Source organism: Pseudomonas syringae CC1557 (assembly GCF_000452705.1).
Lineage (GTDB): Bacteria > Pseudomonadota > Gammaproteobacteria > Pseudomonadales > Pseudomonadaceae > Aquipseudomonas > Aquipseudomonas syringae_F.
In genome coordinates, this window is the sequence record NZ_CP007014.1 from 907,520 (window position 1) to 963,862 (window position 56,343).

56 protein-coding genes (2 of these 56 only partly in view) are annotated in these 56,343 nt (G+C 58.9%); 34 read left to right on the forward strand and 22 right to left on the reverse strand.

The genetic code is table 11. From position 1 onward, the window contains the following. From rbfA to N018_RS04285, 5 genes are all read left to right on the forward strand, one after another. On the forward strand, positions 1-361 hold the 3' portion of the coding sequence (gene rbfA, locus N018_RS04265; RefSeq protein ID WP_024644272.1) for a 30S ribosome-binding factor RbfA. The gene continues 56 nt to the left of window position 1, outside the view; the window shows 361 of its 417 coding nt (coding positions 57-417); the start codon falls outside the window, past its left edge; its stop codon occupies positions 359-361. 3 nt (positions 362-364) lie between these two features. Beyond that, positions 365-1,282 (forward strand): tRNA pseudouridine(55) synthase TruB, encoded by a 918-nt coding sequence (gene truB, locus N018_RS04270; RefSeq protein WP_024644273.1) that lies wholly within the window; start codon positions 365-367, stop codon positions 1,280-1,282. A gap of 158 nt (positions 1,283-1,440) precedes the next feature. After that, the gene (gene rpsO, locus N018_RS04275; protein WP_002555121.1) at positions 1,441-1,710 is read left to right on the forward strand and encodes a 30S ribosomal protein S15; all 270 of its coding nucleotides are present in this window, start codon (positions 1,441-1,443) and stop codon (positions 1,708-1,710) included. A gap of 175 nt (positions 1,711-1,885) precedes the next feature. Continuing rightward, complete coding sequence (pnp, locus tag N018_RS04280) at positions 1,886-3,991, forward strand: polyribonucleotide nucleotidyltransferase (RefSeq protein WP_007249019.1); 2,106 nt, start codon at positions 1,886-1,888, stop codon at positions 3,989-3,991. A gap of 289 nt (positions 3,992-4,280) precedes the next feature. Continuing rightward, positions 4,281-4,634: a BON domain-containing protein gene (locus tag N018_RS04285; RefSeq protein WP_002555119.1), complete on the forward strand. Its 354-nt coding sequence runs from the start codon at positions 4,281-4,283 to the stop codon at positions 4,632-4,634. 149 nt (positions 4,635-4,783) lie between these two features. Here the strand turns inward: N018_RS04285 and N018_RS04290 are convergent, their stop codons facing one another. From N018_RS04290 to N018_RS04300, 3 genes are all read right to left on the reverse strand, one after another. Continuing rightward, a complete protein-coding gene (locus N018_RS04290; RefSeq protein WP_025388916.1) occupies positions 4,784-5,122 on the reverse strand; it encodes a DUF2845 domain-containing protein in 339 nt (112 codons plus the stop codon). Next, the gene (locus N018_RS04295; RefSeq protein ID WP_025388917.1) at positions 5,119-8,076 is read right to left on the reverse strand and encodes a DUF748 domain-containing protein; all 2,958 of its coding nucleotides are present in this window, start codon (positions 8,074-8,076) and stop codon (positions 5,119-5,121) included. Before N018_RS04295 ends, N018_RS04290 begins: the two co-directional genes overlap by 4 nt. Before the next feature lie 137 nt (positions 8,077-8,213). Next, a complete protein-coding gene (locus N018_RS04300; RefSeq protein WP_025388918.1) occupies positions 8,214-9,230 on the reverse strand; it encodes a class I SAM-dependent rRNA methyltransferase in 1,017 nt (338 codons plus the stop codon). A gap of 162 nt (positions 9,231-9,392) precedes the next feature. On the opposite strand from N018_RS04300, the gene N018_RS04305 reads away from it, so the two are divergent. Continuing rightward, a complete protein-coding gene (locus N018_RS04305; RefSeq protein WP_024644277.1) occupies positions 9,393-10,976 on the forward strand; it encodes an alkaline phosphatase D family protein in 1,584 nt (527 codons plus the stop codon). A 104-nt stretch (positions 10,977-11,080) separates the two neighbouring features. Further along, positions 11,081-12,022: an AEC family transporter gene (locus tag N018_RS04310; RefSeq protein WP_024644278.1), complete on the forward strand. Its 942-nt coding sequence runs from the start codon at positions 11,081-11,083 to the stop codon at positions 12,020-12,022. Here the strand turns inward: N018_RS04310 and N018_RS04315 are convergent. The 6 genes from N018_RS04315 to gatC all read right to left on the reverse strand — a co-directional run bounded on the left by N018_RS04315 (position 12,019) and on the right by gatC (position 17,812). Further along, entirely contained in the window at positions 12,019-12,402 is a 384-nt protein-coding gene (locus tag N018_RS04315; RefSeq protein WP_024644279.1) for a carboxymuconolactone decarboxylase family protein, read from the reverse strand. The genes N018_RS04310 and N018_RS04315 overlap by 4 nt on opposite strands. A gap of 32 nt (positions 12,403-12,434) precedes the next feature. Beyond that, positions 12,435-13,466, reverse strand: a complete 1,032-nt coding sequence (locus N018_RS04320) for a calcium/sodium antiporter (RefSeq protein WP_024644280.1) — start codon at positions 13,464-13,466, stop codon at positions 12,435-12,437. Between the two features lie 63 nt (positions 13,467-13,529). Next, a complete protein-coding gene (locus N018_RS04325) occupies positions 13,530-13,889 on the reverse strand; it encodes a septal ring lytic transglycosylase RlpA family protein (RefSeq protein WP_025388919.1) in 360 nt (119 codons plus the stop codon). Between the two features lie 713 nt (positions 13,890-14,602). After that, positions 14,603-16,048: an Asp-tRNA(Asn)/Glu-tRNA(Gln) amidotransferase subunit GatB gene (gatB, locus tag N018_RS04330; RefSeq protein ID WP_025388920.1), complete on the reverse strand. Its 1,446-nt coding sequence runs from the start codon at positions 16,046-16,048 to the stop codon at positions 14,603-14,605. A gap of 10 nt (positions 16,049-16,058) precedes the next feature. Then, a complete protein-coding gene (gene gatA / locus N018_RS04335) occupies positions 16,059-17,510 on the reverse strand; it encodes an Asp-tRNA(Asn)/Glu-tRNA(Gln) amidotransferase subunit GatA (RefSeq protein ID WP_024644283.1) in 1,452 nt (483 codons plus the stop codon). Between the two features lie 14 nt (positions 17,511-17,524). Then, positions 17,525-17,812: an Asp-tRNA(Asn)/Glu-tRNA(Gln) amidotransferase subunit GatC gene (gatC, locus tag N018_RS04340; RefSeq protein WP_003418825.1), complete on the reverse strand. Its 288-nt coding sequence runs from the start codon at positions 17,810-17,812 to the stop codon at positions 17,525-17,527. A 205-nt stretch (positions 17,813-18,017) separates the two neighbouring features. Between gatC and mreB the strand changes: the two genes are divergently transcribed. The 8 genes from mreB to tldD all read left to right on the forward strand — a co-directional run bounded on the left by mreB (position 18,018) and on the right by tldD (position 29,305). Beyond that, positions 18,018-19,055 carry a rod shape-determining protein MreB gene (gene mreB, locus N018_RS04345; protein WP_007249007.1) on the forward strand — a complete coding sequence of 346 codons (1,038 nt, stop codon included), beginning with the start codon at positions 18,018-18,020 and terminating at the stop codon, positions 19,053-19,055. Positions 19,056-19,238: 183 nt separating this feature from the next. After that, positions 19,239-20,363 (forward strand): rod shape-determining protein MreC, encoded by a 1,125-nt coding sequence (gene mreC / locus N018_RS04350; RefSeq protein WP_080274788.1) that lies wholly within the window; start codon positions 19,239-19,241, stop codon positions 20,361-20,363. After that, complete coding sequence (gene mreD / locus N018_RS04355) at positions 20,356-20,847, forward strand: rod shape-determining protein MreD (RefSeq protein WP_003377527.1); 492 nt, start codon at positions 20,356-20,358, stop codon at positions 20,845-20,847. Before mreC ends, mreD begins: the two co-directional genes overlap by 8 nt. A gap of 67 nt (positions 20,848-20,914) precedes the next feature. Then, the gene (locus tag N018_RS04360) at positions 20,915-21,517 is read left to right on the forward strand and encodes a Maf family protein (RefSeq protein WP_025388922.1); all 603 of its coding nucleotides are present in this window, start codon (positions 20,915-20,917) and stop codon (positions 21,515-21,517) included. Then, the gene (gene rng, locus N018_RS04365) at positions 21,514-22,971 is read left to right on the forward strand and encodes a ribonuclease G (RefSeq protein ID WP_024644286.1); all 1,458 of its coding nucleotides are present in this window, start codon (positions 21,514-21,516) and stop codon (positions 22,969-22,971) included. Before N018_RS04360 ends, rng begins: the two co-directional genes overlap by 4 nt. Before the next feature lie 182 nt (positions 22,972-23,153). After that, positions 23,154-26,969, forward strand: a complete 3,816-nt coding sequence (locus N018_RS04370) for a YhdP family protein (protein WP_025388923.1) — start codon at positions 23,154-23,156, stop codon at positions 26,967-26,969. A 48-nt stretch (positions 26,970-27,017) separates the two neighbouring features. Beyond that, positions 27,018-27,863, forward strand: a complete 846-nt coding sequence (locus N018_RS04375; RefSeq protein WP_025388924.1) for a carbon-nitrogen hydrolase family protein — start codon at positions 27,018-27,020, stop codon at positions 27,861-27,863. 2 nt (positions 27,864-27,865) lie between these two features. Then, positions 27,866-29,305 carry a metalloprotease TldD gene (gene tldD / locus N018_RS04380; protein WP_024674731.1) on the forward strand — a complete coding sequence of 480 codons (1,440 nt, stop codon included), beginning with the start codon at positions 27,866-27,868 and terminating at the stop codon, positions 29,303-29,305. A gap of 48 nt (positions 29,306-29,353) precedes the next feature. On the opposite strand, the gene yjgA is transcribed toward tldD, so the two are convergent. Next, positions 29,354-29,875 (reverse strand): ribosome biogenesis factor YjgA, encoded by a 522-nt coding sequence (gene yjgA, locus N018_RS04385; protein ID WP_003377535.1) that lies wholly within the window; start codon positions 29,873-29,875, stop codon positions 29,354-29,356. A gap of 107 nt (positions 29,876-29,982) precedes the next feature. Here yjgA and pmbA point away from each other — a divergent pair, with 107 nt between their 5' ends. The 3 genes from pmbA (at position 29,983) to N018_RS04400 (ending at position 32,704) form a co-directional block, all read left to right on the forward strand. Continuing rightward, on the forward strand, positions 29,983-31,329 hold the full coding sequence (gene pmbA, locus N018_RS04390; RefSeq protein WP_024644290.1) for a metalloprotease PmbA: 1,347 nt from the start codon (positions 29,983-29,985) through the stop codon (positions 31,327-31,329). Between the two features lie 300 nt (positions 31,330-31,629). After that, positions 31,630-32,091, forward strand: a complete 462-nt coding sequence (locus N018_RS04395) for a tetratricopeptide repeat protein (RefSeq protein WP_024644291.1) — start codon at positions 31,630-31,632, stop codon at positions 32,089-32,091. A gap of 1 nt (position 32,092) precedes the next feature. Further along, positions 32,093-32,704 carry a superoxide dismutase gene (locus N018_RS04400; protein WP_024644292.1) on the forward strand — a complete coding sequence of 204 codons (612 nt, stop codon included), beginning with the start codon at positions 32,093-32,095 and terminating at the stop codon, positions 32,702-32,704. 200 nt (positions 32,705-32,904) lie between these two features. Here the strand turns inward: N018_RS04400 and N018_RS04405 are convergent, their stop codons facing one another. From N018_RS04405 to N018_RS04450, 10 genes are all read right to left on the reverse strand, one after another. Next, entirely contained in the window at positions 32,905-33,177 is a 273-nt protein-coding gene (locus N018_RS04405; RefSeq protein WP_024644293.1) for an HPr family phosphocarrier protein, read from the reverse strand. A gap of 16 nt (positions 33,178-33,193) precedes the next feature. Beyond that, on the reverse strand, positions 33,194-34,051 hold the full coding sequence (gene rapZ / locus N018_RS04410) for an RNase adapter RapZ (protein ID WP_024644294.1): 858 nt from the start codon (positions 34,049-34,051) through the stop codon (positions 33,194-33,196). A gap of 2 nt (positions 34,052-34,053) precedes the next feature. Continuing rightward, complete coding sequence (gene ptsN / locus N018_RS04415) at positions 34,054-34,518, reverse strand: PTS IIA-like nitrogen regulatory protein PtsN (protein WP_024644295.1); 465 nt, start codon at positions 34,516-34,518, stop codon at positions 34,054-34,056. A gap of 11 nt (positions 34,519-34,529) precedes the next feature. After that, entirely contained in the window at positions 34,530-34,838 is a 309-nt protein-coding gene (hpf, locus tag N018_RS04420) for a ribosome hibernation-promoting factor, HPF/YfiA family (RefSeq protein ID WP_003377554.1), read from the reverse strand. A gap of 76 nt (positions 34,839-34,914) precedes the next feature. Continuing rightward, positions 34,915-36,408 carry an RNA polymerase factor sigma-54 gene (locus N018_RS04425; protein WP_024644296.1) on the reverse strand — a complete coding sequence of 498 codons (1,494 nt, stop codon included), beginning with the start codon at positions 36,406-36,408 and terminating at the stop codon, positions 34,915-34,917. A 184-nt stretch (positions 36,409-36,592) separates the two neighbouring features. Next, entirely contained in the window at positions 36,593-37,318 is a 726-nt protein-coding gene (gene lptB, locus N018_RS04430; protein WP_024644297.1) for an LPS export ABC transporter ATP-binding protein, read from the reverse strand. Then, complete coding sequence (gene lptA, locus N018_RS04435; protein WP_024644298.1) at positions 37,319-37,867, reverse strand: lipopolysaccharide transport periplasmic protein LptA; 549 nt, start codon at positions 37,865-37,867, stop codon at positions 37,319-37,321. It abuts the gene before it with no gap. Then, on the reverse strand, positions 37,854-38,426 hold the full coding sequence (gene lptC / locus N018_RS04440) for an LPS export ABC transporter periplasmic protein LptC (protein WP_024644299.1): 573 nt from the start codon (positions 38,424-38,426) through the stop codon (positions 37,854-37,856). Before lptC ends, lptA begins: the two co-directional genes overlap by 14 nt. An 8-nt stretch (positions 38,427-38,434) precedes the next feature. After that, positions 38,435-38,959, reverse strand: coding sequence for a KdsC family phosphatase (locus N018_RS04445; protein WP_418903467.1), 525 nt, complete (start codon positions 38,957-38,959; stop codon positions 38,435-38,437). Positions 38,960-38,973: 14 nt separating this feature from the next. Next, positions 38,974-39,948 (reverse strand): KpsF/GutQ family sugar-phosphate isomerase, encoded by a 975-nt coding sequence (locus tag N018_RS04450; RefSeq protein WP_025388925.1) that lies wholly within the window; start codon positions 39,946-39,948, stop codon positions 38,974-38,976. Positions 39,949-40,252: 304 nt separating this feature from the next. Between N018_RS04450 and N018_RS04455 the strand changes: the two genes are divergently transcribed. From N018_RS04455 to hisC, 10 genes are all read left to right on the forward strand, one after another. Then, positions 40,253-41,062, forward strand: coding sequence for an ATP-binding cassette domain-containing protein (locus tag N018_RS04455; protein ID WP_024644302.1), 810 nt, complete (start codon positions 40,253-40,255; stop codon positions 41,060-41,062). Then, positions 41,062-41,859 (forward strand): lipid asymmetry maintenance ABC transporter permease subunit MlaE, encoded by a 798-nt coding sequence (gene mlaE, locus N018_RS04460; RefSeq protein ID WP_024644303.1) that lies wholly within the window; start codon positions 41,062-41,064, stop codon positions 41,857-41,859. Before N018_RS04455 ends, mlaE begins: the two co-directional genes overlap by 1 nt. Then, positions 41,859-42,326, forward strand: a complete 468-nt coding sequence (gene mlaD / locus N018_RS04465) for an outer membrane lipid asymmetry maintenance protein MlaD (RefSeq protein WP_024644304.1) — start codon at positions 41,859-41,861, stop codon at positions 42,324-42,326. Before mlaE ends, mlaD begins: the two co-directional genes overlap by 1 nt. A 10-nt stretch (positions 42,327-42,336) precedes the next feature. Next, complete coding sequence (locus N018_RS04470; RefSeq protein ID WP_024644305.1) at positions 42,337-42,987, forward strand: MlaC/ttg2D family ABC transporter substrate-binding protein; 651 nt, start codon at positions 42,337-42,339, stop codon at positions 42,985-42,987. Continuing rightward, a complete protein-coding gene (locus tag N018_RS04475) occupies positions 42,984-43,289 on the forward strand; it encodes an STAS domain-containing protein (protein WP_024644306.1) in 306 nt (101 codons plus the stop codon). Before N018_RS04470 ends, N018_RS04475 begins: the two co-directional genes overlap by 4 nt. Positions 43,290-43,402: 113 nt before the next feature. Further along, positions 43,403-43,642 (forward strand): BolA family protein, encoded by a 240-nt coding sequence (locus tag N018_RS04480; RefSeq protein WP_024644307.1) that lies wholly within the window; start codon positions 43,403-43,405, stop codon positions 43,640-43,642. Between the two features lie 22 nt (positions 43,643-43,664). Further along, entirely contained in the window at positions 43,665-44,930 is a 1,266-nt protein-coding gene (gene murA, locus N018_RS04485; RefSeq protein ID WP_024644308.1) for a UDP-N-acetylglucosamine 1-carboxyvinyltransferase, read from the forward strand. Between the two features lie 154 nt (positions 44,931-45,084). After that, positions 45,085-45,720 (forward strand): ATP phosphoribosyltransferase, encoded by a 636-nt coding sequence (gene hisG, locus N018_RS04490; protein ID WP_024644309.1) that lies wholly within the window; start codon positions 45,085-45,087, stop codon positions 45,718-45,720. Positions 45,721-45,843: 123 nt separating this feature from the next. Further along, positions 45,844-47,190 (forward strand): histidinol dehydrogenase, encoded by a 1,347-nt coding sequence (gene hisD, locus N018_RS04495; protein ID WP_025388926.1) that lies wholly within the window; start codon positions 45,844-45,846, stop codon positions 47,188-47,190. After that, positions 47,190-48,242 carry a histidinol-phosphate transaminase gene (hisC, locus tag N018_RS04500; RefSeq protein ID WP_025388927.1) on the forward strand — a complete coding sequence of 351 codons (1,053 nt, stop codon included), beginning with the start codon at positions 47,190-47,192 and terminating at the stop codon, positions 48,240-48,242. The genes hisD and hisC overlap by 1 nt, the downstream gene beginning before the upstream one ends. Positions 48,243-48,337: 95 nt before the next feature. Here hisC and algW read toward each other — a convergent pair whose 3' ends face one another. Beyond that, positions 48,338-49,498, reverse strand: a complete 1,161-nt coding sequence (gene algW / locus N018_RS04505; protein WP_024645901.1) for a Do family serine endopeptidase AlgW — start codon at positions 49,496-49,498, stop codon at positions 48,338-48,340. 111 nt (positions 49,499-49,609) lie between these two features. On the opposite strand from algW, the gene N018_RS04510 reads away from it, so the two are divergent. The 3 genes from N018_RS04510 to cysN all read left to right on the forward strand — a co-directional run bounded on the left by N018_RS04510 (position 49,610) and on the right by cysN (position 53,344). Next, positions 49,610-50,368, forward strand: coding sequence for a Nif3-like dinuclear metal center hexameric protein (locus N018_RS04510; protein WP_025388928.1), 759 nt, complete (start codon positions 49,610-49,612; stop codon positions 50,366-50,368). A gap of 147 nt (positions 50,369-50,515) precedes the next feature. Then, complete coding sequence (cysD, locus tag N018_RS04515) at positions 50,516-51,433, forward strand: sulfate adenylyltransferase subunit CysD (RefSeq protein ID WP_007248973.1); 918 nt, start codon at positions 50,516-50,518, stop codon at positions 51,431-51,433. Positions 51,434-51,445: 12 nt separating this feature from the next. Beyond that, a complete protein-coding gene (gene cysN, locus N018_RS04520) occupies positions 51,446-53,344 on the forward strand; it encodes a sulfate adenylyltransferase subunit CysN (protein WP_024645903.1) in 1,899 nt (632 codons plus the stop codon). 231 nt (positions 53,345-53,575) lie between these two features. Here the strand turns inward: cysN and N018_RS04525 are convergent, their stop codons facing one another. After that, positions 53,576-54,019 carry a YhcB family protein gene (locus N018_RS04525; RefSeq protein ID WP_010427491.1) on the reverse strand — a complete coding sequence of 148 codons (444 nt, stop codon included), beginning with the start codon at positions 54,017-54,019 and terminating at the stop codon, positions 53,576-53,578. Positions 54,020-54,164: 145 nt separating this feature from the next. Here N018_RS04525 and N018_RS04530 point away from each other — a divergent pair, with 145 nt between their 5' ends. The 3 genes from N018_RS04530 to zapE form a co-directional block, all read left to right on the forward strand. Further along, positions 54,165-54,794, forward strand: a complete 630-nt coding sequence (locus N018_RS04530) for an alpha/beta hydrolase (RefSeq protein ID WP_024645904.1) — start codon at positions 54,165-54,167, stop codon at positions 54,792-54,794. A gap of 27 nt (positions 54,795-54,821) precedes the next feature. Beyond that, positions 54,822-56,171, forward strand: coding sequence for a tryptophan--tRNA ligase (locus N018_RS04535; protein WP_025388929.1), 1,350 nt, complete (start codon positions 54,822-54,824; stop codon positions 56,169-56,171). 62 nt (positions 56,172-56,233) lie between these two features. Further along, a protein-coding gene (zapE, locus tag N018_RS04540) for a cell division protein ZapE (protein ID WP_024645906.1) crosses the window boundary here: on the forward strand, positions 56,234-56,343 show its beginning. 985 nt of this gene lie beyond the right edge of the window; the window shows 110 of its 1,095 coding nt (coding positions 1-110); the start codon lies at positions 56,234-56,236; the stop codon falls past the right edge of the window.

Genomic DNA, 56,343 nt, shown 5'->3' on the forward strand with positions numbered 1-56,343 from the left:
GGCACAACTGATCCGTCGCGAAATCAAGGACCCGCGTGTGGGTCTGGTCACCATCACCGCCGTAGACGTCAGCCGTGACGTAGGTCATGCGAAGATTTTCATGACCGTCATGGGCCAGGACAACGCGGAAGATATTGCACAAACCATCAAGGTGCTTAACGCTGCCGCAGGTTTCCTGCGCATGCAGCTGGCCCGTGAAATGAAACTGCGTAGCGTGCCTCAACTGCACTTCCACTACGACGAAAGCGTTGTGCGTGGTGCGCATCTCTCGGCTCTGATCGAGCGCGCCGTGGCGCAGGACAGTCAGCACCAGGAAGGCGCTGCATCGCCTGATGCAAAGCCTGAAAGTACCGAGGAGTAAAGGGTGGCTCAGGTCAAGCGTATACGCCGCAATGTCAGCGGGATCATCCTGCTCGACAAGCCACTGGGCTTCACTTCCAACGCCGCGCTGCAAAAGGTTCGCTGGTTGCTCAATGCCGAGAAGGCCGGGCACACGGGCAGCCTCGACCCTCTGGCAACAGGCGTTCTGCCGTTGTGCTTCGGCGAGGCGACCAAGTTTTCGCAGTACCTGCTCGATTCGGACAAGTCCTACGAGACCCTCGCGCAACTGGGCAAGACCACCACTACTGCTGACTCCGAGGGTGATGTTCTGCTGACGCGCCCTGTGACCGTTGGTCGCGACGATATCGAAGCGGTTCTGCCGGACTTTCGCGGGAAAATCAGTCAGATACCTCCCATGTACTCGGCCCTCAAGCGTGATGGTCAGCCACTTTACAAGCTGGCTCGTGCAGGGGAAGTAGTGGAGCGCGAGCCCCGTTCTGTTACTATTGCGCGCCTGGAATTACTTGCTTGCGAAGGCGAGACAGCACGTCTGTCGGTGGATTGCAGCAAAGGCACCTACATCCGGACTCTGGTCGAGGATATTGGTGAAAAACTTGGTTGTGGTGCTTACGTGGCAGAGCTGCGCCGTACCCAGGCCGGGCCTTTTACACTGGCTCAGACGGTTACGCTGGAAGAGCTGGAGCAGGTGCATGCCGACGGCGGCAATGAAGCGGTTGACCGCTTCCTGATGCCTTCGGACAGTGGCTTGCTGGACTGGCCCCTGCTGAAGTTTTCCGAGCACAGTTCGTTTTACTGGTTGCATGGTCAGCCAGTACGCGCCCCGGACGCGCCGAAATTCGGCATGGTACGGGTGCAGGATCACGAAGGTCGCTTCATCGGTATCGGTGAAGTCAGTGAAGACGGGCGTATTGCGCCGCGTCGATTGATTCGGTCAGAGTGACCGGAACCAGTCCGTTTTCAGGCTAGCCTGCAAACGGGGTGGAACGAGGATGGCTGTCAACAGGCACGGTCATATCTCTTTTTTTAATACGAGGTTTCGTCCTCGGCCTGTTGGAAACGTTTCTCCGGAAGCGCTTCCCTGAAATAAGGATTGCCCACATGGCACTCAGCGTTGAAGAAAAAGCTCAGATCGTAACCGACTACCAGCAAGCTGTTGGTGACACTGGTTCGCCAGAAGTGCAAGTTGCACTGCTGACCGCCAACATCAACAAACTGCAAGGCCACTTCAAGGCCAACGGTAAGGACCACCACTCCCGTCGTGGTCTGATCCGTATGGTAAACCAGCGCCGCAAGCTGCTGGATTACCTGAAAGGTAAGGACGTTAGCCGTTACAGCGCCCTGATCGGTCGTCTGGGTCTGCGTCGCTAATAACGACGTTGCTAGAGGTTGGTTGTCTGTCACGATCCATCGGGTTTGCCCGGTGGTTCTGGCAGGCTCCCAGCCTCAAGTTTTATCTGGGCTGTGGAAGGGGCCGATTCCCCACGCTGCCCAAGAATTCGCAAGAAACCAGTTCCCCAAGAGCCACAAAGAAAGGTAGGAAACCGTGAACCCGGTAATCAAAAAGTTTCAGTTCGGTCAATCGACCGTAACCCTCGAGACAGGCCGTATCGCCCGTCAAGCCTCTGGTGCAGTATTGGTCACCGTTGACGACGACGTCAGCGTACTTGTGACTGTGGTCGGCGCCAAACAGGCTGACGCTGGCAAAGGCTTCTTCCCTCTGTCCGTGCACTACCAGGAAAAAACCTACGCTGCCGGCAAGATTCCCGGTGGTTTCTTCAAGCGTGAAGGCCGTCCTTCCGAGAAAGAAACCCTGACCTCGCGACTGATCGACCGTCCGATCCGTCCGCTGTTTCCAGAAGGCTTCATGAACGAAGTGCAGGTTGTCTGCACCGTCGTTTCCACCAGCAAGAAAATCGATCCGGACATCGCTGCGATGATCGGTACATCGGCTGCTCTGGCCATCTCCGGTATCCCGTTTGACGGTCCGGTCGGCGCTGCGCGCGTTGCTTTCCACGAAAGCACCGGCTACCTGCTGAACCCGACCTACGAGCAGTTGCAGGCTTCAAGCCTGGACATGGTTGTAGCCGGTACTTCCGAAGCCGTTCTGATGGTTGAATCGGAAGCCAAGGAACTGACCGAAGACCAGATGCTGGGCGCCGTACTGTTCGCCCACGACGAATTCCAGGTGGTCATCAACGCCATCAAGGAACTGGCCGCCGAAGCCGCCAAGCCTACTTGGGACTGGCAGCCGAAGCCTGAAGCGACTGCACTGCTGGGCGCTATCCGTGCCGAGTTCGGCGATGCGATCTCCCAGGCTTACACCATCACCGTCAAAGCCGACCGCTATGCGCGTCTGGGCGAACTGAAAGATCAGGTCGTTGCCAAGCTCGCTGTTGAAGACGGCAGCCCGTCTGCCAGCGAAGTCAAAGCCGCTTTCGGTGAAATCGAATACCGCACCGTTCGCGAAAACATCGTTAACGGCAAGCCACGTATCGATGGCCGCGACACGCGCACCGTCCGTCCTCTTAACATCGAAGTCGGCGTTCTGCCAAAGACTCACGGCTCGGCACTGTTTACCCGTGGCGAAACTCAGGCGCTGGTTGTGGCCACCCTGGGTACTGCACGTGATGCACAGCTGCTCGATACCCTTGAAGGCGAGAAAAAAGACCCCTTCATGCTGCACTACAACTTTCCTCCGTTCTCGGTGGGCGAGTGTGGTCGCATGGGCGGTGCCGGTCGTCGTGAAATCGGTCACGGTCGTCTGGCTCGTCGCAGCGTGCAGGCTATGCTGCCGGGCGCTGACGTGTTCCCGTACACCATTCGTGTTGTTTCGGAAATCACCGAGTCCAACGGTTCCAGCTCCATGGCCTCGGTCTGCGGTGCTTCCCTGGCACTGATGGATGCAGGTGTTCCGATGAAGGCGCCGGTTGCCGGTATCGCCATGGGTCTGGTCAAGGAAGGCGAGAAGTTCGCCATTCTGACTGACATCCTGGGTGACGAAGATCACTTGGGCGACATGGACTTCAAAGTAGCTGGTACCTCCAAAGGTGTTACCGCGCTGCAGATGGACATCAAGATCAAAGGCATCACCGAAGAGATCATGGAGATCGCCCTGGGCCAGGCTCTGGAAGCTCGCCTGAACATCCTCGGTCAGATGAACCAGATCATCGGTCAGTCGCGTAACGAACTGTCGGCCAACGCGCCGACGATGATCGCGATGAAGATCGACACCGACAAGATCCGTGACGTGATCGGCAAGGGTGGCGCAACCATCCGTGCAATCTGCGAAGAAACCAAGGCTTCGATCGATATCGAAGACGACGGCTCGATCAAGATCTTCGGCGAATCCAAGGAAGCGGCTGAAGCGGCACGTCAGCGCGTTCTGGGTATCACCGCAGAAGCAGAGATCGGCAAGATCTACGTCGGCAAGGTTGAGCGCATCGTCGATTTCGGCGCATTCGTCAACATCCTGCCGGGCAAGGACGGTCTGGTTCACATCTCGATGCTGAGCGACGCTCGCGTAGAGAAAGTGACCGATATCCTGAAAGAAGGTCAGGAAGTCGAAGTACTGGTACTGGACGTGGATAACCGCGGTCGTATCAAGCTGTCGATCAAAGACGTAGCGGCTGCGAAAGTATCCGGCGTCTGATTGATCTGATCAGCGTTTGAAAAAGGACTCTTCGGAGTCCTTTTTTTATGTGCGCAATTAAAGGGTTAGGTTTCGGTCGCGCAAAATGCTCGGTCTGAACATGCATCTTGCAAGCCTGAAACCGGGTTAGCGGGCAATCTGCACGATTCCGTAAATTAGCCGAAAATATAACTATATGATTTTAAACGGATTTTAAGGTTCTTCATGTTTGGCACAGCGATTGCGACATAACGGTTAACCCTGCAGCCATTCACCTGGCGCAGTTTTTGAGAAAAACAGGAGTTATCGTATGAAGAAGTTCGCTATCGCTGCCGCTACCGCAACTGCCCTGACTCTGACCATGGCTAACGCTGCATTCGCTCAGACCTCGGCTCAAGCGCCAATGGTTCTGGCAGCTAACACCACGACTCAAGAAGTCAAAGAAGATACTTCTGACACCTGGATCACTACTAAAGTCAAAGCTGACCTGCTGACTGAAAAAGGCATTCCTGGTTCGGACATCAAGGTTGAGACCAACAAAGGCGTGGTTTCCCTGTCCTCCATGGTAAAAGTCACCGAAGCTCAGAAAAACACTGCCGTCGCTATCACCAAGAAAATCAAAGGTGTTAAAGACGTATCGGCTGCTGGCCTGAAAGCCGAGTAATCGAATACTGCCCATGAACAACCGCAGTCATTGATTGATGGAAGGTTCATGCGAGGCTACAAGGATGTAGCCATTAAAGGCCCCGACTGAAGAGTCGGGGCCTTTTCTATTTCTGTGGCGTTTGTTTTACCGGGAAGGTGATAGAGGGATCAGCGACGACGTTTGCTATCAATCCTCACCAGGCGTCCACCCTCAAAATGCAGATACTGATACATGCCATTGTCAGGGCCGTAGATCCATTCCTCGATTTTGACGGTCTCGGACTGGCGATAATCAGTGCTGAAGCTTTCCTTTGTGCCGATCACTTCCTGACTGACCGGCTCACCGCATTTCTGCTGAACCTCGAATGTCCGGTCACCGGTGCTGATCAACTGGCTGCCGCATCGCAAGGTTGATGCCGCATGGGCAGGTAAGACGACTGCCCCGGCCATTGCGGCCAGGGTCAGGCTGATCAGCATCTTGATTCGCATCTGTGGCAACGGGTTCATTCACTGTCCAGGTGGAGTGGGCTGATGACTTTACCATCTGGCTGAGCCTGTCCGAGGCGTGCGTCGACGAAGTACACGCGAGCGTCTTCAAGCTTGCCCTTGTCCACCAGATAATCCTTGATGCTGCTGGCTCTGCTCTGGCCCAGCTCACGCAGCAACACCTCATTGCCGCTCCAGAACGTGAGCACCGCAGCGCGCATCTGGCTGGCGCGTTGTTCCTTGCTCAGGTTGGCCCATTCTGCGGGCGGTTGCTGTTTCAGGCGCGTACGGTAAATGCCTTCCAGCATCGGCGCTTTTTCAGCATCCGGAACCTCGATCAAGCCAGCCTTGGCCGGGACCTTGTCGCCACGCCGCTGGAGGATCTTGTAATACGTGTACTGATATTCCCGCTCCAGTCGCTGCTGCGCTATCAACGGGCCGTCGCTGCTGGCAGCGCTGGTGCCTTCGATCTCCAGCTTAAGGTCCGGACGCGCCTTGAGGGCGGCCGAGAGCTTGTCCAGCGCACGTTGTGTCTCGACCGACAACTCGCTGGTGCCCGGCGCGAAACTCACGCTGCCGAGGTCCTCGGAGCTGCCGCCTGAAACCAGGCTGCCCAGCATCTTGAAAGGCGCCTGTGCCGCACGCAGCACGAGATTGCGCAGCGTTTGCCAGACAATCGGCATCACGCTGAACTGCGGGTTGTTGAGGTCGCCTTCGATAGGCAGCTCAAGCGAAATCCGTCCCTGCGTGTCCTTGAGCAGCGCCACGGCCAATCGTATAGGCAGGTCCAGCGCGTCCGGGCTGTCGACCCGCTCACCCAGTTGCAGCTGTTCGATCAGGACCTTGTTCTGCGCCTTGAGCTGGCCTTTGGTGATCAGGTAATGCAGATCCAGATTGAGCCGGCCCTTGCGAATCCGGAAGCCTGCGAATTTTCCGGAATAGGGCGTCAGGTTGGTCAGCTCGACCCGCTTGAAGCTGGTGGTGATGTCGAGGCTGGCCATCGGATCGAAAGGGTTGAGGCTGCCTTTGATGGTCACAGGTGCGTAACGGTCGACCTTGCCTTCGATATCGACCGGAGCAGGCGTGGCCTTGCGGTTGTCGATGGTGCCGATGCGACCGTTGAGTTGTTGCACGGCCGTCGCGAAGTTGGGCGTCAGGGTCATGTCGGCAAAGTTTGCCGAGCCATCCTTGATGTTCACTTCGCCGACATAGATCGCCAGCGGATTGTCTTTTTTTGCCTTGGGCTGTGTTTGGGCTGCCTTCGGCTTCGGAGCTTTCTTGTCGTCCGGCTGTGGAATCAGCAGGTCATCGATGTTGGTGGTGCGGTCTTCGTTGATCATGAAGCGCGCATACGGCTGACTCATGTTCACCTTGGCAATCGAAAGTCCGGTGCCATGCTGATAATCCAGCCCTTCAAGGTCCAGTTGCTGCCACTTGAGGAAGTCGCGCTGTTTGACGGTATCAAGTGTGTGCAACTGACTGACCTGCGCTTTACCGGTCACGCCGAACGCCAGTGGCTCGGTACTCTTCAGATTGACGGCCAGGTCGCTGCCCAGCATGCCACTGCGCAGTTCAAGAAGAATGAACGGGCTGATATAGGCCTGAGCCAGTCGCAAATCGATGTCACGGGTCGTCACGTTCAAGCGCGCGCTGACCGGGTTCAGATTAACGTCGCCGGATGCGGTCAGATTGCCCTGTTTGCCCAGTCCGGTGTCGAGCTTGAGGGTAAAGGGTGATGTGTTCAGGCTGTCGAAATTCTGAATATCCACATTCAGCGGGCCGACATCCAGTGCAACAGGTTCCTTGGGGACGCGATCCGCGAGGTGGACCATATAGTCGCGCAGTTGCACATCGCGCAGCAGCACTTGCCACGGTTTGCTCGGCGTTGCCCTTTGGGCGCTGGCATTGCCAGGTGCGGGTTCCGCCGCTTTTTCGTCCACCGCCGGTTTTTGCGACGCGGCAGGCTTGTCCGGTTGACTGGCGAACAGTTTCTGCCAGTCCAGTTGCCCGTCGCTTTCGCGTGCGGCCCAGGTTTCCAGCTTCTGGCTGCGAATCTTGCCGACAGTTACCTTTTGCTTCGCCAGGTCTACTGATGTATCGCTCACATCCAGGCGTTGCAGACGCACCAGAGGGCGTCCGTCAGGCGTGTTCAACGCAAAGGGCGAGACGCTGGCCGAAAGGTTGGTCAATTGAAGCTCGGTTTCCTTGGCCAGATTGAGCTTGTAGGCGGTACTGAAATTTAGCACGCCATCCTCAAGAGCCAGCGGCAGCGCATCACGCACGTAGGGCCACCACAGCTTCATTTTGCCGTCGGTGACTTTCAGCGTGCCTTCGGAGGCGATCGGCACCAGGCTGATGCGACCCACCCAGTCGATCTGTCCGCCGTCGGGCCCGGCCGCGACCAGGGTCATGTCGGCATTGTCTTCCGGCAGGGTGCTGAGGTTCTTGAGTTCGAAATTCAACGCGTCGTAGAGGAATTCGATGGGTGCGCCTGGGCGCATGTCCTGAAAGTGCACGTAACCGTCAGCCAGCTTGATCTCGCCGATGCGCAATGGAAACGGCTTGCTCGGCGGTTCGTCCGGGGTCGGCTCGCTGGCAGGCAGCTTGAACAGTTGCGCCAGGTTGAGCTGACCTTGCTTGTCAAATAACAGTTCGGTCTTGGGCTTGATCAGCTCGACGCGCTGCAAATGCAGGGCTCGGGTCCAGAGGCTGTCGATCTGCAGATTGGCGTAGAGCTTTTCGAACGCGACCTGTTCTTTGCCGGGTGTGCCGATGTTCAGGCCCCAGAGGGTCAGTTCCAGTGTGTAGGGATTGAACTCCAGGCGTTCCAGCTTGGCCGGCACGGTTGAATAATTGGCCAGTTGTTGATTGGCAATGCGCAGAGCGACACCGGGAAGGATGAAGAAACCCAACAGGCTATAGAGCACGAGCACAGCCAGCACGGAGCCAAGTGTGTATTTCAATCCTCTGGACATGGGCAGCGGCGTCTCTCTCTTTTGGAGGTGCTTGGAGTATGGCATGCCTGTTCGGTTCCCAAGGCAGTGCCGCTCTGGCTTGTAGGATTTTTCATGATTCAGGCGGCATATTTAAGCGGCTTGAGGCAGGTGGCTGATCAGAGTTGCAGAATCAGGGTTTTCAGTGGCGGTTGGCCGTCCTTCGACGGGAAGTCCTCGGCAGGCAGCATCATTTGCCAATCGCGCACCGGACGACCGGCCTTGCTGGCGCAACGCAGGACCTGCTCGCGCCAGTCCTGCATGCTGACCTTCGCCAGATTGTTGCAGCAGATCAGCACGCCATCGTTTGCCGTTGTAAGCAGTGCAGGTTTGAGCAGGCTTTGATAATCGCGCAACAGATCGACCGTGCCGAACGCGCTTTTGGCCCAGGCGGGCGGGTCGAGCAGGACCAGGTCGTATTGGCGCTGATCCAGCTTTACATGGCTCGGCAGCTTCTGGCTGCGGCGGGCGGCGACCGGCAGGCCGGCGAGTTGACGGATGGCCGGAAAATAGTCTGACTGGATGAATTGCATGGTCGGGAGTTGCGGGTTGAGCGCGCCGTTTTCGCGGCCCACGGCCAGATTGCCCTCGGCAAAATCCAGGTTGCACACTTCGCTCGCGCCACCGGCTGCGGCACTCAGGCCTACGCCGCAGGTGTAGGCGAACAGGTTCAGCACGCGCTTGCCTGCGCTGTTCTGCTTGACCCAGCCCCGTGTATTGCGCAGGTCGAGAAACAGCAACGGGTCTTGCCCGGCATGCCGCCCGCGGACCCGATAATTGAGCCCCCACTCGCGACCGACATGGTCTGCCAGCGCCGCTTCGTCGGCCTTGTAGATGGCGTCCTGACGATCTACCCGCGAGTTGCCTTGTGAGCGGTCGTTATAGACCAGCAGCGTCTCCAGACCCAGACGCGCATTGACCTGCGCATGCAGCTCCAGCAACGCATCACGCTCCAGCCCTGTGTGAAAACTCTGCACCAGCAATTGCGGGCCATAGCGGTCGATGGTCAGGCCGCTGGCGCCTTCCTGACTGCCGTGAAACAGGCGATAGCAGTCGGTGCCTTGCAGGTGCAGTTCGGCAAGCAGCGAATCACGGTTGTCGAGGGCGACGCTAAGCGCCTGATTCAAGGAAGACATGCAAAGCGTCCCGGACGGCAATAAAGGCGCGGGAGTTTACCAGTTACCGGCTGCGCGCGGTTTTTGAGTCTTCTTGATTCGCTGAATAACTGTCAGGCCTGTCATACAGCGCCAACATTGTCCTGCTAGGTTGCTGTTTTGCCTGTCAGTGAGGGGATACCCGTGAGCCAGTTCGATCTCAAGCGTCGTCGTGTCATCCAGGCCGTCGGGACCGTGGGTGCCGGTCTGCTGTTACCCGGTGTTGCACCGGCAGTCATTGCCTCGGTGCAGGACCGCCCGAAAATGACTGACGGCGTGCAGTCCGGCGATGTGTTCGGCGACAAGGCGATAGTCTGGAGCCGCAGCGACCGGCCTTCGCGTATGGTCGTCGAGTGGGACACGCGCAGCATGTTCACCCAGCCACGGCGTGTGGTGTCGGCGTTGGCTGATCAGCGTACTGACTTCACGGCCCGCGTCGAACTGAGCGGGTTGCCGGTCGATCAGGCGATTTTCTACCGCGTTTCGTTCGAGGACGCGCAGAGCGGTGTCGCCAGCGAACCGTGGTTTGGTCATTTGCGCAGCACGCCCCAACAGCGTCGGGACATCCGCTTCGTCTGGAGTGGCGATACGGTGGGGCAGGGTTTCGGGATCAACCCTGATATCGGTGGCATGCGCATCTACGAAGCCATGCGCCTGCGCTTGCCGGACTTCTTTATCCACAGCGGCGACACGATCTACGCCGACGGCCCGGTGCCGGAGCAGCTCACCACCGAAGGCGGTCGGATCTGGCGCAACATTACCACCGAGGCGAAAAGCAAGGTCGCGGAGACGCTTGACGAATACCGGGGCAATTACCGCTACAACCTGATGGACGAAAACCTGCGCCGCTTCAACGCTGAAGTGCCGCAGGTCTGGCAGTGGGACGATCACGAGGTGACCAACAACTGGTCACCCAGCAAGCAGCTTGATGACCGCTACAAGGTCAAAGACATCCAGTTACTGTCCTCCCGCGCACGTCAGGCGTATCTGGAGTACGCACCACTGCGCCTGCAAGCGGCGGATAACGGCGGGCGCATTTATCGCAAGATTCCCTATGGCCCCATGCTCGACGTGTTTGTCCTCGACATGCGCAGCTACCGCGACGGCAACGATGCCAATCTGGCTGACAAGCCTGGTCCGACCACTGCATTCATGGGCCGTGAACAACTGGACTGGCTCAAGCGCGAGCTCAATGGCTCGCGCGCGCAGTGGAAAGTGATCGCCGCAGACATGCCCATCGGCCTTGGCGTGCCGGATGGCGAGGTGAGCCCCGGTGTGGCGCGTTGGGAGGCCATCGCCAACGGCAATGATGGACCGGCGCTGGGGCGTGAGCTGGAGGTCGCCGAGTTGCTGGCGTATCTGCGTACGCAGAAAATTCGCGATTGCGTGTGGCTGACAGCTGATGTGCATTACTGCGCTGCGCATCATTACCAACCGGATCGGGCGGTGTTTCAGGATTTCGATCCGTTCTGGGAGTTCGTGGCCGGGCCATTGAATGCGGGCAGCTACGGTCCCAACGTGCTGGACAAGACGTTCGGGCCTGAGCTGGTGTTCCAGAAAGCGCCTCCCGCGCAGAATACTTCGCCGTTTGCGGGTTATCAGTTCTTTGGCGAAGTGAACATCGATGGGCAAACCGGTGAGATGACAGTCGCTCTGCGGGATCTGGACGGCGTGTCGGTGTTCGAGCGCAAGCTACAGCCTGTGAAGGAAGTCAGCCGAATTGTCTGACAGGTAGCGGGCTACAGGCTCGTAGGGTTTCCTGAAAATCCCTGCAACATGCTCGGCATGGGTGGCTTATCATGAGCCACCTAATGATGGATCGGGTACGTTGCATGCTGGCTATCTTTCTCGAAACCCTGAACATCACTGCCCCGGTATTCGCCATGCTGTTTCTGGGCGTGTTCCTCAGGCGTATTGGCGCGATCAATGACGGGTTCATCGTTGCGGCCTCTGGGCTGGTATTCAATGTCACCATGCCGGCATTGCTGTTTCTGGGCATCATCCACGCGGACCTGCGCACGGCACTGCAGCCCAAACTGTTGATCTTTTTCAGCCTTGCCACGCTGCTGAGTTTCGCGTTCGTCTGGGTCTGGGCAGTCTGGCGTTGCCCGTATGAAGAGCGTGGCATCTACGTTCAGGGCGCGTTCCGTGGCAATAACGGCGTGATCGGCCTGGCCCTGGCGGCCAGCATGTACGGCTCGTACGGCATCTCGCTGGGTGCCATCCTCGCGGCGCTGGTCATCGTCTTCTACAACACGCTGTCGACTGTGGTGCTGGCGGTCTATAGCCCGGTGATCAAGTCCGACCCATGGAGCATTTTCAAAAGTGTGTTGGCCAACCCGCTGATCATCAGCGTGATCATTGCCTCGCCCTTTGCTTATTTCAGTATCGGCCTGCCCAAATGGCTGGAAACGTCCGGTAGCTATCTGGCGCAGATGACGCTGCCTTTGGCGCTGATCTGTATCGGCGGCACGCTGTCGCTGGCGTCACTGCGCAAGAGCGGCGAACTGGCCGTCAGTGCCAGCGTCATGAAGATGGTCGCGTTGCCGGTGCTCTGCACGCTGGCCGCATGGTTGGTCGGCTTTCGCGGCCCAGAGCTGGGGATTCTGTTTCTGTATTTCGGCAGCCCGACCGCTGCCGCCAGTTACATCATGGCGCGCACGGCAAACGGCAACTACGAACTGGCGGCGGCAATCATCGTGATCACCACGCTGGCCGCGGCAGTCACCACCAACGTGGGGATTTTCATCCTGCAATGGGGTGGCTGGATCTAGTCCGGTTTGACGTAACTGTCGATCACTTCCTGAGCCGCACGAAACGCATCGATGGCTGCGGGTACACCGGCGTACACCGCGCAGTGCAGCAGCGCTTCGCGAATTTCTATGACCGTGCAGCCGTTGTTCAGTGCGCCACGAACATGGCCTTTCAGCTCTTGCGGGCATTTGAGGGCGGTGAGGGTGGCCAGGGTGATCAGGCTGCGGGTTTTCAGCGGCAGGCCGTCACGACTCCAGACGCTGCCCCATGCGTGTTCGTTGACGAAGTCCTGCAGGGGCTGGCTGAAATCGGTGGCATTGCCCAGTGCGCGGTCGACGTAGACATCGCCCATTACCTGGCGGCGGATCTGTTCGCCTTCGCTGATCGTGTTGTCTGTCATGGCGTTTCTCCTCTGATTGATACAGATTGAAATCAGTGCTGGCGTCGCCATGCACGCACGGTGCGCCAGGCGACAATGATGCCCAATAGCGGTAGAACCAGCCTCAGCATCCAGCCCTCAAGCCTTTCGGCCAACACCATGCCGGTACTTATCGACGCGATGTGCAAGCCGTAGGTCAGGTACAAAGCCAACAGCAGCAGGCCTTCGATGCGGTCTATTCGGTGACCGGAATAGAACAGCGGTACGCAAAGCAGCGACACGCCCAGCATGATAGGTAAATCGAACACCAGTGCGTTGGGCGATATCGTCAGCGGCACTGGCGCAACCAGCGCGGTCACGCCCAGCACCCCGAGCAGATTGAACAGGTTACTGCCGATTACGTTGCCGACCGCAATGTCGCGTTCGCCGCGCAGTGTTGCGATCAGCGAGGCCGTCAGCGCGGGCAGCGAGGTGCCTATGGCAATCACGGTCAGGCCGATAATGCGCTCCGACAGCCCCAGATGGATGGCAATCACCACCGAGGCATTGACCAGCAGATGCCCACCAGCGGTCAGCATCAGCAAGCCCGCCGCCAGCATCAGCATGCGCGTAAAGGTGCGAGGTTTTTCCTTGATGTCGGCATGACCGTGGCGCGGACTATGGCCTCCCTGGCGCACGATGATGAACAGGCAGACCAGCAATCCGACCAGCAGCACTGCGCCGTCGAACCTGCTGAACTCACCGTTCCAGGACATGCCGATAGCCAGCAGGCACGCGCCGATCATCAGCGGTATGTCAATGTGTAGCACTTGGCGCGCCACCCGCAACGGAATGATCAAGGCGCACAGGCCGAGGATCACCAGCACGTTGAATATGTTGCCGCCGATGACGCTGCCCACCGCAATGTCGGTGTTGTCCGAGAAGGCAGCTTGCAGGCTGACGGCCATTTGCGGGGCGCTGGTGCCCATTGCCACGACGGTCAGGCCGATGATCAACGGCCTGACCTTGAAAATGGCGGCCAGGTGTACGGCCGCGCGCACCGACAAGTCCGCCCCGATCAGCAGGAGAAGAAAGCCGCCGAACATCTGAATGAGGGCGGGAGCGGGCAGGGCCGATAGCTGGAGAATATGCGTGTCCTTGGTGGGAGTTTAGTCGAGGGCCTGAACGCGGACAGGCGCCGTGCCGCTGCGCAGCATACCTAGTTGTTCGGCTGCTTCGCGAGAGACATCGATCAATCGGCCACGCGTATGAGGGCCGCGATCATTGACGCGGACGACCACTGACTTGTCGTTGTTCAGGTTGGTGACCTTGACTCGCGTACCAAACGGAAGCTGCCGGTGCGCGGCGGTCAGGGCATTCTGATTGAAAGGCTCGCCGCTGGCAGTGCGGTTACCACCGCCGTAATAAGCGGCGGTGCCGGTCTCATCGTAACCGTGAGGGTCGATGATGTGATTGGCGCAGCCAGCCAGTAAGGTCAGCAGGCTGCAGGCAAAAAGAAGTCGGCGCATGGTCAAAGGTCCTGAGTGCCGTTGGCTTGGGGGTTCTACACGTCCCTATGACGCTAGTGCCAATGCTCGCGTTGGCTCACAACTCTGTGCCTAAGCGCGCATTAAACATCGGACGCAGAGCGTCCAGAAATGCGTACCCACGCGGAGCGCGGGTACGATCATCAGCGTTGAGATGATCAGCCCTGACGCTCGTGCCAATGCTTCGCGTTGGCATGCATCTCGTGACGCTCCGCGTCACAATTCTGTGCCGCACCACGCACTCGACATCGGACGCAGAGCGTCCAGAAATGCGCTCCCACGCGGAGCGCGGGGACGATCATCAGCGTTGAGGTGATCAGCCCTGACGCTCGTGCCAATGCTCCGCGTTGGCATGCATTTCGTGACGCTCCGCGTCACAATTCTGTGCCGCACCACGCACTCGACATCGGACGCAGAGTGTCCAGAAATGCGCTCCCACGCGGAGCGCGGGTACGATCATCAGCGTTGAGATGATCAGCCCTGACGCTCGTGCCAATGCTCCGCGTTGGCATGCATTTCGTGACGCTCCGCGTCACAATTCTGTGCCGCACCACGCACTCGACACCGGACGCAGAGTGTCCAGAAATGCGCTCCCACGCCCTGCCGGCAGAAGCCTGCATGCCCTATTTTTCGGGTTCATTGGACTTGCATATAACACTTGGTCCAGGGCTTGGGAGCGATGGTGAATCGAGCGTTCAGCCCTCCAGCTTGGCCTTCAGCAGTTCGTTGACCTGTTGCGGGTTGGCTTTGCCTTTGGAAGCTTTCATGGCCTGGCCGACGAAGAACCCGAACATCTTGCCGCGCTTGGCTTCATCAGCCGCACGATACTGTTCGACTTGCTCCGCGTTGGCAGCCAGTACATCGTCGAGCATCGATTCGATGGCGCCGCTGTCGGTTACCTGCTTCAGGCCGCGCTTCTCGATGACTTCATCGGCGCTGCCTTCACCATTGGCCATCGCTTCGAAGACCATTTTCGCGATCTTGCCCGAGATGGTGTTGTCGGTGATGCGTTTGAGCATGCCACCCAACTGCTCAGCGCTGACTGGCGATTGTTCGATCTCGACACCCTGCTTGTTCAACAGGCTGCCCAGCTCGACCATGACCCAGTTGGCTGCCAGCTTGGCGTCGCCGCTGATGCTGACTACTTTTTCGAAATAGTCAGCCTGCTCGCGGCTCGACGCCAGCACGCTGGCGTCGTAGGTCGACAGGCCGAACTGGCTCTGGAAGCGTTCGCGTTTCTGCGGTGGCAGTTCCGGCAACGTGGCGCGGGTTTCTTCAAGGAACGAATCCTCGATGATGACCGGCAACAGATCCGGGTCGGGGAAGTAACGGTAATCGTTGGCTTCCTCCTTGCTGCGCATGGCGCGGGTTTCGTTGGTGTTCGGATCGTAAAGGCGCGTCTGCTGGATGACCTTGCCGCCGTCTTCGATCAGGTCGATCTGGCGCTGGATCTCGCTGTTGATCGCCTTCTCGATGAAGCGGAACGAGTTGACGTTCTTGATCTCGCAGCGGGTACCGAACTCGATCTGACCCTTGGGGCGAATCGACACGTTGCAGTCGCAACGCAGCGAGCCTTCGGCCATGTTGCCGTCACAGATGCCGAGGTAACGGACGATGGCGTGGATGGCCTTGACGTAGGCCACGGCCTCCTTGGCACTGCGCATGTCCGGCTCGGAAACGATCTCCAGCAGCGGCGTGCCGGCGCGGTTCAGGTCAATGCCGGTCATGCCCTGGAAGTCTTCGTGCAGGCTCTTGCCTGCGTCTTCTTCAAGGTGCGCGCGGGTGATGCCGATGCGCTTGACCGTGCCGTCTTCCAGAGTAATGTCCAGGTGGCCCTTGCCGACGATCGGCAATTCCATCTGGCTGATCTGATAACCCTTGGGCAGGTCAGGGTAGAAGTAGTTCTTGCGGGCGAACACGTTGTGCTGGCCGATCTCGGCATCCACCGCCAGGCCGAACTTGACGGCCATGCGCACGGCTTCCTTGTTCAACACCGGCAACACACCCGGCATGCCCAGATCAACGAGGCTTGCCTGGGTGTTGGGCTCGGAGCCGAACGTAGTGGCGCTACCGGAAAAAATCTTTGATTGGGTCGAAAGCTGGGTATGAATCTCCAGCCCGATGACGACTTCCCATTGCATGTGTTTCTCCTCAGAAGCCTTCAGGTGCGCGAGTGTGCCAGTCAGTGACTTGCTGATACTGATGCGCCACATTCAAGAGACGGCCTTCCTGGAAATACGGGGCGAGCAATTGCACGCCGACCGGCAGCCCATCGACAAACCCCGCTGGCATGGACAAGCCAGGCAGACCCGCCAGGTTGGCGGTGATGGTGTAGAAATCTTCCAGGTATTCGGCAATCGGGTCGTGAGTCTTGGCGCCTATTTTCCAGGCCGGGTTGGGTGTGGTCGGGCCGAGAATTACGTCGACTTCCGCGAATGCGCTCATGAAATCGTTTTTGATCAGGCGACGGATTTTCTGCGCCTGCAGGTAGTAGGCGTCGTAGTAGCCCGCCGACAGTGCGTAGGCGCCGACCATGATGCGTCGCTGGACTTCCGGGCCAAAGCCTTCGGCGCGCGAGCGCTTGTACAGGTCGGTCAGGTCTTTCGGGTCTTCACAACGGTAGCCGAAGCGCACACCGTCGAAGCGCGACAGGTTGGACGAAGCTTCTGCCGGTGCGATGACGTAGTAGGCTGGAATGGCGTGTTGCAGGTTCGGCAGGCTGACTTCCTTGACGATGGCGCCGAGCTTTTCCAGTTCCTTGACGCTTTCGTGGACCAACTGCGCGATGCGTGGGTCGAGACCGGCGCTGAAATATTCCTTGGGCACCCCGATACGCAGGCCCTTGAGCGAGGTATTGAGGCTGGCGGAATAGTCCGGAACCGGCTCGTCGATGCTGGTGGAGTCCTGCGCATCGAAGCCAGCCATGCCTTGCAGCAGCAGGGCGCAGTCTTCGGCAGTCCGCGCCATCGGGCCGGCCTGATCAAGGCTGGACGCGTAGGCAATCATGCCCCAGCGCGACACGCGACCATACGTCGGCTTGAGGCCGGTCAGGTTGGTCAGTGCCGCAGGCTGGCGAATCGAGCCGCCGGTGTCAGTGCCGGTCGCGGCAGGCAGCAGGCGTGCAGCCACTGCCGCTGCCGAACCGCCGGACGAGCCACCAGGGACGCATTCGAGATTCCACGGGTTTTTCACCGCGCCATAGTGGCTGGATTCGTTGGCCGAACCCATGGCGAATTCGTCCATGTTGGTCTTGCCCAGCGTGACGGTACCCGCCGAGGCGAGCTTCGATACCACGGTGGCGTCGTACGGGGCCTTGAAGTTGTCGAGCATCTTCGAGCCGCAACTGGTACGGATGCCTTGGGTGCAGAACAGGTCCTTGTGCGCCAGCGGGGCGCCGAGCAACGGGCCGTTCTCACCGGCCGCGCGGCGTGCATCTGCCGCCTGGGCCTGAGTGATGGCCAGGTCTTCGGTGAGGCTGATGAAGCTGTTGAGCTGCGGGTCGAACTGTGCGATGCGCGACAGCAGGACACGGGTCAGCTCTTCAGAAGAGAACTTTTTTTCGGCGAGTCCGCGAGCGATCTCGGCCAGAGTCATTTGATGCATGCAGGCGCTTTCCCTTACTCGATGACTTTCGGAACCAGATACAGACCGTCCTGGACCGCTGGTGCGATGGCTTGGTAAGTGTCGCGGCGATTTCGCTCGGTAACCGCGTCTTCGCGCAGGCGCTGGGTCGCTTCCAGCGGATGAGCCAAGGGTTCGATGCCGGTGGTGTCAACCGCCTGCATCTGATCGATCAGGCCGAGAATGCTGTTCAGTGCTTCGGTAGTACGCGGGATATCGGCGTCATTGAGGCCAAGTCGGGCCAGATGAGCGATCTTTTCCACGTCGGAGCGTTCAAGCGCCATGGGGTATCTCCAGTGGAATGCTGACGGATTTGCTTTGTTGCCAATTGCGGAACACTATCGCGTTATTACTGTCTCAAGCCGCTAACGTCGAGGGTGGTGTTCGGAAAACCGCCAATTTAGCATATTGGCTCCTTGCCCAAAATCCCTGTCGTTGTTAGAGTTTGCCGCACTTTTTTTACCACGCGTTCCCTAGGGTCCCTTTCCCATGTTCAAGAAACTGCGTGGCATGTTTTCCAGTGATCTATCCATCGACCTGGGCACTGCCAACACCCTTATTTACGTGCGTGAGCGCGGTATCGTTCTGAATGAACCCTCTGTCGTTGCCATTCGTACTCACGGCAACCAGAAGAGCGTCGTCGCTGTCGGTACCGAAGCCAAGCGCATGCTGGGCCGTACGCCAGGCAACATTGCAGCCATTCGCCCCATGAAAGACGGTGTTATCGCCGATTTCAGCGTCTGCGAAAAAATGTTGCAGTACTTCATCAACAAGGTCCATGAGAACAGCTTTCTGCAGCCCAGCCCTCGTGTACTGATCTGTGTTCCGTGCAAATCCACTCAGGTTGAACGTCGCGCCATTCGCGAATCGGCTTTGGGTGCAGGTGCGCGCGAAGTATTCCTGATCGAAGAACCAATGGCTGCAGCGATCGGTGCCGGTCTGCCGGTGGAAGAAGCCCGCGGTTCGATGGTTGTCGACATCGGCGGCGGCACCACAGAGATCGCCCTGATCTCCCTGAACGGTATTGTGTACGCAGAATCCGTGCGTGTGGGCGGCGACCGTTTCGACGAAGCGATCATCACCTACGTGCGTCGTAACTACGGCAGCCTGATCGGCGAATCCACCGCCGAGCGCATCAAACAGGAAATCGGCACCGCCTACCCGGGTGGTGAAGTACGCGAAGTTGACGTGCGCGGCCGTAACCTGGCTGAAGGCGTTCCACGTGCGTTCACGCTGAACTCCAATGAAGTGCTCGAAGCGCTTCAGGAGTCGCTGGCGACCATCGTTCAGGCGGTCAAGAGCGCTCTGGAGCAGTCGCCTCCGGAACTCGCTTCCGACATCGCCGAGCGTGGTCTGGTATTGACCGGTGGCGGCGCGTTGCTGCGTGATCTGGACAAACTGCTGGCTCAGGAAACAGGTCTGCCGGTGATCGTCGCCGAAGACCCGCTGACTTGCGTAGCGCGTGGCGGTGGCCGTGCGCTGGAAATGATGGATAAGCACACCATGGATCTGCTCTCCAGCGAGTAAATCGCCGGGGTGCCATTCACGGAGTCTTTTGTATGCAGGTAGCGTATGTGCTACCTGTATGCGTCAGGCTGACGCCGAAACAGGCTGCCTATCTCTTTCATTTGTCCAGGCCGGTTCCATAGAGCATGAATAAAAGCCCATTGAAGCTCGATCCCACGATCGCATGCCCCGTAGGAGCGGCCTATTAAACCGCTTTTCGCAAAAGGCCCGTCGCTGGGCGTACGTCTGCTGGTGCTGGCCGTTCTGTCGGTTGCGTTGATGGTTGTCGACGCCCGTTTTACGATCCTCAAGCCTGTGCGCAGTCAGATGTCCATGGTGCTCATGCAGTCCTACTGGATTGTCGACTTGCCACAACGTTTGTATCAAGGCGTTGCCAGTCAGTTCGGCAGTCGCACAGAGCTGATCGCCGAAAACGAAAAACTCAAGACCGAAGCCCTGCTCCTGCAAGGTCGCCTGCAAAAACTGGCGGCATTGACCGAGCAGAACGTGCGCCTGCGCGAGTTGCTGAACTCTTCGGCGCTGGTCAATGAAAAAGTCGAGGTCGCCGAACTCATCGGCATGGACCCGAACCCTTTCACCCATCGGATCATCATCAACAAGGGCGAACGCGACGGCGTCGTGCTCGGTCAGCCGGTGCTCGATGCGCGTGGCCTGATGGGCCAGGTTGTCGAGCTGATGCCTTACACCTCGCGGGTTCTGTTGCTGACTGACACGACCCACAGCATTCCGGTTCAGGTCAATCGCAACGGCCTGCGCGCCATCGCCAGCGGCACCGGCAATCCGGAGCGTCTGGAGCTTCGCCATGTGGCGGATACCGCGGACATCAAGGAAGGCGATCTGCTGGTCAGCTCTGGTCTTGGTCAACGTTTCCCGGCCGGTTATCCGGTGGCAACGGTCAGGGAGGTCATCCACGACTCCGGTCAGCCGTTTGCAATTGTCCGCGCTGTGCCGACTGCGGCGCTGAATCGCAGCCGTTATCTGCTGCTGGTGTTCTCGGATGGTCGCTCCCCGGAAGAGCGGGCCGCCGATGCTGCGCAGGCGCAGGAATCGATTGAAAAGGGCATCGAGCCCACCGTGATGGCGACGCTGCCGCCGCCGACGCCGGCATTCCCGATGTGGCCACAAGCGACCATTCCGGTGTTCCCGGGTGCCACGGTTACCCACAAACCTGCGTCCCAGGCGGCCACCCCAGCGTCTGCCGCCCCTGCTGCAACGCCGGTCAAGCCGGCTCGACCAGCCTCCCGTCCTGCCACCTCGCAGCCGCCTGCGTCCACACCTTCCAACGCTCGGGAGCCTATTGATGGTTAGTCACGTCTCCGGGCGCAACGGCTGGGTAGTCTGGCTGACCTTTGCGATCGGCCTGTTGCTGAGCGTTTCGCCGCTGCCGCAATTCATGGAAATCTTTCGCCCCTTGTGGTTGGCACTGTTGCTGACCTTCTGGGTGCTGGCGTTGCCGCACAAGTACGGGATGACCACCGCCTGGATACTCGGTCTGATGGAAGATGTGCTGTATGGCACGCTGCTCGGTCAGAACGCGCTGATCCTCAGCCTGATTACCTTTCTGGTGATGTCCCTGCAACAGCGTCTGCGCATGTTCCCCATGTGGCAGCAATGTCTGGTGCTGCTGGTGGTATTCGGTCTGGCGCAGCTTGCACAGCTGTGGCTCAGCGCCCTGACCGGCAACCGTCAGCCGACCCTGGCGCTGGTGTTGCCTGCTCTGGTCAGTGCGTTGCTGTGGCCTTGGGTCAGTTACGGTCTGCGTGGATTGCGCAAACGTTTGAAAATCAATTAAGCGCAAGGTGAGCGCAGCGCCCTCAAGGGGTTTGCGCGTTCACCGTCACCGACACGGAGATGTCCTTATGCCCTCGCTCTATCTGGCTTCTGGCTCACCGCGCCGTCGCGAACTTCTGACTCAGATCGGCGTGCCCTTCACCGTATTGAGCGCGCAGATCGACGAAACTCCCTTTGCCCATGAAACCCCGGCTGTCTACGTCGAGCGTCTTGCGCTGGGCAAGGCTCAGGCTGGCCTGTCGTCGTTGGCGGCTAATCAACAGGCCTGCGTAATGGGCGCGGACACCGCAGTGGTGCTTGAGGGGCGGATTCTCGGCAAGCCGGTCGATGAGGCGGACGCGCTGGCCATGTTGAGCGCGTTATCCGGGCGCGAACACGAGGTCATGACGGCTGTCGCAGTGATTGACGGGCAGCGCAGCGCAACCTGTGTGGTGACCAGCCGGGTTCGCTTTCGCCCGATTCAGCATCATGAAGCACAGGCCTACTGGGCCAGTGGCGAGCCTGCCGATAAAGCGGGCGGCTATGCCATTCAAGGCTTGGCGGCGATATTCGTCGAAGGCTTGCAGGGCAGCTATTCTGGGGTAGTGGGTCTGCCTCTGTGTGAAACCGCAGAATTGCTCGGCCGTTTCGGCATACCCTGCTGGCAAGGCCTGGAAGGTGACAAGTCATGAGTGAAGAGATCCTGATCAACATCACCCCGATGGAATCGCGGGTGGCCGTAGTGGAAAACGGCGTGCTGCAAGAGGTGCATGTCGAGCGCACCCAGCGTCGCGGCATCGTCGGCAATATCTACAAGGGCAAGGTCGTGCGCGTGCTGCCTGGCATGCAGGCGGCATTTATCGACATCGGTCTGGACCGCGCCGCGTTCATTCATGCATCGGAAATCTCCATGCGTGAAGGGCCAGCAGTCGAAAGCATCGCGTCGCTGGTGCATGACGGACAAAGTCTCGTGGTCCAGGTCACCAAGGACCCGATTGGCAGCAAGGGCGCACGCCTGACCACGCAACTGTCGATCCCCTCGCGCTATCTGGTGTACATGCCACGCACTGCGCATGTGGGCATTTCCTTGAAGATCGAGGATGAAGCCGAGCGCGAGCGGCTCAAGAAAGTGGTCAGTGATTGCGTCGCGCTGGAAGGCATCAAGGAGGCCGGGGGCTTTATCCTGCGCACCGCTGCCGAAGGCGCGGGTGCCGAAGAAATCCTCATGGACATTCGTTACCTGCGCAGGCTCTGGGACCAGATCGGCGAACAGATCAAGACCGTCAGCCCGCCCACCGTCATCTACGAAGATCTTGGTCTGGCGCTGCGCACCTTGCGCGATCTGGTCAGCCCGCGCATCGAGAAGATCCGTATCGATTCGCGTGAAACCTTCCAGAGGACCACCCAATTCGTCGCTGAACTGATGCCTGAAATTGCCGACCGGCTTGAGCATTATCCGGGCGAACGACCGATTTTCGACCTGTACGGCGTCGAAGACGAAATCCAGAAAGCCCTTGAGCGCAAGGTGCCGCTCAAGTCTGGCGGTTATCTGGTCATCGACCCGGCCGAGGCCATGAGCACCATCGATGTGAACACCGGAGCGTTTGTCGGGCACCGGAATCTGGAAGAGACCATCTTCAAGACCAACCTGGAGGCGGCAACAGCGATTGCCCGCCAGCTGCGCCTGCGCAATCTCGGCGGCATCATCATTATCGACTTCATTGACATGGAAGACGGTGAGCATCAGCGTCAAGTACTGCGCACCTTGGAGAAACAGCTGGAGCGCGATCACGCCAAGACCAACATCATCGGCATCACCGAGCTGGGGTTGGTGCAGATGACGCGTAAACGCACCCGCGAAAGCCTTGAGCAGGTGCTCTGCGAGCCGTGTCACTGCTGCATAGGACGCGGCAAGCTGAAAACACCCGAGACCATTTGTTACGAAATTTTCCGCGAGATTCTGCGCGAGGCCAGGGCTTATCAGGCGGTTGGCTACAGGGTGCTGGCCAATCAGCGGGTGGTCGATCGGCTGCTCGACGAAGAGTCAGGCAACGTGGCGGAACTGGAGAGCTTTATCGGACGCACCATCCGTTTTCAGGTAGAAACCATGTACTCGCAGGAACAATACGACGTGGTCCTGCTCTGAGGTTGCTGGGCGCAGGGAAATATTGACGACAATTGCCCCACGGGTTTCTGGCAGGTATGCCGTTTATTGAGAATGATGCGTGGCGAACGAGCAAAACCTGAATCTGATTGCACCTGCCGACCCGAGCCGAAAACTGTTCGCTGAATCCGGTCTTTGCATCTCGCAGCAGAGGGTGTCCTGAGATGGGACGTCTTTCTCGCATCGTTGCCACGCTGACGCGCTGGGGCCTGAGCCTGTGCGCGTTGATTCTGGTAGTGGCGGCGCTGTATGTCAGCCTCGGCCGGCAGTTGACTCCTCTGGTGGCCGAATACCGTGTCGATGTCGAAAGCCGTGCCAGCACTGCGTTGGGCATGCCACTGAGCATCGGCAGCCTGGAGGGTAGCTGGAACCGATTCTCCCCGGTATTGCTGGCCCACGACGTCATGGTCGGTGAAGGTTCCAGCGCTTTGCGTCTGGACCGCGTGCGTGTTGTCCCTGACCTGTGGGCGAGTCTGCTGGCGCGTGAGGTGCGTATCGAGCATCTGGAAGTCGACGGCTTGCAGTTCATCCTCAAGCAGGATCAGGACGGTGGCTGGGCGGTGCAAGGCTTGCCGATACGCGATGACAGCCCGTTCGACCCCGAACAGGTATTCAAGCAGATGCAGAGCGTGTTGCACCTGTCGCTGCTTGACAGCCAGGTGACGGTGCAACCGTTTGATGCCGCGCCGTTGACCCTGACCTATGTCAACCTCAGCCTGACCACGGGCAGTTATCACCAGCGCCTGGATGCGCGCCTGACCCTGCCGGACGGCCAGCCGCTGGCGTTGAACCTGCGCTCCCGGGCCCAGGCCAGCCAGTGGAAGGATGGCGAGGCTGATGTTTACGTCAGCCTGCCGCAAAGTGACTGGGGTAAATGGCTGCCCAAGAGCCTCACTCGCGAATGGACGCTGTCGAAGCTGCAAGCCGGCGGAGAAGTGTGGATGAGTTGGGGCAAGGGCACCGTGCAAAGCGCCACAGCACGCCTCAATGCTCCGAAAATCAAAGGTGTCTACGCGGCTCGCAAGCCGACCACGGTGGAAAATCTGGCGCTCAATGCCTGGTTCGCCCGTACTGAAACCGGCTTTGAGCTGAAGCTTGATTCACTGGCAATGGACCTGGCCAGCAAGCGCTGGGAAAGTCGTTTGCAACTGACGCAAACCGCTGCAACGCCGGACAGCGAAGAACTCTGGCACGTGCAGGCCGACCGCCTGGACCTGACGCCGCTCACACCGCTGATCGATTCCCTCGCGTCGTTGCCGGACAAGGCGATGGCGGTGGTCGATGGCCTCAAGGTGACGGGTGGGCTGCGCAACGTACTGCTCGATTATCGTCCGCAGGCGACTGGCGACAAGCGTCTCGGTTTTGCCGCCAACCTGGACAAGGTAGGCTTCAACGCTTATCGCGGCGCACCGGCAGCAGGCAATGTCAGCGGTGCGATCAGCGGTGATCTGGGGCAGGGCGAGTTGCGACTCGATACCGACGACTTCATGCTGCATCTGGACCCTATTTTCGCCAAGCCGTGGCGCTATCAAAAGGCCAATGCGCGCCTGAACTGGAAACTGGACGATCAGGCGTTCACCCTGATTGCTCCCTACATCAAAGTGCTTGGCGATGAAGGCAAGATTGCTGCGGACTTCCTGATCAGGATCCACCTCAGCCATGATCAGGAAGACTACATGGACCTGCGGGTCGGAATGGTCGATGGCGATGGTCGCTACACCAGCAAATACCTGCCAACCGCGCTTAGTCCGGAACTGGATCACTGGCTGCGTACTGCTGTGGTCAGTGGCGCGGTCAAACAGGGCTTTTTCCAGTATCAGGGGTCACTCAACAAGAACTCGGCTGACACCTCCCGGGTTATCAGCCTGTTTTTCGATGTCAGCAACGCGACGCTGGCGTTTCAGCCAGGCTGGCCTTCGCTGACCGGTGTCGATGGCAAGGTCTACGTTGAAAACAGCGGCGTGCGGGTCAAGGCGAGCAAGGGGCAGCTGCTCGACACCAAGGTCAGTAATGTACTGGTCAATATTCCCCATGTCCCGTCAGGGCAGGACAGCCACTTGCTGGTCGACGGCAGTTTTTCCGGAAGCCTGGGCGATGGCCTGAAAATTCTTCAACAAGCGCCAATCGGCACGGGCAGCACCTTTGCCGGGTGGCAGGGCGAGGGGCCGCTGAACGGCAAGCTCAAGCTGGATATTCCGCTGGCCAAGGGTGTCGAGCCAAAGGTCGTTGTCGATTTCAGTACTGACAAGGCCCGTCTGAAACTGGCGGACCCGGTGCTGGAACTGACCCGGCTCAAGGGTGACTTTCGCTTTGACAGCGCCAGCGGGTTGAGTGGCAAGGGCATCAAGGCACAGGCATTCGATAACCCGGTAACTGCGGAAATCTCGGCAGAAGGCACGCCCGGCGCCAACGTGACGCGCATTGTGGCGAATGGTCTGGTCTCTGTGAAAAAACTGACTGACTGGCTGAGTGTCACGCAGCCATTGCCGGTGTCCGGTGACCTGCCGTTTCAATTGCAACTGACGCTGGACAGCAAAGACAGCCCGCTGCTGATCAGCTCCACGCTCAAGGGCGTGGCAATCGATCTGCCGGCGCCGTTCGGCAAGACTGCCGACACAGAGCGTCCCAGCGAATTCCGCATGACCCTGCAAGGCCCAGAGCGTCGACTGGGTGCTGCCTACGATAATCTGGCCAACTTTGCGTTCGCCGCACCGGGCGGCAAGTTTGCAGACGGTCGAGGTGAGCTGTACCTGGGCCGTGGCGGGGCCATTGTGCCGGACGCCAAGGGGTTGCGAATCCGTGGCGAGCTGTCCGAGCTGGACGTCGCTCCCTGGCAAGAGCTTGCAGGACGCTATGCCGGAGGTGATCCGGGCGGCAGCGCCAGACAATTGCTCAACAGTGTGGACCTGCAAATCGGCAAGCTGACGGCCATGGGCACCACGCTGGATAATGTGCGTGTCCAATTGCAGCGCAACGCTGCGGCCTGGGCCCTGTCGCTGGACAGTGCGCTGGTCAAGGGCACGGCGCTGCTTCCGGATGCCAAATCCGCGCCCATTGGCATCGACATGTTGTATGTACGCCTGCCTGCGTCCGACCCGAATGCTGTGGTGGTCGAGAACGCACCTGATCCGCTGGCAGACGTCGACCCACGCAAGATTCCGGCACTGGATATCAAGATTTCTCAGCTGTTTCAGGGTGACCAACTGTTGGGCCCGTGGGCGCTGAAAATTCGTCCGACAGCTACCGGGATGCGCATGTCTGACATGAGCCTCGGGCTCAAAGGTATCCAGCTTGAGGGCGATGGATCCTGGGACGGTACGCCGGGGGCGAGCAACAGTTGGTTCAAAGGGCATCTGGAGGGCAAGAACCTCGCGGATGTGCTCAAGGCCTGGGGGTTTGCACCGACCGTCACCAGTGAAGATTTCGAGTTGAATGTCGACGGCCGCTGGCCTGGTTCGCCTGCCTGGGTCGGGCTCAAGCGCTATTCCGGTAGTCTCGATGCCACGCTGAACCGTGGCCAGTTCGTGGAAGTGGAGGGCGGTGCTCAGGCGCTCCGAGTGTTCGGGCTGCTGAATTTCAACTCCATCGGCCGTCGTCTGCGTCTGGACTTCTCGGACCTGCTGGGCAAAGGGCTGAGCTACGACCGGGTCAAGGGGCTGCTGGTGGCCAGTGATGGAGTCTATGTCACTCGCAAGCCGATCACCTTGACCGGGCCGTCCAGCAATCTGGAGCTCAATGGTACGCTGGACATGGTCAGCGACCGCGTCGATGCCAAGCTGCTGGTGACCTTGCCGGTGACCAACAACTTGCCGATCGCGGCGCTGATTGTCGGCGCGCCGGCCATTGGCGGAGCCCTGTTTCTGGTCGACAAGCTGCTGGGCGACAGGGTTGCCCGCTTCGCCAGCGTGCAATACAAGGTCGAAGGGCCGTGGAAAGAACCGAAGATCACCTTCGACAAGCCATTTGAAAAGCCCCAGTAGCGTCTCATGGAGTACAGTGGTGACCATGACATCAAACAGCGGGTCGCCATGTCTTTTGCCGTGATTCAAATGGTCAGCCAGAGCGACATCGAAGCCAACCTGGCTCGGGCGCGCTCACTGCTGGAGCAGGCCGCCGAGGGCGGTGCGCGACTGGCGGTGCTGCCTGAAAACTTCATTGCCATCGGGCGTCGCGATGTCGCTGAGATCGGCCGCGCCGAAGCTCGGGGGCATGGACCGATCCTGCCATGGTTGAAACTGGCCGCTCGCGACCTCAAGTTATGGATAGTTGCCGGAACCCTGCCACTGCCGCCGAATGATCGGCCCGATGGCAAGGTGACGGCGTGTTCGCTGCTGATCGATGAACACGGCGAACAGGTGGCGCGTTATGACAAGCTGCACCTGTTCGATGTGGACGTAGCGGATAATCGGGGTCGCTATCGCGAATCTGATGACTATGCTCACGGCAATAAAGTCGTGGTGGCTGACACCCCTGTGGGGCGTTTGGGGCTGACGGTCTGTTACGACCTGCGCTTTCCCGAACTGTATACCGCGTTGCGCGAAGCGGGCGCTGAGTTGATCACCGCGCCATCGGCATTCACTGCGGTGACGGGGGCTTCGCACTGGGACATTCTGATCCGGGCGCGGGCTATAGAAACCCAGTGCTATGTGCTGGCGGCGGCACAAGGCGGGATCCATCCGGGACCGCGCGAGACTTACGGGCACGCAGCCATCGTTGATCCATGGGGCCGCGTGCTGGCTCAGCAGGCGCAGGGTGAAGCCGTGCTGTCGGGCACACGAGACCGTGAAGAACAGGCGTCCATACGGGCGCGGATGCCGGTGTCCAGTCACCGGCGCTTTTTTTCGCAGGACGCCTTGCGGCCTGCTTCGGAGTGAATATGAGTGATCTGTCCTCAGTCAGCGAACACCTTCTGGCACCGGGCGGCCTGAGCCTCGACAGCCTGCAATCGGTGCTCGGCGAGCTTGCCGGCCCCGGCATCGACGCCGCTGACCTGTATTTTCAGGGGATGATCTCCGAGTCGTGGTCGCTCGAAGACGGTATCGTCAAGGAAGGCAGTTTCAATCTCGATCAGGGCGTGGGCGTACGCGCTCAGTCAGGTGAGAAGACCGGCTTCGCCTACAGCAACGCGATCACTGAAGATGCGCTGCGTACCGCTGCCCGCGCCGCCCGGTCGATTTCTCGCGCTGGCCAGAATGGCCGCGTGCAGACCTTTACGTCGCAGGACGTGGCTCAGCTGTATGCCCCGGATAACCCGCTGGAAGTGCTGAGCCGTGCCGAGAAGGTCGAGTTGCTGAAACGCATCGACGTCGCGACCCGTGCCCTGGACTCTCGCATTCAGCAGGTGTCGGTGAGCATGGCCGGGGTCTGGGAGCGTATTCTGGTGGCCGCCGCCGATGGCAGTCTGGCTGCCGATGTACGCCCGCTGGTACGCTTCAATGTCAGCGTCATCGTCGAGCAGAATGGCCGTCGCGAACGCGGCGGGCATGGCGGCGGGGGGCGTACCGACTACCGTTATTTTCTGACTGACGACCGTGCCATGGGCTATGCCCGTGAGGCATTGCGTCAGGCCCTGGTCAATCTGGAAGCGATCCCGGCACCTGCAGGTACATTGCCGGTGGTGCTCGGTTCCGGCTGGTCAGGGGTGCTGTTGCATGAAGCGGTGGGTCACGGTCTGGAGGGTGATTTCAACCGCAAGGGCAGTTCGGCCTACAGCGGGCGCATGGGCGAGATGGTTGCGTCCAAGCTCTGCACCATCGTTGACGACGGCACGCTGGCGGGGCGTCGTGGCTCGCTGAGCGTCGATGACGAAGGCACGCCGACCGAATGCACCACGCTGATCGAGAATGGCGTGCTCAAGGGCTACATGCAGGACAAGCTCAATGCGCGCTTGATGGGCGTGGCGCGGACCGGCAACGGTCGTCGCGAGTCCTACGCCCATCTGCCGATGCCGCGCATGACCAACACCTACATGCTGGGCGGACAAAGCGATCCGCAGGAAATCATTGCGTCGGTCAAGCGTGGCATCTACTGCGCCAATCTGGGCGGCGGTCAGGTCGACATCACCAGTGGCAAATTTGTGTTTTCGACCAGTGAGGCCTACCTGATCGAAGACGGCAAAATCACTGCTCCTGTCAAAGGCGCGACCTTGATCGGCAACGGGCCGGAAGCCATGAGCAGGGTGTCGATGGTGGGTAACGACCTGTCGCTGGACAGCGGCGTCGGTACGTGCGGAAAAGACGGCCAGTCGCTGCCGGTCGGTGTGGGTCAGCCTACGCTGAAAATCGACGCGATCACGGTTGGCGGTACAGGTAGCTGAATGTGAGCCGGGGCTGGCTGCTTGCTGCTGCCCGCCCCGAGGTCGACATCAACGCAGACCGCGTTGAAGCTCGTCCAGCTCACGGATGTATTTGAAGATTTTGCGGCTGGTGGCCGGCGGTTTGTTGCGTGCTACTTCGTGTTGCGCCTGACGAATCAGCGAGCGCAGTTGCTGGCGGTCGGCGTCGGGGTATTCGATAACGAATTTCTCGAGGTCGGCGTCATCACCCGCGATCAGGCGATCACGCCAGCGCTCCAGATTGTGAAAACGTTCATTGTACTGGCGAGTGGAGGCATCAAGTTGGTCGAGCAACACCAGAATGGCTTCCTGGTCCTGATCGCGCATCAGCTTGCCGATGAACAGAATGTGCCGCTTTCGCGCGATGTTGGCCGTGTGCTTGGGCGCTTCGGCCAGGGCCTTGCGCAAAGCGTCGGTCAACGGCAGCTTGGCCAGCACATCGGCTTTGAGTGTTGTCAGTCGCTCACCGAGGTCAACCAGCGCATGCAGCTCGCGCTTGACCTGAGTTTTGCTTTTCTCCCCGTCGAGGGAGTCGTCGTAAGAATCAACCATGGGGGCAGTCCGCAAAGAAACGCCGCCATGATAACCAGTCGTGGGCCGCTTGTCCGGCCCGGTCGGTATTCGGCCTGTGCTGAAAGAAGAATTTGATGGAGAAAGTCATGAGTGCAACCCAAAGCGTCGGCCCGCAGGCCTTGCCCGAATTGCAGGAACAGGTCGAGCAGATCATCGCCGAAGCCAGGCGTCAGGGCGCCAGCGCCTGTGAAGTGGCCGTGTCGGTGGATCAGGGGCTGTCGACATCGGTCCGCCAGCGTGAAGTTGAAACCGTTGAGTTCAATCGAGATCAGGGATTCGGCATTACGTTATACGTGGGGCAGCGCAAAGGCTCGGCCAGTACGTCGGCTACTGGTGCCGACGCTATTCGTGAAACGGTGGCCGCTGCACTGGCGATCGCCGAGCACACCTCTGAAGACGAAAGCTCCGGGCTGGCTGATGCCGCGCTTATGGCCAAAGAGGTCATGGATTTTGACCTTTATCACACGTGGGACATCACGCCCGAGCAGGCCATCGAGAAAGCGCTGATCTGCGAAGCGGCGGCCTTCGATGCCGACAACCGGATCAAGAACGCCGATGGCACCACCCTTAACACCCATCAGGGCTGCCGCGTGTATGGCAACAGCAATGGTTTCATCGGCGGCTATGCGTCAACCCGGCATAGCCTGAGTTGCGTGATGATTGCCGAAGGCGAAGGCCAGATGCAGCGCGATTACTGGTATGACGTGAACCGCAAGGGCCAGCTGCTGGCCGATGCCGAGAGCATTGGCCGCAAGGCTGCGTTGCGCGCTGCGAGCCGTCTGGGCGCGCGGCCGGTGCCTACGTGTGAAGTGCCGGTGTTGTTTGCCGCTGAGCTGGCGGGTGGCTTGTTCGGCAGCTTTCTCGGCGCTATCTCAGGAGGCAACCTGTATCGCAAGTCGTCATTCCTCGAAGGCTCTCTTGGCCAGCGACTATTCCCGGAGTGGATGACCATCGATGAGCGTCCACACCTGAAGCATGCCATGGGCAGTTCGGCGTTCGACAGCGATGGCCTGGCGACGTACGCCAAACCATTCGTGGATCAAGGCAATCTGGTGTCCTACGTGCTGAGCACCTATTCCGGTCGCAAACTGGGCATGCCAAGCACCGCCAATGCTGGCGGGGTGCACAACCTGTTCGTCTCCCATGGTTCCGAAGATCAGGACGCTCTGATCCGGCGCATGGGCCGCGGCTTGCTGGTCACTGAGTTGATGGGCAGCGGACTGAACATGGTCACCGGCGATTATTCCCGCGGCGCAGCAGGCTTCTGGGTCGAGAACGGCGAGATTCAGTTTCCGGTTCAGGAAGTGACTATCGCTGGCAACATGCGCGACATGTTCAAACAGATCATCGCTGTGGGCAGTGATCTCGAACTGCGCAGCAACATCCGCACCGGCTCGGTGCTGATCGAGCGCATGATGGTGGCGGGGAGCTGATTAGCGTACATCGTCACGCCTGTATACCTGACTGACTCGCATGCCAATGCTCCCGCGTTGGCATGCGCTCCCTGTCACTTCACGTCAACTGTCCTTGGCATGCCACGGCCCCAGGTCATGAGCAATCAATAGCTCATGAAGCCTCGCTTCATTCCCTTCCCAGGATCCCCTCCCAAGAGCCGCCTCATCAACGCGCTTGTGTTGAGTTAAAATCTCATTTAATAATGAGTATCATTTGAGGGTGCGCTATGATCGCCTGGGTCACCTGGTCCGGCCAGCCTGCGCCTCTGGAGGTATGTCATGCAGCATTGGAAACGCACCATTGAACAGGCCAATCGCTGTTTCAGTCTGGGTGAGTGGGTCGAAGCCCGTGAGCTGTACCTTCAGGCGCTGGCCTTGGCACAAGTGCTGTTCGAGCGTTGGCCGGACGTTGATGAAGCTGTTGCGGCGTGTGTGATTTCCCATCACAACCTGGCAGACCTGCACCTCAGCCTGGGGCAGCCAGAGGAAAGCGCCGAATACCTGTGCGCAATCCATCAACACCTGTTGCAGACCATGCAGAGCAAGCGCCTGACGCCCGCCCTGCGCGAAGCGGCCCTGCGCCATAGCAGCAAGACCTACGCCGAGCTACTGAGCTTTATCAGCGAGCATGGCGAATACCCGCGCACCCATCGACTGCTGAACAGCAGCAGCGAGCACACGCGCTCATCGCTGCAGCGCCATTCAGCGACTCATTCCGGACTTTTCTACGGAGCACATTGAAATGTCTCATACCTTGCCAGCACTGCCGTATGCCTACGATGCGCTAGAGCCGCACATTGATGCGCAGACCATGGAAATCCATTACACCAAGCATCACCAGACCTATATCACTAACCTCAATGCGGCGGTCGACGGTACTGAATTCGCCGATTGGTCGGTTGAAAAACTCGTCGCCAGCGTCAAGCAACTGCCTGAAAATCTGCGCCCGGCAGTGATCAATCAGGGGGGTGGTCACGCCAACCATTCGCTGTTTTGGGAAGTCATGGTGCCCGGCGGCGGTGGTTTGCCCGAAGGCGCGATTGCGGCTGCAATCGATGAACAATTAGGTGGTTTTGACAGCTTCAAAGAGGCCTTTACCAAAGCCGCACTGACGCGTTTTGGCAGCGGCTGGGCCTGGCTGAGCGTTACCCCTGACAAAAAACTGATAGTCGAAAGCAGCGGCAATCAGGACAGCCCGCTGATGAATGGCAACACACCCATTCTGGGGCTGGACGTGTGGGAGCACGCTTATTACCTGCGCTACCAGAACCGCCGTCCCGAATACATCAATGCGTTCTACAACGTGATCAACTGGCCGGAAGTATCCCGACGTTATCAGGCTGCTTTGGCCTGATCCCCTCGATAACCCGCAAGGGCGCCCATGCGTTCTGAATTACCTGGGATCAGCAAAGTGCGGTTGCTGCGCAGGGCCGCAGGGGCCGTGCTGCTGGTGGCAGGTATGGTGTGGCGTGCGGAACGGGAGTTGAGCTGGCTTCAGGCGCGCGGCTTTTGATGGCTGTGACACGCTGGAAAGGAAAGTGTGAAGCCGAGGGCTTATTCGCCCTCGTCGAACCTGTTATTGATCAGTTCCACCAATCCATCGAGGGCTTCATGTTCGAATTCACCTTCGGTGTGCAGGTGGATCTCGGTGCCTTTGCCCGCTGCCAGCATCATTACGGCCATGATGCTCTTGCCATCGACCATGCTTTCCGGCGTACGGCCGACGCGGATCTGACAGGGAAACTTGCCGGCAACGCCTACGAACTTGGCGGCGGCGCGGGCGTGCAAACCCAGTTTGTTGATGATGGTGATTTGACGAGCGGGCATCGCAGTGTAAATCCTTTCAGCTAAGGTCGCGGTGGCGGACCTGAACGTTCTTGAGTGATTGTTGCAATACCTGACCCAGGCGTTCTGTCAGGTAGACGGAGCGATGGTGCCCGCCTGTGCAACCGATGGCAATGGTAACGTAAGAACGGTTGCTGGCTGCGAATCGAGGCAGCCATTTGTTCAGATAGGTGAAGATGTCCTGAAACATTTCTTCAACGTCGGGCTGCACAGACAAGTAATCGATAACGGGCTGTTCGAGGCCTGAATGATCGCGCAATTCAGGCTTCCAGTACGGGTTGGGCAGGCAGCGCACATCGAAGACCAGGTCGGCATCAACGGGCATGCCACGCTTGAAGCCGAACGACTCGATCAGAAAGGCAGTGCCAGGCTCGGGCTTGTTGAGCAGCCGCAACTTCAGCGCATCGCGCAACTGGTAGAGGTTCAGGTGGGTGGTGTTGATCTTCAGGTCGGCCAGATCGATGATCGGGCCCAGCAGCGTGGTTTCGTCGCGTATCGCCTCGGCCAGCGAACGATCTGCCGTGCTCAGGGGGTGGCGACGTCGGGTTTCCGAGAAGCGCTTGAGGAGGGTGGCTTCGTCCGCGTCCAGGTACAGTACGTCGCACTGGATATTGCGTGAGCGCACTTCATCGAGCATCTGCGGAAAACGGGTCAGGTGGCTTGGCAGATTGCGTGCGTCAATCGAAACCGCCAACAGTGGTTCTGCCAGCTCGGTATTGATCAGTGCGCGCTCGGCCAGTTCCGGCAGCAGACCGGCCGGAAGGTTATCGACACAGTAGAAGCCGTTGTCTTCCAGCACATCCAGCGCGGTACTTTTACCCGAGCCGGAACGGCCGCTGACGATGATCATGCGCATTGTCAAAGACCTTTTTGTGCGTCCAGCACCACGTTATATAGCGCTTCATCGCTTGCCGCGTTGCGCAGGCTCTTGCGCACATCGGCCTTGTCCAGCATACCGGCAATCTGGCTAAGCAACTCCAGGTGATCGTCGGTGGCCTTCTGCGGGACCAGCAAGACAAACAGCAAGTCCACTGGCGCGCCGTCGATGGCGTCGAAATCTACAGGGGCGTCGAGGTGAATCACTGCACTGACAGGTTCGCCACAACTGGCCAGTCGGCAGTGAGGGATGGCGATACCGTTGCCGAAACCGGTCGACCCCAATTTCTCACGGGCAACCAGACTTTCGAACACAGTGTCCGAATCCATGCCCGGCACCTCTCGGCCGATCAGGTTGGCAATCTGTTCGAGTACACGCTTCTTGCTGCCACCCGGCATGTTCACGAGTGAACGGCCGGGGGTCAGGATATTTTCAAATCGGATCATTTAAATGGGCGTTAGCGAGCGGCCGCACCTTTGAGGATGCTTTGCTGCTTTTCCTTATGCTTGAGCAATTGTCTGTCGAGCTTGTCAGTGAGCAGGTCGATTGCCGCGTACATGTCGTCATGTTCAGCATTGGCAACCACCTCCCCACCGTGGATATGCAGCGTGGCTTCGATCTTCTGCTTGAGCTTCTCGACCGCCATCGTGACCTGCACGTTTGTAATCTTGTCAAAATGCCCCTCCAGCTTCTTGAGCTTCAGCTCAACATACTCACGAAGGGGCTTGGTCACTTCCAGTTGGTGTCCACTGATGTTGACTTGCATACAGCTTTCTCCTTTTGCCAATGCATAAAGAGACAGGCGTGACGCCTGCCACTGGAACGCTGTGGCTCGGCCTGCATCACATCAATCGCTTACGCTCACTGGAAGGCGCTATCCCTAGTGATTCGCGGTACTTGGCGACTGTGCGACGGGCTACTTGAATGCCTTGTGCCTCCAGTAAACCAGCGATCTTGCTATCACTCAACGGCTTTTTCTGATTTTCCGCCGCAACCAGTTTTTTGATAATTGCGCGAATTGCCGTGGACGAGCATTCGCCGCCTTCGGAGGTGCTTACGTGGCTTGAAAAGAAGTATTTCAGCTCGTAAATACCCCGTGGGGTATGCATGAATTTCTGGGTCGTGACGCGGGAAATGGTCGACTCGTGCATGCCCACCGCCTCGGCGATGTCGTGCAGCACCAGCGGCTTCATGGCCTCGTCGCCGTATTCCAGAAAACCACGTTGGTGTTCGACGATTTGGGTGGCGACCTTCATCAGGGTTTCGTTGCGGCTTTGCAGGCTCTTGATGAACCAGCGAGCCTCTTGCAACTGGTTGCGCATGAAGGTGTTGTCCGCGCTGGTGTCGGCGCGACGGACAAACCCGGCGTATTGAGGATTCACGCGCAGGCGGGGCACCGATTCCTGATTGAGCTCCACCAGCCAGCGTTCGTTATCCTTGCGCACGATCACGTCAGGAATAACGTATTCGGCTTCTGTGGATTCGATTTGCGAGCCGGGGCGCGGGTTGAGGCTCTGAACCAGTTCTATGACCTGGCGCAGCTCGTCTTCCTTGATTTTCATGCGTCGCATCAACTGGCCGTAATCGCGGCTGCCCAGCAGATCGATGTAATCGGTGACCAGCCGTTGTGCTTCCATCAGCCAGGGCGTTTTCACGGGCAACTGGCGTAATTGCAGCAGCAGGCATTCGCTCAGGGTGCGCGCACCGATGCCGGCAGGTTCGAACTGCTGGATGCGGTGCAGGACGGCTTCGATTTCGTCGAGTTCGATGTCCAGCTCGGGATCGAAGGATTCAAGAATCTCTTCGAGCGTTTCATCCAGATAGCCCTGGTTATTGATGCAGTCGATCAGCGTCACTGCAACCAGTCGATCCTTGTCGGACATCGGCGCTACGTTCAGTTGCCACAGCAGATGGCTTTGCAGGCTTTCGCCCACTGATGTACGGGTAGTGAAATCCCACTCATCGTCATCGCTGCTGGGCAGGCTGCTGGCGCTGGTCTGGTAAACGTCTTCCCAGGCCGTGTCGACGGGCAGTTCGTTTGGAATGCGCTCGCCCCATTCGCCGTCTTCCAGGTTGTCCACCGTGGGGGCGGCTTCCTGATAGGTCGGTTCCTGAACGTCGGGGTTGGGCTTTTGTTCGATGTTGTCGGCAAGCGGATCGGAGTTATCGAAATCGTCGCCTTCTTCCTGCCGTTCAAGCATAGGGTTGGACTCCAGCGCCTCCTGAATCTCCTGCTGGAGGTCCAGAGTGGACAACTGAAGTAAACGGATTGCCTGTTGCAGCTGCGGTGTCATCGTCAGCTGCTGGCCCATTCTCAAGACTAGCGATGGTTTCATGGCAGGGGCTAAACACCTTATTCGCTGACGCACGTGCGTCATCTACTACAGGCGCCGGGGCGCCATCATTAAGCAAATTATATGCCTGAAACCTGTGGCTTTGCCTAGAGCGATATGACAAATAAAATCCTATCAATACGCTATACGGGCATCAATCAGCCGGGGACGCGCCAAAGGCGATTGATCAAAGACGGAACTCGTGGCCGAGGTACACTTCTTTCACCAGCTGATTCGCCAGAATGGTTGCCGAATCGCCTTCTGCGATCAGCTGTCCATCGTTGACGATGTAAGCGGTTTCACAGATATCCAGCGTTTCACGGACGTTGTGATCGGTGATCAGCACGCCGATGCCCTTGGCTTTCAGGTGGTGAATAATCTGCTTGATGTCGCCCACCGAGATCGGGTCCACGCCTGCGAACGGTTCATCCAGCAGGATGAATTTCGGCGAAGTGGCCAGCGCGCGAGCAATTTCCACGCGGCGACGTTCGCCACCCGACAGGCTCATGCCCAGGTTGTCGCGAATGTGCGTGATGTGGAACTCCTGCAAGAGGCTTTCAAGCTCCTTGCGGCGTGCTCCGGCATCGAGTTCCTTGCGGGTCTCGAGGATCGCCATGATGTTGTCGGACACGGATAGCTTGCGGAAGATAGAGGCTTCCTGCGGCAGGTACCCGATACCGGCGCGTGCACGGCCGTGCATGGGCTGGTGGCTGACATCCAGGTCGTCAATCAGCACGCGGCCCTGATCCGCCTGGACCAGGCCCACGATCATGTAGAAGCAAGTGGTCTTGCCGGCGCCGTTGGGGCCCAGCAAGCCGACGATCTGCCCGCTTTCGATGGATATACTCACATCGCGCACGACCTGTCGGCTCTTGTAGCTTTTAGCCAGATGCTGGGCTTTGAGCGTTGCCATTTACGGGGCCTTCTGCGGTTGATCGGTTTTCTTCTTCGGCTGGATGACCATGTCGATACGCGGACGTGGCGTAGTCAACTTGGTGCCGCCATTGGCCCGGCCAGCACTGACGACCTGTCTGACCGTGTCGTAGACGATTTTCTCGCCTTCCGACGTGTTGCCGTCGTTGATGACCTTGGCCTTGTCGATCAGGACAATGCGGTCCTGGCCGGCGTAATACTGGATCGTGACGGCGTAGGCCTGCACGATCGGCTTGTCCGGGGCCGGTTTCTGCTCGTAGTAAGCCAGATTGCCGACAGAGGTGAACACATCGACTTCGCCCTGGGCGTTACGGGTAATCGTCACGGTGTTGCCGGTGACCTTCATCGAGCCTTGCGTGATGACGACGTTGCCCCTGTAGGTTGCAACGCCTTTCTTGTCATCAAGCTGAGCATCGTCAGACTGGATGTGGATAGGCTGATCACGGTCGGTTGGCAGGGACCAGGCGCTCGCGCTTCCCAGTGCTGCGCCCAGGCCGAGCAATAAAGGAAGAGTTTTAACGAGCCTCATACTGTCCTCTTACGTTGGATAGCAGGTCCATCCTGCTGTCTTTCAAATACGCTTTCATTCCCTTGGCCGTAGTGACACCGCCCGCGCCGTCGATTCTAACGTCTTGGTCGGTCTCCGCATATTGCTTCTGCGGGAATACGGTCATGCGACTGCTGGTGATAATAGTCGTACGTTGTTTTTCATCGGTGCGTTCAACGCGAACGGAGTCCATCAACTCGACCTGATCGCCGGCGGACGACACTTCGCCTCTTTTACTCTGCACATGCCAGGGAAACTCACCGCCGCGATACATGTTCAGATCGGGCGTGGTCAGCAGGCTTACATCAGAGGCCTTCACGTGCTCCACCTTGTCGGCGGTCATGTCGTATTGAAGTGTGCCGTCTGGCAGGTACTGAACACTTCGCGTATTAAGCGCATAGTAGTCGATCGCGGTGTCGTTAACCGTCCCGTCAGGCCTGTCCATGAAACTTTCAGGGCTGACATTCCAGTAGCCGACGGCCGCCAGCAGCACCGCCAGTACCCCGAGAAGCAGGAACTTCCGAATTTTTTTAGTGAACATAATGGCTTCTATAAATAAGCAGAGTGGGCCGCTTCAAGGTTGCCTTGCGCACTCAGAATCAGTTCGCAGAATTCGCGTGCCGCACCTTCGCCGCCTCGCGCCGTTGTTATTCCGTGTGCATGCTCGCGTACAAAACTTGCCGCATTGGCAACGGCCATGCCCAGACCGACACGCCGAATGACTGGCAAGTCTGGCAGATCGTCACCCAGATAGGCGACTTGTTCGTAACCCAGTTTCAACTCTGCCAGCAATTGGTCCATGACGACCAGTTTATCTTCGCGGCCTTGAAAAAGGTGTGCGATGCCCAGGCTCTTCGCCCGGCGCTCGACTATCGCTGTTTTACGGCCACTAATGATGGCTGTGGTCACGCCTGAGGCGATCAGCATTTTTATGCCTTGCCCGTCCAGCGTGTTGAATGTCTTTATCTCGCTGCCGTCTTCCATGAAATACAGACGGCCGTCAGTCAGTACGCCATCCACATCGAAGACTGCCAGTTTGATGGCCTTGCCGCGCTGCATGAGTTCCGGGTTCATCGTTTTGCCTTCCATTACATGACGCCTGCACGCAGGAGGTCCTGCAGATTGAACGCACCTACCGGCCGATCATCCTGGTCCACGACAACCAGCGCACTGATTTTGTTGTCTTCCATGATTTTCAGCGCTTCGGCCGCCAGCATCTCTGCATGAGCGGTTTTGCCATGATGGGTCATGACCTCATCAATGGTGGTCTGGCGGATGTCGAAAGGGCGGTCGAGGGTTCGACGCAGGTCGCCGTCGGTGAAGATGCCTGCGAGTCTGCCGTCGGTTTCGATAATGGCGGTCATGCCCAGACCCTTGCGGGTCATCTCCAGTAGCGCATCCCGCAGCAGGGTGCCGCGCTGGACGCTCGGCATTGCGTCGCCGGAGTGCATGACATTCTCGACTTTCAGCAGCAAGCGTCGGCCAAGTGCTCCGCCTGGGTGCGAAAACGCGAAGTCTTCGGCGGTGAAGCCTCGTGCTTCGAGCAGTGCCACGGCCAGTGCATCGCCCATGACCAGTGCCGCAGTCGTCGAGGAGGTCGGTGCCAGGTTGAGCGGGCAGGCTTCGTGTTCGACGTGGACATTGAGGTTGATGTCCGCAGCCTTGGCCAGAACCGACTCTGGATTGCCGGTCAGGCTGATCATCCGGATACCCAGACGTTTGATCAGCGGCAGCAGGGTCACGATTTCATTGGTGGTGCCGGAGTTGGACAGCGCGAGAATGATGTCGTCGCGAGTGATCATGCCCATGTCACCATGGCTGGCCTCGGCCGGATGCACGAAAAACGAGGTGGTCCCGGTGCTTGCCAGCGTTGCGGCAATCTTGTTGCCAACGTGCCCGGACTTGCCCATGCCGACCACGACAACACGTCCCTTGCTGGCCAGAATCATCTCGCAGGCGCGCACAAAGTCCCCGTCGAGGCGTTCAAGCAAGCCTTGTATGGCTTCTATCTCGAGACGGATGGTGCGTTGTGCCGCCTGGATCAGGTCACTGGATTGAGTCATGTCTGGGAAGGGTCAGCCGGTTGAAAGGCGGCGATTATAGCGGTAATGAACGATTCCCTCACGTCTGATCGTCGTTGTGTTGTTTTTAAACGAATTTCCTACGCGCTTGCGGGTCTGTATGCACGCCTGTAGCCATAACATTGTGGTACAGAATAATTCGGCGGATACCTGAACCGGTTGGTTCTCTTCTTGGGGGCGGGTGCCTGCGGTGATATAGTTCGCGGCTTGTTCGGCCCGCCTATACAGCTTGTCTGCCTCCGAGAACGGGCGGCTGAGGGCGGAGGCTGTATCGCAAGGAGTTTAGATGAGTCCTGATGACGCCTATGCGGTCGAGTTGAAAGGTGTGTCTTTCAAACGCGGTGCGCGCAGTATTTTCAATAATGTCGATATTCGTATTCCGCGGGGCAAGGTCACCGGGATCATGGGCCCCTCGGGCTGTGGCAAAACTACTTTGCTGCGTCTGATGGGCGCTCAGTTGCGCCCGAGCGAAGGTCAGGTGTGGGTCAATGGCCAGAACCTGCCGGAACTGTCGCGCAGCGACCTGTTCGACGCGCGCAAGCAGATGGGTGTGCTGTTTCAGAGCGGTGCGCTGTTTACCGATCTGGACGTTTTCGAAAACGTCGCCTTTCCGCTGCGGGTGCATACAGAACTACCGGAAGAGATGATCCGCGACATCGTTCTGCTCAAGCTCCAGGCCGTTGGCCTGCGGGGTGCGATCGAACTGATGCCGGATGAATTGTCGGGTGGCATGAAGCGCCGCGTTGCACTGGCACGTGCGATCGCGCTCGATCCGCAGATTCTCATGTATGACGAGCCCTTCGTGGGGCAGGACCCGATTGCAATGGGGGTCCTGGTGCGCCTGATCCGGTTGCTCAATGACGCGCTTGGCATCACCAGTATTGTGGTGTCTCACGACCTCAGCGAGACCGCGAGCATTGCCGACTATTTATACGTAGTGGGCGACGGGCAGGTACTGGGGCAGGGTACGCCTCAGGAGCTGATGTCTTCGGACAATCCACGCATTCGTCAATTCATGACCGGCGAGCCCGATGGCCCTGTGCCGTTTCACTATCCGGCGCCGGATTTCCGCGAAGATCTATTGGGGAAGCGCTGATGCGCAAGAAGTCACTGATGGACCGCGTCGCCCTGATGGGGCGCTCGGCCATTGATATCGTTGCTGTTCTGGGTCGTTCCGGCCTGTTCCTGGTGCATGCCCTGCTCGGGCGCGGCGGTGCCGGTAGCAGTTTTCAGTTACTGGTCAAACAACTGTATTCCGTCGGCGTCATGTCGCTGGTCATCATTGTGGTGTCCGGCATCTTCATCGGGATGGTGCTCGCCCTGCAGGGTTTCAGTATTCTGGCCAAGTACGGCTCGGAACAAGCCGTCGGTCAGATGGTTGCGCTGACCTTGCTGCGTGAGCTTGGCCCTGTTGTCACAGCCTTGCTGTTCGCCGGTCGTGCAGGTTCTGCATTGACCGCCGAGATCGGCAACATGAAGTCCACCGAGCAGTTGTCGAGCCTCGAGATGATCGGTGTCGATCCGCTCAAGTACATTGTTGCGCCGCGTCTGTGGGCAGGTTTTATCTCACTGCCGATTTTGGCCATGATTTTCAGCGTGGTCGGTATCTGGGGTGCTTCGTGGGTGGCAATCGATTGGCTGGGCGTCTACGACGGCTCTTTCTGGTCGAACATGCAGAACAGCGTTTCTTTTACGAACGATGTGCTCAATGGGGTGATCAAAAGCGTCGTATTTGCCTTCGTGGTGACGTGGATTGCCGTTTTCCAGGGGTATGACTGCGATCCTACTTCCGAGGGGATCAGCCGCGCGACAACCAAGACTGTCGTATACGCCTCGCTGGCCGTGTTGGGACTGGACTTTATTTTGACCGCCTTGATGTTTGGAGATTTCTGATGCAAAACCGTGCCATCGAAACCGGAGTCGGCTTGTTTCTGCTCGCCGGGATACTGGCTCTGCTCCTGCTGGCCCTGCGAGTCAGTGGTCTGAGCACAAGCGCGAGTACCGATACCTATAAACTTTATGCCTACTTCGACAATCTTGCCGGTTTGACTGTCAGAGCCAAGGTCAGCATGGCTGGCGTGACGATTGGCAAGGTGACCGCGATTGATCTGGATCGCGATACCTTTACCGGGCGTGTCACGCTGGAGATTCAGAAAAAGGTCGATAACCTGCCTTCCGACTCGACAGCGTCGATCCTGACCGCCGGCTTGCTGGGTGAAAAATACATCGGTCTCAGCGTCGGTGGCGATGACAAACTGCTCAAGGATGGCGGGACCATTCATGACACGCAGTCTTCGCTCGTACTTGAAGACCTGATCGGAAAATTCCTGCTCAATACTGTAAGTAAAGACGCCAAGTGAGGAGCTTCAAATGATCTCTATTCTGCGCCGTGGCCTGCTGGTATTGCTGGCCACCCTGCCAATGCTGGCGAATGCCGCGGCGACCCCCTCGGCTCATGATCTGGTGGAACGCACCACCAAGGAATTGCTGAGTGACCTGGCGACCAATCGTGAGCAATACAAAGCCAATCCAAGCGCGTTCTACGATGCGCTGAACCGGATTGTCGGCCCTGTCGTGGACGCGGATGGCATTTCCAAAAGCATCATGACCGTCAAGTATTCCCGCAAGGCAACGCCTGATCAGGTGAAGCGGTTCGAAGAAAACTTCAAACGCAGCCTGATGCAGTTCTATGGCAATGCCTTGCTTGAATTCAACAATCAGGGCATCACCGTTGCACCTGCCAAAGACGAAGGCGATGACCGCACCAGCGTGGACATGCAGGTTAAGGGCAGCAATGGCGCGGTCTATCCGGTTTCCTACACGCTGGTCAAGCTGAACGGCGAGTGGAAGGTACGTAACGTTGTCATCAACGGTATCAATATCGGCAAGCTGTTCCGTGATCAGTTCGCCGACGCCATGCAGCGTAACGGCAACAACCTGGACACCACGATCAACAACTGGGCTGGCGAGGTCGCCAAGACCAAGTCCACCGTAGACGCTGCGCAGAAGCCTGCACAATGACTGAGTCCGCTGTCCGTCTCGTCGGGCCAGGCGAGCTCAAAATGATCGGAGTGCTGGACTTTCGCACCGGGCCGCAACTGCGCAAGCAGGGCGCGGCACTGATCAAGTCCGGGGATCTGACCGAGTTGACGCTGGACTGTTCGGATGTCGAGAAGTCCAGCAGTGTAGGCCTGGCGCTCGTGCTGGCGTTCATGCGTGACGCCAGGGATGCTGGCAAGTCGCTCACCGTGCGTTCGCTGCCCCAGGATATGCGTGAAATAGCCCGTGTCTCCGGTCTGACCGAGCTATTGAACATTCACTGACAGGCGTTATCCTGAAAGCCCTTTGTACGGAGCCGCTCGTTGGGCTTCGCATAACATGGGCTTTTTTGTATGATGGCCGACCCGCGCGCGTACAGCGCCGATCGAGGTTGAGCATGCAGGCTGTAGAAGTGAAGAGCTTCCTTGAAGGAAAGCTGCCGGAAATCAAAGTGGAAGTTGAAGGCGAAGGCTGCAACTTTCAGCTGAACATTATCAGTGACGAGTTGGCCAGCCTGAGCCCCGTCAAGCGTCAGCAACAGATTTACACCCATCTGAACCCCTGGATTGCCGATGGCAGCATCCACGCGGTGACCATGAAATTTTTCAGCCGCGCTGCGTGGACCGAGCGTACCTGAGCCAATAGGTGTCGAGACTCTAATGGATAAACTGATTATTACCGGCGGCGTTCGTCTTGATGGCGAAATTCGTATTTCCGGGGCAAAGAACTCTGCCTTGCCGATCCTTGCCGCGACCTTGCTGGCTGACGGTCCGGTGACTGTTCAGAACCTGCCGCACCTGCACGATATCACCACCATGATCGAGCTGTTCGGTCGCATGGGCATCGAGCCGGTGATCGACGAGAAACTCAGCGTCGAGATCGACGCGCGCACCATCAAGACACTGGTCGCACCGTACGAACTGGTGAAAACCATGCGTGCGTCGATTCTGGTGCTGGGCCCCATGGTCGCTCGCTTCGGTGAGGCCGAGGTGGCTCTGCCGGGTGGTTGCGCCATTGGTTCGCGTCCGGTTGACCTGCACATCCGTGGCCTTGAAGCCATGGGCGCGATCATTGACGTCGAAGGCGGTTACATCAAAGCCAAGGCGCCTGAGGGCGGTTTGCGCGGTGCGCACTTCTTCTTCGATACCGTCAGCGTGACCGGCACTGAAAACATCATGATGGCGGCCAGCCTGGCCAACGGTCGCAGTGTGCTGCAAAACGCTGCGCGCGAGCCTGAGGTTGTCGATCTGGCCAACTTCCTGATCGCCATGGGCGCGAAAATTCACGGTGCAGGCACCGATACCATCACCATTGATGGCGTCAAGCGTCTGGGTCCGGCGACCTATAAGGTCATGCCTGATCGCATCGAGACCGGTACCTACCTGGTGGCTGCTGCCGTTACTGGCGGCCGCGTCAAGGTCAAGGACACTGATCCGACCATTCTGGAAGCGGTGCTGCTCAAACTTCAGGAAGCCGGTGCGGAAATCACCACCGGTGAAGACTGGATCGAACTGAACATGCACGGCAAGCGCCCCAAGGCTGTCAACGTCCGGACCGCGCCATACCCGGCGTTCCCGACCGACATGCAGGCGCAGTTCATCTCGCTCAACGCCATTGCCGAAGGCACCGGTGCAGTCATCGAGACCATCTTCGAAAACCGCTTCATGCACGTGTATGAAATGCACCGCATGGGCGCTCAGATTCAGGTCGAAGGTAATACTGCAATCGTGACCGGTACTGAAGTGCTCAAGGGCGCGCCTGTGATGGCGACCGACCTGCGCGCTTCTGCCAGTCTGGTGATTTCGGCGCTGGTCGCTCAGGGTGACACGCTGATCGACCGTATCTACCACATCGACCGTGGTTACGAGTGCATCGAAGAGAAGCTGCAAATGCTGGGCGCCAAGATCCGCCGCGTTCCGGGCTAGTAGCGTGCGGCCCTGATACCGCTGGTATCAGGGCCGCCTGTTCTGTCGCGGGTGTGATTTCTGATTCGTTTCACCTCGGGCCTGTCAGGCCCGAGGGTTGTCAGGCGCCGTTTGCGTCCTGACAAAAGTTTCCTGATAAGGACTGACGTTTCCCATGTTGACCATCGCACTGTCCAAGGGCCGCATTCTGGATGACACCCTGCCGCTTCTCGCCGAAGCAGGCATCGTGCCGACCGAGAATCCGGACAAGAGCCGCAAGCTCATCATCCCCACGACCCAGGCTGACGTACGTCTGCTGATCGTGCGCGCAACCGACGTGCCGACTTACGTCGAGCATGGCGCAGCCGACCTGGGTGTCGCGGGCAAGGATGTGCTGATGGAATACACCGGTCAGGGCCTCTACGAGCCGCTGGACTTGCAGATAGCCAGATGCAGGCTCATGACTGCTGGTGCAATCGGCGCCGTCGAGCCCAAGGGCCGTCTGCGCGTTGCCACCAAGTTCGTCAATGTTGCCAAGCGTTACTACGCCGAGCAGGGTCGACAGGTCGACATCATCAAGCTTTACGGCTCCATGGAGCTGGCTCCGCTGATCGGTTTGGCGGACAAGATCATCGACGTGGTCGACACCGGCAACACTTTGCGTGCCAACGGTTTGGAGCCGCAGGAGCTGATTGCGCACATCAGTTCGCGCCTGGTAGTAAACAAGGCTTCCATGAAAATGCAGCACGCGCGCATCCAGGCGCTTATCGACACCCTGCGCAAAGCAGTGGAGTCGCGACACCGCGGTTGATCCCTTCACGCAACGTTGAGTTGCGTCCAGCTATCCGTGTCATAGCCAAATTTCTCAGGTGCCTGCGCGGATAGCTTGGTAGCTTTAGGCTCCTGAGCATCCGCCAATTATTGAGGCCCCGCTATGACCACGCCCACTGCAATTCGCCGACTCGACGCTGCTGACCCGGATTTCGCACGACATCTGGATCATCTGCTGAGCTGGGAAAGTGTGTCTGACGACTCGGTCAACCTGCGCGTGCTCGACATCATCAAGGCCGTGCGTGAGCGTGGCGATGCAGCACTGGTCGAGTTCACCCAGAAGTTTGATGGTCTGCAAGTCGCCTCAATGGCCGATCTGATTCTGCCTCGCGAACGTCTGGAGCTGGCGCTGACCCGCATTACGCCGGTTCAGCGCGAAGCACTGGAAAAGGCCGCCGAGCGCGTGCGCAGCTACCACGAGAAGCAGAAGCAGGATTCCTGGAGCTATACCGAGGCTGATGGCACGGTGCTGGGCCAGAAAGTCACGCCGTTGGACCGCGCCGGTTTGTATGTGCCCGGCGGCAAGGCTTCCTACCCGTCTTCGGTGTTGATGAATGCCATCCCGGCGAAAGTTGCCGGCGTGACCGAAGTGGTCATGGTCGTGCCGACGCCGCGTGGCGAAATCAACGAGCTGGTGTTGGCCGCTGCGTGCATCGCTGGCGTTGACCGGGTGTTTACCATTGGTGGTGCGCAGGCGGTTGCAGCCCTGGCTTACGGCACGGAAAGTGTGCCGAAGGTGGATAAAGTCGTCGGCCCTGGCAACATCTATGTCGCCACTGCCAAGCGCCATGTGTTCGGTCAGGTGGGCATCGACATGATTGCCGGTCCGTCCGAGATTCTGGTGGTGTGCGACGGCCAGACTGATCCTGACTGGATCGCCATGGACCTGTTTTCCCAGGCTGAGCACGACGAAGATGCCCAGGCGATTCTGGTCAGCCCGGACGCCGAGTTTCTCGACAAGGTCGCGGCCAGTATCACCCGCTTGCTGCCGACCATGGAGCGCGCGGCGATTGTCGAAACCTCGATCAACGGCCGCGGTGCGCTGATCAAGGTGGCGGACATGGCTCAGGCGATCGAAGTGGCCAACCGCATTGCACCTGAACACCTTGAGTTGTCGGTGGCCGATCCTGAAGCCTGGCTGCCGCATATTCGCCACGCAGGCGCAATCTTCATGGGGCGTCATACCTCGGAAGCACTGGGCGATTACTGTGCCGGTCCCAATCATGTCTTGCCGACTTCAGGTACGGCGCGTTTCTCCTCGCCGCTGGGCGTTTACGATTTTCAAAAGCGTTCCTCGATCATCTATTGCTCACCGCAGGGTGCGTCCGAGCTGGGTAAAACCGCTTCCGTACTGGCTCGCGGTGAATCGCTGAGTGGTCACGCGCGCAGCGCCGAATACCGCATCACAGACCCCGACTGGAAAGCTGGCAACACAGAGGACGGCAAATAATGAGCAAATTCTGGAGCCCTTTCGTCAGCGGACTGGTGCCTTACGTGCCGGGCGAGCAGCCGAAACTGACCAGGCTGGTCAAACTCAATACCAACGAAAACCCGTACGGCCCGTCGCCCAAGGCGCTTGAGGCCATGCGTGTTGCGCTGACCGACGATCTGCGTCTGTATCCCGATCCCAACAGCGACCTGCTCAAGCATGCGGTCGCCAGCTATTACAGCGTGCAGCCCAATCAAGTGTTTCTCGGCAACGGTTCCGACGAAGTACTGGCACACATCTTCCACGCATTGTTTCAGCACAATGCGCCGCTGCTGTTCCCGGACATCAGCTACAGCTTCTACCCGGTGTACTGCGGCCTTTATGGCATTGATTATGAAGTGATCCCACTGGACGAGCAGTTCCAGATTCGCGCCGAAGACTACGCCAGGCCGAATGCCGGGATCATCTTCCCCAACCCGAACGCACCGACTGGCTGCTTGCTGGGCCTGGACGCGGTCGAGCAGATCATCAAGGCCAGCCCGGATTCGGTGGTGGTGGTCGACGAGGCGTACATAGACTTTGGCGGCGAAACCGCGATCACACTGGTGGATCGTTATCCGAACCTGCTGGTGACCCAAACGCTGTCCAAGTCACGCTCGCTGGCCGGATTGCGGGTTGGCTTGGCAGTGGGGCATCCGGACCTGATCGAAGCACTGGAGCGGGTCAAGAACAGCTTCAACTCCTACCCGCTTGACCGCATGGCCAACGTCGGCGGGGCAGCGGCTTTCGAGGATCGCGAACACTTCGAATCGACGCGCAACAAAGTCATTGAAAGTCGTGAAGCGTTGGTCGAGCAGTTGCAGGCCAAGGGTTTTGAAGTGCTGCCCTCGGCCGCCAACTTCATCTTCGCCCGCCACCCACAGCACGACGCTGCCGGCCTGGCGGCAAAGCTGCGCGAGCAGGGCGTCATCGTCCGCCACTTCAAACAGCAGCGAATTGCCCAGTTCCTGCGCATCAGCATCGGCACGCCAGAGCAGCACGAAGCGTTATTGGAAGGCTTGAGCGGGATTTAAGAAGCAGCAGCGCTGAGATTGGACGCAGAGTAACGCCTTTCGTGACGCTCTGCGTCACAGGTCTGCGCTGTGCCGCACCTTCAGGTACCGGTGCATCACTCAGGCGCCGCCACAGGCGTCGGAGCGGGAGGTGGACGCAAGCCGACTTCGGCGCTCAGGCGCATTTCCTTGCCGTTGCGCATCACGTCGATGGCGATCTTGTCCTTGGGTTTGGTGCGCGCTACCTGGTTCATCGAGCGGCGGCCGTCACCGGCAGGTTCGCCGTTGATGCTCAGAATCACATCACCCAATTGCAGCCCGGCTTTCTGCGCCGGTCCGTCACGGAAAATGCCTGCCACCACGATGCCCGGACGATCCTTCAAGCCAAAAGACTGAGCCAGTTCCGGAGTCAGCGGTTGCACTTCGATGCCCAGCCAGCCACGAATCACCTGACCGTGCTCGATGATCGACTTCATGACATCCATTGCCAGCTTGGTCGGAATGGCAAAGCCAATCCCCTGAGAACCGCCTGACTTGGAGAAGATCGCGGTATTGATGCCGATCAGGTTGCCGCTGGCATCCACCAGTGCGCCACCGGAGTTGCCGGGGTTGATGGCGGCGTCGGTCTGGATGAAGTCTTCGTAAGTGTTGAGACCCAGCTGATTGCGCCCCGTAGCGCTGATGATGCCCATCGTCACGGTCTGTCCGACGCCGAACGGGTTGCCGATGGCCAGCGCGACGTCACCGATGCGAATGCTGTCGGAGCGCGCAATGGTGATGGCCGGAAGGTTTTTCAGGTCGATCTTCAAAACGGCCAGGTCGGTTTCCGGGTCGTTGCCGATGACCCTCGCGATGGTTTCGCGGCCGTCCTTGAGTGCCACCACGATCTGGTCAGCCCCCGTGGTCACATGGTTGTTGGTCAGGATGTAGCCTTCGGGGCTCAACATCACGCCGGAGCCCAGGCTGGATTCCATGCGTTTCTGCTTGGGCGTGTTGTCACCAAAGAAGCGTCGAAACTGTGGGTCTTCGAAGAGTGGGTTGGCGCCCTTGTTGACCATCTTGGTGGTATAGAGGTTGACCACCGCAGGCGCAGCGGCGATCACTGCGTCGGCATAGGACGTCGGGCCCTGAATGACTGTGGTGGTTTGCGGTGCCTGCTGCAGATTGACATCCAGGCTCGGCAGACCGACCCACTGCGGGTAGCGCTGAATGATCAGCATGGCGATAAGCACACCTGCCAGCAGTGGCCAGCCGAAAAAGCGCAGTGCCTTGAACATTGAACAAGTCCTGATGGTTGCGGGCGCAGAAAATTTTGCCACGGGTGCGCCATAATGGCGGGCATTATACGAGTACAACGCAGCTCTGAACTGCATATTTAGGAGTCTTTTATGGCTGTTGCCCTGAGCACCCTGGTTGAAGAAGCCGACCGCTACCTGAACAGTGCGCGAATTCAGGATTACTGCCCCAACGGCCTTCAGGTCGAGGGGCGTCCGCAGGTCATGCGCATCGTCAGCGGCGTCACGGCCAGTCAGGCGTTGCTGGATGCTGCGGTCGACGCTCAGGCCGATCTGATTCTGGTCCACCACGGTTACTTCTGGAAGGGCGAAAACCCTTGTGTGGTCGGCATGAAGCAGCGCCGCCTGAAAACCTTGCTCAAACATGACATCAGCCTGCTGGCCTATCATCTGCCGCTGGATGTGCATCCGGAGGTCGGCAATAACGTGCAACTGGCTCGTCAACTGGACATCACCGTCGAGGGGCCGCTGGACCCTGAAAATTCGCGGGTCGTCGGGCTGGTAGGTTCGTTGCCTGAAGCCATGACCCCGCGCGATTTTGCTCGTCGGGTGCAGGACGCACTGGGGCGCGAGCCGCTGCTCATAGAAGGCAGTCAGATGATTCGCCGGGTCGGCTGGTGTACCGGAGGCGGCCAGGGTTATATCGATCAGGCGGTGCTGGAAGGCGTCGACCTGTTCCTGAGTGGCGAAGCGTCAGAGCAGACCTTTCACAGCGCACGGGAAAACGACATCAGCTTTATCGCAGCCGGTCATCACGCCACCGAGCGCTACGGTGTTCAGGCGCTGGGTGATTACCTGGCAAGGCGTTTTGCGCTGGAGCATATCTTTATCGACTGCCCGAACCCGATCTGACGGACCAAGCGGGGTGGCATATGCATAGATCGTTTCGATCTAGATGCATCGCTGATTAGCGATATCACGCATGTTAAAGTCACCGGCTCGAAAACGGCCCGCAGGCCGCCCCGGGTTTACCCGGTCCATAACGAAACGTGAGTAGCCATGGTTGACAAACTGACGCATCTGAAACAGCTGGAGGCGGAGAGCATCCACATCATCCGTGAGGTCGCCGCCGAGTTCGATAACCCGGTGATGCTGTACTCGATCGGCAAGGATTCGGCCGTGATGCTGCATTTGGCGCGCAAGGCATTCTTTCCTGGAAAACTGCCATTCCCGGTCATGCACGTCGATACTCGCTGGAAATTCCAGGAGATGTATCGTTTTCGCGACCAGATGGTCAAGGATCTGGGCCTGGACCTGATTACCCACATCAATCCCGATGGCGTAGCGCAGAATATCAATCCGTTCACCCACGGCAGCGCCAAACACACCGACATCATGAAGACCGAAGGCCTGAAGCAGGCTTTGGACAAACATGGTTTCGATGCCGCTTTCGGCGGTGCCCGACGTGACGAAGAAAAGTCCCGGGCCAAGGAGCGCGTTTATTCGTTCCGCGACAGCAAACACCGCTGGGACCCGAAGAACCAGCGTCCCGAGCTGTGGAATGTCTATAACGGCAACGTCAACAAGGGCGAGTCGATCCGCGTGTTCCCGCTGTCCAACTGGACCGAACTGGACATCTGGCAGTACATCTACCTTGAAGGCATCCCCATCGTACCGCTGTATTTCGCCGCCGAGCGCGACGTGATCGAGAAGAACGGTACGTTGATCATGATCGACGACGATCGCATCCTCGAACATCTGACCGATGAAGAGAAGTCACGCATCGTCAAGAAAAAGGTCCGCTTCCGCACCCTCGGCTGCTACCCGCTGACCGGCGCGGTGGAGTCCGATGCGACCAGCCTGACCGACATCATTCAGGAAATGCTGCTGACGCGAACTTCCGAACGCCAGGGCCGGGTCATCGACCACGACGGCGCTGGGTCGATGGAAGAGAAGAAACGTCAGGGTTATTTCTAAGGAGGATGTCACATGTCGCATCAATCTGATTTGATCAGCGAGGACATCCTCGCCTATCTGGGCCAGCACGAACGCAAGGAAATGCTGCGCTTTCTTACCTGTGGCAACGTCGATGACGGCAAGAGCACGCTGATCGGCCGTCTGCTGCACGACTCGAAGATGATCTACGAAGACCATCTGGAAGCCATTACCCGCGATTCGAAGAAGTCCGGCACTACCGGCGATGATGTCGATCTGGCGTTGCTGGTAGACGGCCTGCAGGCCGAACGCGAGCAGGGCATCACCATCGATGTCGCCTATCGCTATTTCTCGACCGCCAAGCGCAAATTCATCATTGCCGATACCCCGGGCCACGAGCAGTACACCCGCAACATGGCCACTGGTGCATCAACCTGTGACCTGGCGATCATTCTGGTGGACGCGCGCTATGGCGTGCAGACCCAGACCCGGCGTCACAGCTACATCGCTTCGCTGCTGGGCATCAAGCACATCGTCGTCGCCATCAACAAGATGGACCTCAACGGTTTCGATGAAAGCGTCTTCGAGTCGATCAAGGCGGACTACCTCAAGTTTGCCGACGGTATTGCCTTCAAGCCGACCACCATGGCGTTCGTGCCGATGTCGGCGCTCAAGGGCGACAACGTGGTGAACAAGAGCGAGCGTTCGCCCTGGTACACCGGTCAGTCCTTGATGGAGATTCTTGAAACCGTTGAAATCGCCAACGACCGCAACTACACCGACCTGCGATTCCCGGTGCAGTACGTCAATCGTCCAAACCTCAACTTCCGTGGTTTTGCCGGTACGCTGGCCAGCGGCATCGTGCATAAGGGTGATGAAATCGTCGTGCTGCCTTCGGGCAAGAGCAGCCGCGTGAAGTCCATCGTCACGTTCGAGGGCGAACTGGAGCAGGCTGGACCGGGTCAGGCGGTGACGCTGACCATGGAAGACGAGATCGACATCTCCCGTGGTGATTTGTTGGTGCATGCCGACAACGTTCCGTTGGTCAGCGATGCGTTCGACGCCATGCTGGTGTGGATGGCTGAAGAACCGATGCTGCCGGGCAAGAAGTACGACATCAAGCGTGCGACCAGTTACGTGCCGGGCTCGATTGCCAGCATCACTCATCGGGTCGATGTGAACACGCTGGAAGAAGGGCCTGCGAGCTCCTTGCAGTTGAACGAGATCGGCCGCGTCAAAGTCAGCCTTGATGCCCCCATCGCGCTGGATGGCTACGACAGTAACCGCACCACCGGCGCCTTCATCGTTATCGATCGGTTGACCAACGGCACCGTGGCGGCGGGCATGATCATCGCCAAGCCGGTTTCGGCGGGTGGCTCGCAGCATCATGGCGAGCTGGCTCACGTATCCACCGAAGAACGTGCGCAGCGTTTCGGACAACAGCCTGCCACGGTGCTGTTCAGCGGATTGTCTGGCGCAGGCAAGAGCACACTGGCGTATGCGGTCGAGCGCCGGTTGTTCGACATGGGCCGTGCGGTCTATGTGCTGGACGGCCAGAACCTGCGTCATGACCTGAACAAGGGCTTGTCCCAGGATCGTGCCGGGCGTACTGAGAACTGGAGTCGTGCCGCGCATGTCGCGCGTCAGTTCAACGAAGCGGGCTTACTGACTTTGGCCGCGTTTGTTGCACCGGATGCCGAAGGGCGTGAGCGCGCCAAGGTGTTGATCGGCAAGGAGCGTCTGATCACTGTCTACGTCCAGGCCTCGCCAGCTGTCTGCCGCGAACGCGATCCGCAAGGCCTGTATGCCGCCGATGGCGATAACATTCCGGGCGAGTCCTTCCCGTATGACGTGCCCCTGAATGCCGATCTGGTGATCGACACGCAGACATTCAGCGTGGAAGAAAGCGTCAGGCAGGTGCTGGAGCTGCTGCGTGAGCGCGGCGCGATCTGATTACAAGCACTGACACCTTGTCAGTTATCTGAGCGGACGCGGAGCGTCCAGAGCTGCATGCCACGCGGAGCATGGGTACGAGAGGGGTTCCAAGGGCATCTCTCGTTCCTCACGCTCCAGCGCGGGAATGCCTTTCATGACGCTCCGAGTCACCGTTTTGCGTCACACAGCGCCCACAAAAAAGCCCGCCGCAGATGTCTCTGCGGCGGGCTTTTTGTGTTGTGGCATACGTTACTTTTTCAAGCCGTAATGCTCATCCAGCATGCCTGGGGAGTTAGGCGACTTGGGCGCGTAATCCTTCGGTGTCTCGGTATCCCGCGGTGGGGTCAGGCGGTCGCGATGATCGCGATGCGCATGGTTGGCCTCCGGATGCAGGGCGGCCAGCAGGCGTTGACGGGTCAGCTCATCAAGGGCCAGACGGTTGGCGCCCTCGGCGAGGTGTTCCTGAACGTCCTGATAACTCTGCGAAAGCTTTTGTACCAGATTGGCCGTGCTGTTGAAGTGAGTGACCACCTCGTTCTGATAGGTATCGAAACGCTCCTGAATGTCATCCAGCTGGCGCTGAGTGCTGTTCGGAACGGTGTTGGGCAGCAGACGTGCCACCAGGAAACCAATGACGACACCGGCAACCAGGGCGAGCGTCGGCAGCAACCAGACTAAGAGCGAGTGTTCCACGAGTCCTTCCTCTATAAACGGCTTTGCTTTACGTTAACGGCTCGAACCTGCGCTGTATACCCGCGACATGTCGTTGATATGCAAGCCGCAGACAATCAGCTAGACGAGTCGACCCATTTCGAGGTCACGGAGTTCTGTTTTGCTCATGCGTGAAACCCCATTATTTATCGATGGCCCAGAAGGGCAGCTCGAAGCGCTGTATCAGGATGTACCCGACGCCAGAGGCGTTGCGCTGATCTGCCATCCTAACCCGATCCAGGGCGGAACGATGCTCAATAAAGTCGTTTCGACGCTGCAGCGTACCGCACGCGACCAGGGTTTGATTACCCTGCGCTTCAATTATCGCGGCGTCGGTGCCAGTGCCGGCACATCGGTTGCCGGGCCGGGCGAGATTGAGGATGCCCAGGCTGCCGCGCAATGGCTGCGGGCGCAACACCCGGATCTGCCGATGACGCTATTCGGTTTTTCGTTCGGTGGCTATGTCGCCGCGAACCTTGGCGGAAGGCTCGAAGCGCAGGGTGAAAAACTCACCCATCTGTTCCTGGTCGCGGCAGCGGCCTCACGGCTTGAGGATCAGCGTGTGCTGCCACAAAACTGCCCGCTGACGATTATTCAGCCCGAGAACGATGAAGTGATCGATCCCGAGACTGTCTATGCATGGTCTGCTGCGCTGCAACGTCCCCATGAGCTGCTGAAAGTGGCAGAATGCGGACACTTTTTTCACGGCAAGCTGACCGATCTGAAAGATCTGCTTCTGCCGCGACTTCCCAACTGATTGCAGCCTTTAGATAAGCGACTTGCCATGACCACTCGTATCCTGACCGGTATCACGACCACCGGCACTCCCCACCTGGGCAACTACGCGGGCGCGATTCGTCCGGCCATTGTTGCCAGTCGCCAAAGTGACTTCGATTCGTTCTATTTCCTGGCGGACTACCATGCTCTGATCAAATGCGATGACCCGCTGCGTATTCAGCGCTCGCGTCTGGAAATCGCAGCGACCTGGCTGGCTGCCGGGCTGGACGTTGATCGCGTGACCTTCTATCGCCAGTCGGACATCCCGGAGATTCCGGAACTGACCTGGCTGCTCACCTGCGTCGCCGCCAAGGGCCTGCTCAATCGTGCGCATGCCTACAAGGCATCGGTCGACAAGAACGTCGAAGGCGGCGAAGACCCGGACGCGGGCATCACCATGGGCCTGTACAGCTATCCGGTACTGATGGCTGCCGACATCCTGATGTTCAATGCGCATCAGGTTCCTGTCGGCCGTGACCAGATTCAGCACGTCGAGATGGCGCGTGACATCGGCCAGCGCTTCAATCACCTGTTCGGCAACGGCAAGGAATTCTTTGTCATGCCCGAAGCGCTGATCGAGGAGAGCGTCGCCACTTTGCCGGGGCTGGACGGTCGCAAGATGTCCAAAAGCTACGACAACACCATTCCGCTGTTCAGCAGTGCCAAGGAGATGAAAGGCGCCATCTCGCGCATCGTCACTGACTCGCGTGCGCCCGGCGAAGCAAAAGATCCGGATACGTCCCACCTGTTCACGCTGTATCAAGCGTTCTCGACGCCTGAGCAGTGCGCTGAATTCCGCTCTGAGCTGTTGCAAGGGCTGGGTTGGGGCGAGGCGAAGAATCGTTTGTTTACGTTGCTGGACGAACAGCTGGGTGAAGCGCGCGAGAACTACCTCGGGCTGATCGAACGTCCGGCTGACCTGGAAGACATTCTGCTCGCCGGAGCCCAGAAGGCGCGTCGTGTGGCCACGCCGTTCCTTGAGCAACTGCGTGAGGCAGTCGGCCTGCGCTCGTTCCGTACCGTCGTGCAGAATGCCGATACCGGCAAGAAGAAAGCCAGCAAAGGCGCGCGATTTGTCAGTTTCCGTGAAGACGACGGCAGTTTCCGTTTCCGTCTTCTGGCAGCCGATGGCGAGCAACTGCTGCTGTCGCGCACTTTTGCCGACGGCAAGGCTGCCGGGATTGTCAGCAAACAGCTGCAGCAGGGCGGCGAGCTGGATCTGCGCAGCGAAGACGACCGTTTCACCCTGTGGCTGGACGGCGAGTGTGTGGCCGACAGCCCGGTGTTTGCCGACGCTGCTGCGCGTGAAGCCGCCATCCAGACCCTCAAGCTGGCGCTCGCTCCTCAACAGGACTGATTGCCAATCCCCAGGGTCGTCGCTACAGTGACGACCCGTTTTTGCCGCCTTGCTAACGAATTATGACGCCCCTAGAACGATATCAAGCTGATCTGAAACGCCCGGACTTCTTCCATGATGCTGCGCAGGAAAATGCTGTGCGTCATTTGCAGCGCCTGTACGACGATCTGGT

Bases quoted from the DNA above. Each gene is read 5' to 3' on its own strand.
- rpsO (WP_002555121.1), top strand. From the start codon at position 1,441: ATGGCACTCAGCGTTGAAGAAAAAGCTCAGATCGTAACCGACTACCAG.
- N018_RS04285 (WP_002555119.1), top strand. From the start codon at position 4,281: ATGAAGAAGTTCGCTATCGCTGCCGCTACCGCAACTGCCCTGACTCTG.
- N018_RS04290 (WP_025388916.1), bottom strand. From the start codon at position 5,122: ATGAACCCGTTGCCACAGATGCGAATCAAGATGCTGATCAGCCTGACC.
- N018_RS04295 (WP_025388917.1), bottom strand. From the start codon at position 8,076: ATGTCCAGAGGATTGAAATACACACTTGGCTCCGTGCTGGCTGTGCTC.
- N018_RS04300 (WP_025388918.1), bottom strand. From the start codon at position 9,230: ATGTCTTCCTTGAATCAGGCGCTTAGCGTCGCCCTCGACAACCGTGAT.
- N018_RS04310 (WP_024644278.1), top strand. From the start codon at position 11,081: ATGCTGGCTATCTTTCTCGAAACCCTGAACATCACTGCCCCGGTATTC.
- N018_RS04315 (WP_024644279.1), bottom strand. From the start codon at position 12,402: ATGACAGACAACACGATCAGCGAAGGCGAACAGATCCGCCGCCAGGTA.
- N018_RS04320 (WP_024644280.1), bottom strand. From the start codon at position 13,466: ATGTTCGGCGGCTTTCTTCTCCTGCTGATCGGGGCGGACTTGTCGGTG.
- N018_RS04325 (WP_025388919.1), bottom strand. From the start codon at position 13,889: ATGCGCCGACTTCTTTTTGCCTGCAGCCTGCTGACCTTACTGGCTGGC.
- gatB (WP_025388920.1), bottom strand. From the start codon at position 16,048: ATGCAATGGGAAGTCGTCATCGGGCTGGAGATTCATACCCAGCTTTCG.
- gatA (WP_024644283.1), bottom strand. From the start codon at position 17,510: ATGCATCAAATGACTCTGGCCGAGATCGCTCGCGGACTCGCCGAAAAA.
- gatC (WP_003418825.1), bottom strand. From the start codon at position 17,812: ATGGCGCTTGAACGCTCCGACGTGGAAAAGATCGCTCATCTGGCCCGA.
- mreB (WP_007249007.1), top strand. From the start codon at position 18,018: ATGTTCAAGAAACTGCGTGGCATGTTTTCCAGTGATCTATCCATCGAC.
- mreD (WP_003377527.1), top strand. From the start codon at position 20,356: ATGGTTAGTCACGTCTCCGGGCGCAACGGCTGGGTAGTCTGGCTGACC.
- N018_RS04360 (WP_025388922.1), top strand. From the start codon at position 20,915: ATGCCCTCGCTCTATCTGGCTTCTGGCTCACCGCGCCGTCGCGAACTT.
- rng (WP_024644286.1), top strand. From the start codon at position 21,514: ATGAGTGAAGAGATCCTGATCAACATCACCCCGATGGAATCGCGGGTG.
- N018_RS04370 (WP_025388923.1), top strand. From the start codon at position 23,154: ATGGGACGTCTTTCTCGCATCGTTGCCACGCTGACGCGCTGGGGCCTG.
- N018_RS04375 (WP_025388924.1), top strand. From the start codon at position 27,018: ATGTCTTTTGCCGTGATTCAAATGGTCAGCCAGAGCGACATCGAAGCC.
- tldD (WP_024674731.1), top strand. From the start codon at position 27,866: ATGAGTGATCTGTCCTCAGTCAGCGAACACCTTCTGGCACCGGGCGGC.
- yjgA (WP_003377535.1), bottom strand. From the start codon at position 29,875: ATGGTTGATTCTTACGACGACTCCCTCGACGGGGAGAAAAGCAAAACT.
- pmbA (WP_024644290.1), top strand. From the start codon at position 29,983: ATGAGTGCAACCCAAAGCGTCGGCCCGCAGGCCTTGCCCGAATTGCAG.
- N018_RS04395 (WP_024644291.1), top strand. From the start codon at position 31,630: ATGCAGCATTGGAAACGCACCATTGAACAGGCCAATCGCTGTTTCAGT.
- N018_RS04400 (WP_024644292.1), top strand. From the start codon at position 32,093: ATGTCTCATACCTTGCCAGCACTGCCGTATGCCTACGATGCGCTAGAG.
- N018_RS04405 (WP_024644293.1), bottom strand. From the start codon at position 33,177: ATGCCCGCTCGTCAAATCACCATCATCAACAAACTGGGTTTGCACGCC.
- rapZ (WP_024644294.1), bottom strand. From the start codon at position 34,051: ATGCGCATGATCATCGTCAGCGGCCGTTCCGGCTCGGGTAAAAGTACC.
- ptsN (WP_024644295.1), bottom strand. From the start codon at position 34,518: ATGATCCGATTTGAAAATATCCTGACCCCCGGCCGTTCACTCGTGAAC.
- hpf (WP_003377554.1), bottom strand. From the start codon at position 34,838: ATGCAAGTCAACATCAGTGGACACCAACTGGAAGTGACCAAGCCCCTT.
- N018_RS04425 (WP_024644296.1), bottom strand. From the start codon at position 36,408: ATGAAACCATCGCTAGTCTTGAGAATGGGCCAGCAGCTGACGATGACA.
- lptB (WP_024644297.1), bottom strand. From the start codon at position 37,318: ATGGCAACGCTCAAAGCCCAGCATCTGGCTAAAAGCTACAAGAGCCGA.
- lptA (WP_024644298.1), bottom strand. From the start codon at position 37,867: ATGAGGCTCGTTAAAACTCTTCCTTTATTGCTCGGCCTGGGCGCAGCA.
- lptC (WP_024644299.1), bottom strand. From the start codon at position 38,426: ATGTTCACTAAAAAAATTCGGAAGTTCCTGCTTCTCGGGGTACTGGCG.
- N018_RS04445 (WP_418903467.1), bottom strand. From the start codon at position 38,959: ATGAACCCGGAACTCATGCAGCGCGGCAAGGCCATCAAACTGGCAGTC.
- N018_RS04450 (WP_025388925.1), bottom strand. From the start codon at position 39,948: ATGACTCAATCCAGTGACCTGATCCAGGCGGCACAACGCACCATCCGT.
- N018_RS04455 (WP_024644302.1), top strand. From the start codon at position 40,253: ATGAGTCCTGATGACGCCTATGCGGTCGAGTTGAAAGGTGTGTCTTTC.
- mlaE (WP_024644303.1), top strand. From the start codon at position 41,062: ATGCGCAAGAAGTCACTGATGGACCGCGTCGCCCTGATGGGGCGCTCG.
- mlaD (WP_024644304.1), top strand. From the start codon at position 41,859: ATGCAAAACCGTGCCATCGAAACCGGAGTCGGCTTGTTTCTGCTCGCC.
- N018_RS04470 (WP_024644305.1), top strand. From the start codon at position 42,337: ATGATCTCTATTCTGCGCCGTGGCCTGCTGGTATTGCTGGCCACCCTG.
- N018_RS04475 (WP_024644306.1), top strand. From the start codon at position 42,984: ATGACTGAGTCCGCTGTCCGTCTCGTCGGGCCAGGCGAGCTCAAAATG.
- N018_RS04480 (WP_024644307.1), top strand. From the start codon at position 43,403: ATGCAGGCTGTAGAAGTGAAGAGCTTCCTTGAAGGAAAGCTGCCGGAA.
- murA (WP_024644308.1), top strand. From the start codon at position 43,665: ATGGATAAACTGATTATTACCGGCGGCGTTCGTCTTGATGGCGAAATT.
- hisG (WP_024644309.1), top strand. From the start codon at position 45,085: ATGTTGACCATCGCACTGTCCAAGGGCCGCATTCTGGATGACACCCTG.
- hisD (WP_025388926.1), top strand. From the start codon at position 45,844: ATGACCACGCCCACTGCAATTCGCCGACTCGACGCTGCTGACCCGGAT.
- hisC (WP_025388927.1), top strand. From the start codon at position 47,190: ATGAGCAAATTCTGGAGCCCTTTCGTCAGCGGACTGGTGCCTTACGTG.
- algW (WP_024645901.1), bottom strand. From the start codon at position 49,498: ATGTTCAAGGCACTGCGCTTTTTCGGCTGGCCACTGCTGGCAGGTGTG.
- N018_RS04510 (WP_025388928.1), top strand. From the start codon at position 49,610: ATGGCTGTTGCCCTGAGCACCCTGGTTGAAGAAGCCGACCGCTACCTG.
- cysD (WP_007248973.1), top strand. From the start codon at position 50,516: ATGGTTGACAAACTGACGCATCTGAAACAGCTGGAGGCGGAGAGCATC.
- cysN (WP_024645903.1), top strand. From the start codon at position 51,446: ATGTCGCATCAATCTGATTTGATCAGCGAGGACATCCTCGCCTATCTG.
- N018_RS04530 (WP_024645904.1), top strand. From the start codon at position 54,165: ATGCGTGAAACCCCATTATTTATCGATGGCCCAGAAGGGCAGCTCGAA.
- N018_RS04535 (WP_025388929.1), top strand. From the start codon at position 54,822: ATGACCACTCGTATCCTGACCGGTATCACGACCACCGGCACTCCCCAC.